Origin of the sequence: Bradyrhizobium sp. IC3195, from assembly GCF_020193585.1 — a bacterium.
Classification (GTDB): Bacteria; Pseudomonadota; Alphaproteobacteria; order Rhizobiales; family Xanthobacteraceae; genus Bradyrhizobium; species Bradyrhizobium yuanmingense.
This window is the reverse complement of sequence record NZ_JADYVG010000004.1, coordinates 451290-508960: the sequence shown is the minus strand read 5'-3', so window position 1 is coordinate 508960 and position 57671 is coordinate 451290. Positions and strand designations below refer to the sequence as shown.

Here is a 57671-nt window from a genome sequence, read left to right as displayed (position 1 = left end):
GTTCCCGACGTCACCTGGTATTTGCCGTCGGGTGCCGGCAGGAAGATGTCGACGCCGGGGGCCGCGACGGCGATGTAGTTGCCGCGGTTGGAGGCGGAGAACAGCCTGTCCTGCCGATCCGTCGCACTGACCGCAATCACGTTGGGGTTGGCCGCCGGATAGAGCGGGGGCGATTTCGCGCCCGCATTGCCGGCCGCTGCGATCAGCACGAGACCACGCGCGGCCGTCGCCGCGATCGCGCGCTCGATCACCGCGTCCTTCGGACCGGCAAAGCTCATGTTGACGATCTGCGCGCCGTGCTCGGCGGCGTAATTCAGGGAACGCAGGATGATATAGGACGAGCTCTCCGCACCGCCATTGGCACCGCCGAAGGCGCGGATGGCGATGATACGGGCCTCGGGGGCGCTTCCCATCAGACGGGCATGGGCCGCGATCGCCCCGGCGATGCCGGTGCCATGGACGTGCGGCCCTTCGGCACTGCCGAGCGCGTCGAAATTGTCGGCGACGGAATTGGCGAGCTCGGGATGCCGGGCGTCGATGCCGGAATCGATTACGGCGATCGTGACGTTGGCCCCGTGCGCCAACGTATGCGCCTGCGGCAGGCGCAGCTTTGCCAACGCGTATTGCGCAGGATCGCCCTCGGTGGCGGCCGACGATTTCTGGTCCTGGAGCACGTAGCGGAAGTTCGGCTGCAGCGAGCGCACGCTGCCGTCGGCCGCGAATTCGCGCCGCACGGTCTCATAGGGCCGGCCGTCGGCGATGCGGAACAGGCCGAACGTGGCTCCGATCAGCGGGAAATTCTCGGAAGCGAGGCGGGTCAGGCCGTGGCGACGCGCCAGCTCGTCGGCCTCGGCCGTCGACAGCGCGCCGTCGATCTCGGCGACGAATTCGCCTGCGAAGCTGCGCGAGGTCAGCACCACCGGCGTGTTGTTCCCACGCCCTTTGCCGGCGCTCTTCTTGCCGGATTTTCCGGTGCCCTCGCCGCCCGCGTTCGGCTGCGCCAGACATTCGCCGTCGGCACTGCGATAGGCTGCGGTGCAGGCCGGATAGAGATTCGGCGAGTAACGCGCATGGGGCAGCACCGGCGTCGTCGGCCGGATGCGCGACGTCGTGGGAATGCTCGCCATCGTCCGCGTGCCGCGGCCAACGCTCACCGCGCGCGCAGCGATGTTCGGGCTGACCCGCGGGGTGATGTTTGGAGAGACGGTCGGCGTGCGCGAGGGAACGCTGATCGTCGGCGTGCGCATGATCGCCTGCGCCTGCGCAAGCTCCACGCCGAAACAGAAGGCGACCAGAAGCGCAACGCCGACGGATGAAGCGCGGGCCCCAGTGCGCACCCTGCTCTCGGATTTGCCCGTCATCGGCTCGGCGGCGCGCCTAGGGCGCCGCGACGGCGAGGTTGACGAACTTCTCGCGCTGCATCCTGCCGAGCAGCGAAGCGAGCTCGTCCTGGCTCATCGCCTTGTCGAACTGGAGGCGGAACATGCCGCCCTTGGCATCGCCGATGATCGAAGCCTGGTAGCTGTCGAGCAGCGCGGTGATGTCGGCGACGCGCGCCTCGGGGGTGAAGCGCACCAGCGCGCGCGCCGGCGCGGCGGCGCTACCAAGCTCGCGCGTGATCGGTGCGCTGGTCGAGAGCGAAGCGGTCTGGAAGGTCGCCGGCTGGTTCTTCATCAGCACGGCGCCGATGATGCCGGCCTGCAGCACGAGCGCGACGGCACCGAGGCTCGCCGACCACGCCAGCGTGCGCGGCGACAAGCTCGCGAAGAAGGTCGAGATACGCGCCGACAGCGGCAGCGAGCCGCTCGCCCTCGCCGGCTCGGCATCGATCGCGGCGAACAGCTTCTGCATCGCGCGCGCCGACGGAGCGCCCAGGCTCTCGTTCAGATGAATGGTCTCTTCGTACTCGCCGCGGATCGCCGCATATTGCTTCGCCAGGTCCGGATCGCGCGCCAGCGCTTCCTCGACACGGCGCGCATCGCGCGCGTTCAGCGTGCCGGCAGCGTGCCAGGGCAGCAGCAGTTCAATTTCACTGGGCTCTTGCTCCAGCATCTTCTTGCTCAAAGCCATCATGGCCAGCCTCGCTCGACGCCGGCTGCCTTCAGCAGTTCGGCCAGTTTCTTGCGCGCATAGAACAAGCGCGTCTTCACAGTGTTCTCTGGTATCCCGACGATTTCGGCCACCTCTTCCACGGACTTCTCGTGGTAGTAGACGAGATCGACGATTTCCCGATGATCCGGCGAGAGGCCCGTCAGACACTCCCGCAACGCCTCACTGGTATCCTTCTTCTGCACCACCGTTTCCGGATCGTCGGACGTATCCTCGATCGCGTTGGCGGCGTCTTCGTCCAGCTCGAAATCCTTCCTGCGCCGGAGCGCAGACAGGGCCTTGAATCGGGTGATTGCCAGCAGCCAGGTGGAAACGGCAGATCGGCCCTCGAATTTGCCCGCTTGACGCCAGACGTCGAGAAACACCTCGCTGATGAGGTCTTCCGCCGCCTGCTCGTCCCGCACGAGCCTCAGCCCGAACCGGTAAACCCTGACATGGTGCCGCCCGTACAGCACCTGCATGGCGAGCCGGTCACCTTGAGCGATCCTGGCGATCAGGATCTCGTCTGAAGCCGCCTGTGTCGCGCTCAATGGCCGTCTCGCAAGGTTGGTCGGGTCGATGCGGTGGCCGGTTCGATGTGGGGGGCAATATTGTTGAACCTACCGCAGTCATACGGGGGCTTGTGTGAGCTACCCCACATCCGGGCATTTTTCTTGTCCCACCCGTGGTGGTCAGCGTCGCTCATCCGAATCGGTACCATAATACTGCGATATTCCCTGCGGAATGCCTGCCCGGACATAGGCAGCCCGGCCTCATCCGGTTCCATAGCAGCCCCGCACCACCTTTGTCGCGCCAAGCCTCGCTTCGGCTCGACCGCAGCGCACACGATGCGTGATCATCGGTAAAATTCTCACGCTAGATGATCGCCTTGTTCCCTGCTGCACGGTTCGGATTCGATTTCAAAGGATACCAAACCTAAAGGCTTGCCACGTAGGTTTTTACGCTGACATCCACCATTGGCGGGACCATGGGTACGGCCGCGACGTCCTTTCCAGAGAGGAATGCCGCAGAGGTCGCGGATCTCGTCCTTGCGCCCGAGACGACGGCGCCCGAGGTCAGGGCGCGCCGCGTCTGGCAGCGTCGCCAGATGTATATCGGCCAGGTCGCGAGCTACTCGCTGGGCGGCGCGGTCCTGCTGCTCTACGCCTATGACGGCGCGGTCTCCATGGCCGTTCCGACGCTGTTCTGGCTCGGCGGCCTTCTGATCATCGGGACTTTCACGGTGCTGTCGGAGGCCGGTTTCGGCGACCGTTTCGACGATCATTACCTCACCGTCTATCAGATCTCGCTGCATATGGCGCTGCAACTGGTGTTCCTGCTCGCGGTGCCCACCATCGGGGTCGCGTTCCTTGCCGTATTGTTTCTGATCTTCGCGTTCGGCACGCTGCGGATGACGTCGAGCCAGGCCATGCTCACCTGGGGCCTCGCCACCTGCGGGCTCACCGTGGTTTTCCTGGGATCGGACCTGCCGATCGGACTGCCGGTCGCGACCCGGCTGCAGCGGACCGCCTCGATGCTCTGCTTCGTGCTGGTGATCGGGCAGTGCGCCTTCCTCGGCCTGTTCGGCGCCACGTTACGCAAGATCCTGTACAAGCGCAGCATCGAATTGAAGGCCGCCTATCGACGCATCGAGGAACTGGCCGAGCTCGACGAGCTCACCGGCTCCTACAACCGCCGCTGCATCATGCGGCTTCTCGACACCGAGATCGAAAAGTCGCGGCGGGCATCCACGCCCTTCGCGATCGCGCTGATCGATCTCGACTGGTTCAAGCGCATCAACGACGCTTACGGCCATCCCATTGGCGATGAGGTGCTGCGCACCTTCGCGATCACCATTTTCGCCAACATCCGCCCGGCCGACAGTTTCGGCCGCTACGGCGGCGAGGAATTCCTGCTGCTGCTGCCGGATACGTCGGGCGACGTCGCGCTCCGCACGCTCGAGCGCCTGCGCGGCATCGTCGCCGATCTCGACTGGGGCGCGTTCTCCCCCAGCATGCGGGTGACCATTTCCGCGGGCGTCGTGACGCTGCGCGACGTCGATACTGCCGACACGTTTCTCGCGCGCGCCGACAGCGCGCTCTATTCCGCCAAGGCGCAAGGGCGCAACTGCATTGCAGCGAGCTGACCGATCCTTTTTGCTCCGGCGCGACAGAAGCCGCTGCCGGACCGACCGCTCCAGGACAGAGCAATGAGATCCAATTCCGCAAGACCATCCGAAAGCCTGCTCGAGGAGTTGCAGGCTGCCCTCTCGCACGGCACCGTCGCACGCCGGGTGGAGACGCTCCGCCGCGTCACCGATCTCTTCGTGGGCAACGCGGTCGACTATTCCGACGACCATATCCGCGTGTTCGACGACGTGTTCCAGTGCCTGATCGAGCAGATCGAGACGTCGGCCAAGGCGCTGCTCGCCGAGCGGCTCGCGCCGATCGCGGCTGCGCCGCCGCAGATCATCCGCACGCTCGCGCTCGACGAGGTGATCGAAGTCTCCGGCCCCGTGCTGTCGAAGTCGGAGCGGCTGGATGAGGCAACATTGGTCGAGATTGCGCGCACCAGGGACCAGGCGCATCTCAAGGCGATCTCGCTGCGGCGGACGCTGTCGGAAGCGCTGACCGACGTGCTGGTGGCGCGGGGCAATGAGGACGTGGTGCAGTCGACGGCCGGCAATCCGGGCGCGCGGTTCTCGGAGGAGAGTCTCGCCGACCTCGTCGTCCGCGCCGAGCGCGACGACGACCTCGCCGGCTGCATCGGCCTGCGGCCCGACCTGCCGCGCCATCACTATCTGAGGCTGGTCGCCAAGGCATCCTCGAGCGTGCGCAGGAAGCTCGCGACTGCGCATCCCGAGCTCGCGGACGAGGTGTCGAGGGCCGTCGAGGAAGCGGCCCAACGGGTTCGCGCCGTCGCCAGGACGAAACAGACGGAGATGGCTCGCGCGCTGGTGAAGTCGCTGCACGAGGACGGCCGCCTCAACGAGCTCCAGGTCGCCACCTTCGCCGAGCAGGGCAAGTTCGACGAGACGAACGCGGCGCTGGCCGCGCTCGCGGGGATCGCGGTCGAGACGGCGGAGACCATGATGATCGAGAGCCGCACCGAAGGCGTGATGATCCTCGCCAAGGCCGCGGGCATGCAATGGTCGAGCGTGCGCGCCATCATCGCCTTGCGCGAGAAGCTCTCCGGCGGGTCGCAGACCGACATGCTGAAGCTGCGCGACACCTATGAGGCGCTGCGCTCATCGACCGCGCAACAGGTGCTGCGCTTCCACCGCATGCAGTTGCACGCGACGCCGGCGGCATGAAGCCGGCGCGACTAAAGCGCGATGAGATTTCGATGGATCGTCATCGCGCTTTAGGTTGTTGGTTGCGCGTGATCTTTCCGGAAAACCGCTTCGCACTTTTCCGGATCATGCTTTAATACCGCAACACCCTCGATCCCACCGCCGCGCCGATCGCCGTCACCAGCGCGGTCGCGAGCGTGTACCAGGTCGCGACGAACAGCGGGGAATCGTCGGTGCAGTGCGAGGCATAGAGGGTCGCCGCAAGTCCCGCCGACACCAGCCCTGCGAGCGCTCCGGCGAGCGCGGGACGAGACGGCGCGCCGTGGCGCAGGCCGAACAGCGCCCCCGCAAGCAGCGGCAGCGCCATTGCGGGGATCGCGACCATGCAGACCCTGGAGTTCTTACCCACCAGGCGCATCGTCATCGGCATCGCCGGCGCCATCATCGCCTCGCTGCCAATCGCCACGGCGAGCAGCCCGACGGGAAGCAGCAGCAGCCAGCCCCAGCCGCGCAGCAGGGCTTCGGGACGCGACAAATGAAGGCTGACGATGATGGCGGGGATCGCGAGCGACAACGTCACCGCGAACTTCATGTCGAAGAACGGGTTGCGCATGGCGCTCATGACGTCGGCGCGCACGCCGAAGAACGTCACAAAGATCAGGATCGACAGCGGCGCAGCCACCAGCAGCGCCATGCTCAGCACGGCGCCGACGCGGGGCGCGCGATGCGGATTGTCGGCGGCGAGCGAGCGAATGAGTTGATCGGTGTCCATGATCAATGGTCCCGCAATTTGGCGGTCAGCGCCGCAAGTCCGCGATGCAGCGCGACCCGGACCGCACCCTCGCTCATCGACAACCTTGCCGCCGTATCCTTGATCGAGGCGGCCTCGACCGCGATCGATTGCAGCACGTCGCGCTGACGCTGCGGCAGGGTTCCGAGCTGGGCGGCGACCTCGCCGGCTGAAGCGGTGTCCTGCGGCGCCTCGCCCGGCAGCGTCTCGGCGAAATCGTCGATGTTGACGAACACGCGCCTGCCGCGCCGCCGGAGCGCATCGATCAGCTTGTTGCGGCCGATCGCAAACAGCCAGGGCGCGAAGGGGGCTTCGCTGTCCCAGGTATGCCGCTTCAGATGTACCGCCAACAGAATCTCCTGCACGATATCCTCGGCCTGGTCGGGCGGCTGACCCGCCCGCGCCAAGCCACGCCTCGCGGCGGCCCGCAGCACCGGCGCGACTGCCTTCAACAGACGATGATACGCCGCATCATCGCCAGCCATGGCCGACCGCATCAGGCCGGTCCACTCGTCCTCACGTCCGCGCACGCGCGCCCCTCACCATGCAATTCGGCCGCTCTTTCAATTTGTTACGCGGGCGCCAAACATATCACGAATTCGTGATCAAGATCCGGACCGCGCGACCGATGCGGCCGCAAACATCTGCGACGGCTCTTAACACCGATCGGTGCGTCCTGCATCGGGCGGGCGGCTGCGGGAGGGGGTCTGCCGCGTTTTTGCCCAGTGTAGCCCGAAGATTCCCATTTTCTGCCCCGCTGTCGTCACGCCCCGGGGTCTCTGTTCGCTGCCGGGACGGGCGGAATTGGGGAGATCGTCGACATGATGAAAACCAGCGCGCGCGCGGCCCTGATCGTTTTGGCCGGGCTTGTCTTGCTGTCCGGGGGCCTCGCACAGGCGGCGCCGAACTCGGCCGCAGGCAACAAATCGGAGAGCGCCGACAAAGGGGCCGATACGGCCAAGCACCGGCGCCAAGACTCGCGCCGCACCGACAGCAGGAAGACGGGGCAGAAATCCGAGGACAAGGCCGACAAGAAGGACACGGCGGCCAAGCCCGACGAGGCCAAGAACGACAAGACCGACAGTCAGGTCCCGGCCTCAAGCCAGCTGGCCCCGGAGGTCGCCAACGCCAATGCGCAGCTCGCCGCCGACACGCCGACTGCCGCGGCAGCCTCCGCGATGACGAACCGCGCCAACGACAACGTCCAGGCAGCCGCCGATAATACCAGCACCGAGAACCCTCAAAGCCAGGTCGTCGCGCCCGATCAACTCAACGACATCGATCGGGCCTTGCAGGAGACCCCGCCGCCGCAGAAGGCGGTGATCGCCGCAACCGAGGCGCAGCCGCGGCCGGCGCCGGTGATGGCCAGCAGCCAGCAGAGCTCGGCCTGGGACCAGAGCTCCCTGATCGGCAAGATCTTCATCGGCGTCGGCACATTGCTGACCCTGGCCTCCGCCGCGCGCATGTTCATGGCCTGATGGCCGGTTCCGCCGGGACGCGACCCCCCGCGCGCGTCCCGCGTCCGGCCCCCTTGAAGGCATCCGCGCCAGCGGGCACATTGCCCGCTCAATCGAAAGCGTGGGTGGAGCATGAGCACGTTCGAACACATCATCGTCGAGAGCGTCGGCGCGGTCGGCATCGTCAAGCTGAACCGGCCGAAGATGCTCAACGCGCTCTCGTTCGGCGTCTTCCGCGAGATCGCAGCTGCGGTCGACGATCTCGAGGCCGATGACGCCATCGGCTGCATCGTCGTGACCGGCAACGAGAAGGCCTTTGCCGCCGGCGCCGACATCAAGGAGATGCAGCCCAAGGGCTTCATCGACATGTTCTCGGAGGATTTCGCCGCGATCGGGGGCGACCGCATCGCGCGCTGTCGCAAGCCAACCATCGCCGCGGTCGCCGGCTACGCGCTCGGCGGCGGCTGCGAGCTCGCCATGATGTGCGATTTCATCATCGCCGCCGACACCGCGAAGTTCGGCCAGCCCGAGATCACGCTCGGCACCATTCCCGGCATCGGCGGCACCCAGCGGCTGACGCGCGCGATCGGCAAGTCCAAGGCCATGGACCTCTGCCTCACCGGCCGGATGATGGACGCCGCCGAAGCCGAGCGCTCCGGCCTGGTCAGCCGTATCGTACCCGCCGACAAGCTGATGGACGAGGTCATGGCGGCCGCCGAGAAGATCGCCGCGATGTCGCGCCCTGCGGCCGCGATGGCCAAGGAAGCGGTGAACCGCGCCTTCGAGACCACGCTCTCCGAAGGCATGAGCGTCGAACGCAACCTGTTCCATTCGACCTTCGCGCTCGAGGACCGCTCGGAGGGCATGGCGGCGTTCATCGAGAAGCGAAAGCCTGTGAACAAGAACCGGTAGCGCACGAGCCGGTCAGGCCGGTGTAAGGCTCTGGCGCTTTCCCGCGCACAGCCTGTGACGCGCCTGCAACAAGCACGGAATACATGGGAGTTTTGCCCGCGGCAGTTTGCCTGCGGGACCTCGGCTGGCTAAACAGTTAAGAGGCCATCGTCGGCGGGGGCGGACAGCCGGGGTTAAGCGAGATTACATGATTGGGCGTACCGCCAGAGCTGGTCGCGGGGTGACGCGACGTCGATCCAGCGCGGGTCATGCGCTTGCGACATGGACCACGCTGGCGTTCTCGTGCGCCCTTCCCTCCGCGGCATGGGCCGAAGCCCTGCCGGACGCCTTGGCAAAAGCCTATCAGACCAATCCGCAGCTCAATGCCGAGCGTGCGCGCCAGCGCGCCACCGACGAGAACGTGCCGCAGGCGCTGGCCGGCTACCGGCCGCAGATCGTGGCGAGCCTCAGCGCCGGCCTGCAATCGGTGCGCAATCTGTTGCCTGATAACACCATCCAGACCGGCAATCTGAAGCCCTGGATCATCGGTGTCACCGTGACGCAGAGCCTGTTCAACGGCTTCCGCACCGCCAACGGCGTGCGGGCCGCCGAGCTCCAGGTGCAGTCGGGCCGCGAAGCGCTGCGCAATGTCGGCCAAGGCGTGCTGCTCGATGCGGTCACCGCCTACACGAACGTTCTCGCCAACCAGTCGCTGGTCGAGGCGCAGCGCTCCAACGTCGCCTTCCTGCGCGAGACGCTCTCCGTCACCCAGCGCCGGCTCAATGCCGGTGACGTCACGCCGACCGACACCGCGCAGGCCGAGGCCCGCCTCAATCGTGGCCTTGCCGATCTCAACGCGGCCGAGGTCGCGCTTGCGGTCAGCCAGGCCACCTATGCGCAGGTGATCGGCAATGCGCCCTCGCAGCTCAGGCCTGCCGAGGCCGTCGACCGCTATCTGCCGAAGAGCCGCGAGGATGCCATGACGATGGCGATCCGCCAGCATCCGGCGGTGATGGCCGCCAGCTTCGACGTCGATGTCGCCTCCACCAACATCCGCATCGCCGAAGGCACGCTGCTGCCGAGCGCGACGATCCAGGGCAGCGCCAGCAAGAGCCGCAACAACGACCCGACCCTCGGTACCTTCGCCGAAGATCAGGCCTCGATCGTCGCCAATGTCACCGCGCCGATCTACGACGGCGGGCAGGCCGCGGCGCAGACCCGGCAAGCCAAGGAGATCACGGCGCAAAGCCGCCTCGTTCTCGACCAGGTGCGCAACCAGGCGCGCACGGCGGCGGTCAGCGCCTGGGTGGCCAATGAAGGCGCCAAGGTCACGGTCTCGGCCTCCGAATCCGAGGTGAAGGCGGCCACTGTCGCGCTTCAGGGCGTGCAGCGCGAGGCGGCAGGCGGCCAGCGCACGACGGTAGACGTTCTGAACTCGCAGGCCGACCTGATCCAGGCCAAGGCCCGCCTGATCGGCGCGCAGCGCGACCGCGTGATCGCCTCCTACACGCTGCTCAGCGCCATCGGCCATCTCGACGTCAAGACGCTGAACTTGAACACGCCGGATTACCTGCCCGAGGTGCACTACCACCAGGTCCGCGACGCTTGGCACGGCCTGCGCACGCCGTCGGGGCAGTAGCCTCAAATCTCTCTGGTGGAGGCCGATGAAAAGCCGCCGCATCCATCTGATGGGAGCCTCGGGCTGCGGCGTGACCACGATCGGTCGTGCGCTCGCCGGGCAGCTTGCGCTGCCGCATCACGACAGCGACGACTATTTCTGGCTGCCCACCGTGCCGCCCTATCGGACGACCCGCCCGGCCGCCGACCGCCTGCGCCTGATGCACGAGATGTTCTTGCCGCGTCTCGACTGGGTGCTGAGCGGGTCCGTCACCGGCTGGGGCGAAGAGCTCGTTTCGTACTTCGACCTGGTCGTCTTCGTGAGCGTGCCGCGCGAGATCCGGATGATGCGACTGCGCGCCCGCGAGGCCGCCCATTTCGGCGCTGATGCCGTCGCGCCGGGCGGCTGGCGCCATGGCGAGACCGAAGACTTCGTCGAATGGGCCTCCCATTACGAAGCCGGCGATCGCGAAGGCCGCAGTCTCGCCAAGCACGAAGCGTGGCTCTCGGGCCTGCCCTGCCCGGTCGTGCGCGTGGACGGCTCACGTCCGCTTGCGGAGCTTGTCGAGCAGCTATGCAGCGAAGCGGAGCGGTTGCCCGGTTGATGTGATATTCTCCTCCCACTCGCCGATAAAAAAACAAACCGGGAGAGAAACCGTGCTCAGCCGACGCAGCGTCCTGCTTGCCTCCCTTGCGGCCGGAGTAGCCATGACCAGCAAAGCCCATGCCCGCGCGGCGCAGCCTGCGACGCCGATCAATTTCGATTTGCCGGCGCATGCCTGCGACTGCCACACCCACATTCATGGCGATGTCGAAAAGTTTCCGTTCTTCACGGGCCGCGTCTATACGCCGGAGCCGGCTTCGCCGGAAGAAATGGCGGCGCTGCACAAGGCGCTGCATATCGAGCGCGTGGTGATCGTGACGCCGAGCGTCTACGGCACCGACAATTCGTCCACACTGTTCGGCATGAAGGCGCGCGGCGAGACCGCGCGCGGCGTCGCCGTAATCGACGACAAGACGCCGGAGAGCGCGCTCGATACAATGCACCAGGACGGCTTCCGCGGCATCCGCCTCAATCTGGCGACCGGCGGCGTCAATGACCCCAATATCGGCCGGCCGCGCTTCACCGCCGCCGTCGAGCGCATGAAGGCGCGCGGCTGGCACGTGCAGCTCTACACCACGCTGGCCATGATCTCCGCGATCAAGGACCTCGTCGAGACGGCGCCGGTGCCGGTCGTGTTCGACCATTTCGGCGGCCTTCACGCTTCGCTCGGGCTGGAGCAGCCGGGCTTCTCCGACCTCGTCGCGCTGGTGAAGTCCGGCAAGGCCTATGTGAAGATCTCGGGCGCCTATCGCTCGTCGAAGCTGGCGCCCGACTATCAGGACATGGTGCCCTATGCCCGCGCGCTGATCGCGGCCAATGCGGACCGCATCGTCTGGGGCACCGACTGGCCGCATCCGGATTCGAGCCGCGTCGAGGGCCGCAAGCCCACCGACATCGCGCCGCTCTATCAGATCGACGACGGCCGCCTGCTCAACCAGCTTCCGGTGTGGGCGCCGGATGCCGAGGTGCGCAAGAAGATCCTGGTCGACAATCCGGCGCGGCTCTACGGGTTCTGACGGTCAGCGCGCGCGGCGGGAGAAGAAGGAGATCAGCACCGGCAAGGTCACCAGAATCACGACCGGCGCCAGCATCATGCCGGTGACGACGACGACCGCGAGCGGCTTCTGCACCTGCGACCCGATGCCTTCCGACAGCGCTGCCGGCAGGAGGCCGACGCCCGCGACCACACAGGTCATCAGCACGGGCCGGAGCTGCAGCTCGCCGGTGCGCACCACCGCGCTCATGCGGTCCATGCCCTCTTCGATCAGCTGGTTGAACTGCGACAGGATGATGATGCCGTCCATCACCGCGATGCCGAACAGCGCGATGAAGCCGATAGCCGCGGAGACGCTGAACGCGGTGCCCGAGATCAAGAGGCCGAGCACGCCGCCGAAGATCGCCATCGGAATCACGCTCATCGCGAGCAGTGTGTCGGTCATCGAGCCGAAATTAAACCAGAGCAGCACGCCGATCAGCGCCAGCGAGATCGGCACCACGATCGAGAGCCGCCGGATCGCGTCCTGGAGGTTGCCGAACTCGCCGACCCATTCCATGTGCGAGCCCGGCGGCAGCTGCACCTGCGCGGCGATTTTGTCCTGCGCCTCGCGGATCGCGCTGCCGAGATCGCGTTCGCGCACCGAGAACTTGATCGGCAGATAACGCTCCTGCTGCTCGCGATAGATGTAGGCCGCACCCGAGACGAGGCTGATGGTCGCGACCTCGCTTAAGGGGATCTGCGTGACGGAGCCGTTCGGCCCAGGCGCACCGATCCGCAAATTCTGGATCGCCTCGGCGCTGCGGCGGTATTCCGGCGCGAGGCGCACGATAATCGGGAAGTGGCGGTCGCTGCCGGGCTCGTAAAGATCTCCGGCGCTGTCGCCGCCGATCGCGACCTTGATGGTCGCGTTGATGTCGCCAGGGGCTAGGCCGTAGCGCGCAGCCTTGGCACGGTCGATGTCGATCTGGACGGTCGGTTGGCCCAGCGAAGTGAACACAGCAAGGTCGGTGACGCCCTGCACGGTGGCGAGCACGGACTTGATCTTGTTGGCGGTGTCGGTCAACGCCTGAAGGTCGCTGCCGAACAGCTTGATCGAGTTCTCGCCCTTCACGCCGGAGACGGCTTCGGAGACGTTGTCCTGGAGATATTGCGAGAAGTTGAACTCGACGCCGGGGAAGCGATCGTCGAGCTGCTTGAGCAGCTGCGCGGTCAGCTCTTCCTTGTCGCGGGTACCGGGCCACTGGCTCACGGGCTTCAGCGGCGCGAAGAACTCGGCGTTGAAGAAGCCGGCGGCGTCGGTACCGTCGTCGGGACGGCCGTGTTGCGACACGACGGATTCGACCTCGGGCCGGGCGCGGATCACCTTGCGCATCTCGTTGACGTAGCTGTTGCCTTCCTGCAGCGAGATGGTCGGCGGCAGCGTGGCGCGGATCCAGAGGTTACCCTCCTCCAGCTTCGGCAGGAATTCGAGGCCGAGCAGCCGGGCGAGCGCGACCGTCATCAGCACCAAACCGACCGCGGCGCCGAGAACAATGTTACGGTTGGCGACCGCCCAATTCAGCACGGGCATGTAGAGCCGGTGCAGGATCAGCATCACCTTCGTCTCGGTCTCCTCGACATGCGCCGGCAGGATGATCGCGGACAGCGCGGGAGTCACGGTGAAGGTGGCAAGCAGGCCGCCGGCCAGCGCATAGGCATAGGTCCGCGCCATCGGTCCGAAGATGTTGCCCTCGACGCCCGAGAGTGTGAACAGCGGCAGGAACGCCGCGATGATGATCGCCGCGGCAAAGAAGATCGATCGGGAGACGTCGGCGGCCGCGCTGAGGATGGCATGGCTCTTCATGCCGAACAGCGTCTCGGGCGACATATGCTCGGATTCCGACATCGGTGAGGTTTGCGTCAGGCGGCGGAAGATCGCCTCCACCATGATCACGGTGGCATCGACGATGAGACCGAAATCGATCGCACCGACCGACAGGAGGTTGGCCGATTCCCCGCGCAGCACCAGGATGATGACCGCAAAAAAAAGCGCGAACGGGATGGTGGCGCCGACGATCAGCGCGCTCCGGAGATCGCCGAGGAAGATCCACTGCAACAGCACGATCAGCAGGATGCCCACCACCATGTTGTGCAGCACGGTGTGGGTGGTGAGCTCGATCAGGTCGCCGCGGTCGTAGATGCGCTCGATGCGCACGCCGGGCGGCAGGATGCTGGAGTTGTTGATGGATTGAACGAGCTCGTGGACGCGCCTGATGGTCGGCGAGCTCTGCTCGCCGCGCCGCATCAGGACGATGCCCTGCACGATGTCGTCGGAATCGTCGAGGCCGGCAATGCCGAGACGTGGCTTCTGACCGACGGTGACGGTGGCGACGTCCTTCACCAGCACCGGATTGCCGCCGGTCTGCGCCACCATGGTGTTGGCGAGGTCGTCGATCGAGCGGATCAGGCCGACGCCGCGTACCACCGCCGATTGCTGGCCGATATCAACGGTGTTACCGCCGACATTGACGTTGGAATTGCCGACCGCCTGCAGCAGTTGCGGCAACGTCAACCCGTTAGCGACCAGCTTGTTGAAGTCGACCTGGATCTCGTAGGTCTTGCTCTTGCCGCCCCAGCCGGTGACGTCGATGACTCCCGGCACGGCGCGGAAGCGGCGCTGCAGGATCCAGTCCTGAATGGTCTTGAGGTCGAGCACGCTGTAGTTCGGCGGCCCGACGAGACGGTAGCGGAATATCTCGCCGATCGGGCTGAGCGGCGAGATCTGCGGCTGCACGTTGCCGGGCAGCGGCGCAAGCTGAGCCAGGCGGTTCAAGACCTGCTGCAACGCCTCGTCATAGGTGTAGGCGAAGGAGAACTGGATCTTGACGTCGGAGAGGCCGTAGAGCGAGATGGTACGGATGGTCGTGACGTTCTTCAGACCGGCAACCTGGGTCTCGATCGGGATCGTGATGTAGCGCTCGATCTCTTCCGCCGACAGGCCCGGGCTCTGCGTCACGATGTCGACCATCGGCGGAGTCGGATCGGGATAGGCTTCGATGTTGAGCCGGTTGAACGCGATCAAGCCGCCGATCAGCACGGCGACGAACATGCCGACCATCAGGAAACGCCGGTTGACGGCAAGGGCAACGAGACGATCCATTCAGGTCTTCAATTTTCTTGGGTCGTCGATCAGCTGCCGGACGCCGCGCGGTCGATGAACAAACTGCCTTTGGTGACGATCTGCTCGCCGGGTTTCAGATTGCTGGTGACCTCGACGAGGTTGCCGTTGATGAGACCGATCTTGATCTGGCGCAGCTCGACCGACTTGTCCTCGCGCGCGACCCAGAGGCGGACCTTGTCGGCCTCGTAGATCAGCGCATGCTTCGGCACCGCCGGCGCGGCGCGGTCGCCGGCCGAATAGATCGTGACGTTCGCGAACATTTCCGGCTTGAGCAGCCCGTCCTTGTTGTCGATCGTGGCGCGGACCTGCAGGCGGCGGGTGGCGGGGTCGATCGCGGCAGCAACGTAGTTGATCTTGGCGCTGAACGGACGGCCCGGCAGCGCCATCACATTGACGGTGATGTCCTGCCCGATGCACACCGCGGCCGCATCGCTCTCGCGCACGAAGGCCGTGAGCCAGACCGTGGAGAGGTCGCCGACCACGAAGACCGGATCGCTGGCGCCGGAATTGACGTATTGGCCCGGGCCGATCTTGCGTTGCACGACCGTGCCGGAGATCGGCGAGTAGATCGTGATCTCCCGATCGATGACGCCCTTTTCCTGGAACGTCTTGGTGGCTTCGTCGGTGAAGCCGAGGATGCGCAGCTTGTTGCGCGCGGCTTCCAGCGCCGCCACCGAGGAGCGCATGTCGTTTTGCGCCTGCACCTGGGCCGCTTCCGCCTGCTGGTAATCCTTGAGCGGAATGGCATGGCCCTCGTAGAGGTCCTTGGCGCGCTTGAACTGGATGTCGGAAAGCTCGAGCGCCGACTTCGCCTTGTTCTGCGAGGTCATCGCCGCGATGAAATCGTTCTGGGCCTGCACGGTGTCGGCGGCCTCGATCGTAAACAGCGGTTGCCCTTGCTTCAGCGTCTCGCCGGGCTTGGCGAGCAGCTTGGTGACACGGCCTGCATAAGGCGAGAACACCGGCGTCGAACGATCCTCGTCGACCGCGACCTTGCCCTCGGTGACATACTCGGCCCGGAAGCTCCTGGCGGCGACCGGTTCAATCGTCAGCGTCGCCCATTCGGACGGTGTCGGTGTGAAGGTCTGCGCGTTCCTGCGCGACTGGCTGGAGATCTCGGAGTGCTTTTTTGCCTTCGGGCCCGAAGAGAACAAGCCGTACGCTCCGACACCGGCGCCGGCGACAGCTAGTAAAACTACGGATGCGATCACCCGTTGTTTTGCAATCACGTGCAATCGCTTGGTAATCTCAACTGCCATGGGGCCCGGTCGTGTCTGCGACGATCTCGGCAAATGATTGCCGCATCGGTCGCGCTAATAGTGCCGAATTGGGATTTCAAACAACCTAAAAAACGCGTCGGCCCTTTCCGTCTGCGTTAAAATTTTGCGACATGTCAGCTTCATGTCAGCTTCGGCCCGGCCATTGTGCCGGATGACTGCCGAGCGGCATCGCCGGACGACTCCATTGCGCCGGCGTCTTCGACAGCCAAACGGAATGCTGCACCGCCTTCAACGTGCCGAAGCCAGATTGCATGTGCTCTATGAACGCAGAATGTACGGCCTCTCCCGTAACATCCGGGGTATTCAATCCGCCCTCGAGCCGACCGAGATTCCGCAGCCAGAATGTCGGCGGGGCTTTGCATGGCTGCTTCTCTCCCCGCTCATTTGCTGTACTTTTCGCGACCGTGTCATGATCGCAGAAAGGATTGCAATGGCCGCCATCGATCCCCTCATCGCAGGTGCCGTGTTCATCGCGACGGCGGCCACCGACGCCGTCTATGTCATGTTCACCTCGGCCGTGATCGCGCGCAAGCGCATCCCGGCGGCGAACTGGAGCGCGGTCTGGTACCTGCTCTCCTCTTACGCCGTGATCAGCTACACCGAGAACGTCTTCTACGTTGCCTTTGCCGCAATCGGCTCCTGGGCCGGCGCCTATGCCTCGTTGACCTTCCTGCACCGCCCGCCCGGCGGCCCGCCGGTGGGAGCGGCGCCGGAGTGAAGTCTCTCCGCGTCATTGCGAGGAGCCCTTGCGACGAAGCAATCCAGGATCCTTCCGCGGATGCATTTCTGGATTGCTTCGCGGAGCCTGTCATCGGGCCGCGCTTTGCGCGGACCCGGTGGCTCGCAATGACGACGTGGAGGCTTCTGGGCGCCTCGCGAAACAGCTACACTCGCAGCACCAACAAAAAGGAGCCAACAATGGATCTCGGTCTCAAAGGCAAGAACGCTGTGGTGCTCGGCGGCACGCGTGGCATCGGGCGGGCGATTGCAGCGACGCTGGCCGGCGAAGGTGCCAATGTCGCGGTGTGCGCGCGCAACGCCGATCAGGTTGCGGACACCGTCGGGGAGTTGAAGGCGAGCGGCATCCGCGCCACCGGCGGCGCGGTCGACGTCACCGACGGCGCGGCGCTCAAAAGCTGGATCGAGACGGCTGCGCAAGAGCTCGGCGGCATCAACATGCTGTTCTCCAATGCCGGCGCAATGGCGCAAGGGCACGATCCCGCATCCTGGGAGCAGAACTTTCGGCTCGATGTGCTCGGCGCCGTGCACGCCTTCGACGCCGCCCGACCGTTCCTCGAGACAAGCGGCGCCAGCAGTGGTGATGCGGCCTTCGTGATCATCTCGTCGATCTCCGCGGCGCAGGCGGACACGGCGAGCTCCTACGGCCCGATCAAGGCCGCGCTGATTCACATGGCCAAGGGACTGGCGCGGCAATACGCGAAGAAGAAAATCCGCGTGAATGTCGTGTCGCCCGGCACCGTCTATTTCAAAGGCGGCGTCTGGGAGATGATCGAGAAGAACATGCCGGAGCGGTACCAGGACGCGATGAAGCGCAACCCGACCGGCCGCATGGCAACGCCGCAGGACATCGCGAGCGCGGCGGTGTTTCTGGCCAGCCCGGTGTCGGGATTCACGACGGGTTCGAATTTCGTCGTGGACGGCGCGATCTCGAACAGGGTGAATTTTTGAGGGCAGCTTGCCGAGCTCTCTCTCTCCTCCGTCATGGCCGGGCTTGACCCGGCCATCCACGCACTGCTGCACACTCCGAAAGACGTGGATGCCCGGGTCAAGCCCGGGCATGACGACTGAGAATGAGGCGCAATCATCGCAATAAACGTCGGCAGTAGCCCGCGCTCGCTCAATGAAAATCCCGCGAGGGCGGCAGGATACGGACGTTGCGGGGGTGACGGATTTTTTGCGCGGGCATGTCCGTAAGCGCGCGAGGGTCTTCGTTCAGCGGTTCGACCACGGTGGCGCCTGCGGGCAGCGGATGCTTGCGGCCGAGCGCATCGTTGGCCAATCCGACCAGATCGTGCGAGCGATCGATCATGCGCTGGGCGATGAGATGCGTCACCTTCTCCGGGCTGCTCTGGATGTAGCCTTCGACCAGGATGAGGCGCGCGCCCATCACTTCTTTCCGGTACTGCTCCATGATCTTGGGCCACACCACGACATTGGCGATGCCGGTTTCGTCCTCCAGCGTCATGAACACGACGCCGCTGGCGCTGCCCGGCCGCTGCCGCACTAGCACTACGCCGGCGCAGCGGACGCGGCGCCGCTCATTCTCATGGCTGATCTCCTTGCAGGCGACGATACGCTCGCGCGTAAACATCTGGCGCAGGAATTCCATCGGATGGCCCTTCAGCGACAGGCGGATGGTCTGGTAGTCCGCGACCACCTGCTCGGCGCGCGGCATCGCCGGCAGCGGTTTTGCGCCTTCGTCCGGCTGCTCGCGCGCGGTCGCCGCCTCGAACAGCGGTAGCGGCACGTCGTCGGGCAGCCGCCGCACCTGCCACAGCGCTTCGCGGCGGTCGAGCCCGAGCGAGCGGAACGCATCGGCATCCGCCAAGAGGATCAGCGCGCGCTTGGGCAGACCGGTGTCGCGGGCGAAATCCTCCAGCGAGGTGAAGGGACGGCGGTTGCGCGCGGCAATGATGCGGTCGGCCCAGTCCTGGGCTTTCTCGACACCGTCATTCCGGGGCGACGCGTCAGCGTCGAGCCCGGAATTCATTCCTCCGCCAGGCGTATGCGGCGCGATGGATTCCGGGTTCGCGCTACGCGCGCCCCGGAATGACGACTGAGAGCGCTTCAGGCGCTCCTCATCCTCGTCCAGCCAGTGGAATCCATCGATCTGGCGAAAGCCGAGGCGCACGGCGCAATACTGACCGCTCCCCTCCTCCAGCGTGTTCTGTGCAAAGCTGTAGGACACGTCGATGTCGCGCACCTCGACGCCGTTCTTGCGGGCGTCGCTGACGATCTGCGCCGGCGCATAAAAGCCCATCGGCTGCGAATTCAACAGACCGCAGCAGAAGGCGTCGGGATGGTAGTGTTTCAGCCACGACGAAATGTAGACCAGCTGTGCAAAGCTCGCGGCATGGCTCTCCGGAAAGCCGTAGGAGCCAAATCCCTTGATCTGGTCAAAGCAGCTTTTGGCGAAGTTGGGATCGTAGCCGCGCGCCACCATGTTGCCGATCAGCTTCTCCTCGTATTGACCGATGGTGCCGACATTGCGGAAGGTCGCCATCGAGCGGCGCAGGCCGTTGGCTTCCTCGGAGGTGAAATGTGCGGCCTCGATCGCAATGCGCATCGCCTGCTCCTGGAACAACGGGACACCGAGCGTCTTGTGCAGCACCTTGTAGAGTTCGTCCTTGTCGCCATGCTCCGGTGACGGCGAGGGATAGCTCACCTTCTCGAGTCCGTTCCGCCGCCGCAAGTAAGGATGCACCATGTCGCCCTGGATCGGCCCGGGGCGCACGATCGCGACCTCGATGACGAGATCGTAGAAGGTGCGCGGCTTCAGCCGCGGCAGCATGTTCATCTGGGCGCGGCTCTCGACCTGGAACACGCCGAGCGATTCCCCGCGGCACAGCATGTCGTAAACCCTGGGGTCGTCCTGCGGGACGCTCGCCAGCATAAAACGCTCGCCCTTGTGCTGGTCGATCAGATCGAAACATTTCCTGATGCAGGTCAGCATGCCCAGCGCCAGCACGTCGACCTTCATCATGCTCAGTGCATCGACGTCGTCCTTGTCCCATTCGATGAAGGTGCGGTCGTCCATCGCGGCATTGCCGATCGGCACATAGGTGTCGAGCCGGTCCTGGGTCAGCACATAGCCGCCGACATGCTGGGACAGATGGCGCGGGAATTCGATCAACTCGGTCGCAAGCTCGACCGCGAGGTTGATCATGGGATTGCCGGGATCGAGTCCGGCCTGCCGGACCTGCATGTCGTTGAGGCCCTTGCCCCAGCTGCCCCAGACGGTGTCGGCGAGCGCGGCGGTGACGTCCTCGGTCAGGCCGAGCGCCTTGCCGACGTCGCGGATGGCGCTGCGCGGGCGATAATGAATGACGGTGGCGATGATCGCGGCGCGGTGGCGGCCGTAGCGGCGATAGACATATTGCATCACCTCCTCGCGGCGCGAATGCTCGAAATCGACGTCGATGTCGGGCGGCTCCAGCCGCTCCTTGGAGATGAAGCGCTCGAACAACAGGTCCACCTTGGTCGGGTCGACCGAGGTGATGCCGAGCACGTAGCACACGGCCGAGTTCGCCGCCGAGCCGCGGCCCTGGCACAAAATGTTCTGGCTGCGCGCGTAGTGGACGATATCGTGCACGGTGAGAAAGTAATGCGCGTATTTCAGCTCGGCGAGCAGCGCGAGCTCCTTCTTCAGGGTCGCGCGCAGCTTGTCGTCGATCTTGCCGCCGAAATATTTGTCGACGCCCGCCCAGGTCAGGTCCTCCAGATGCCCCTGCGCGGTCTTGCCCGGCGGTACCGGCTCGTCGGGATATTGATACTTCAGCTGATCGAGCGAGAACTCGATTGCGTCCGCAAAGCGCATGGTCTGCGCAATCGCCTCGGGAAAATCGCGGAACAGCCGCGCCATTTCACGCGGCGTCTTCAGGAAGCGCTCGGCATTGGCCTCTAACTTCCGCCCAATCGCCTCGATCGTGGTCTTTTCCCGGATGCAGGTCAGCACGTCCTGAAGCGGACGGCGGCCGGGATCGTGATACAGCACCTCATTGGTCGCGAGCAGCGGCACCTTTGCCTTTGCGGCGAGGTCATCGAGCCGCAAGAGGCGACGCTTGTCGTCGCCGCGATAGAGCAGGCTCGCCGCCAGCCACACGCCCTCGGCACGGCTCGCCTTCAGCTTTGCGAGGACATCCAGCGCCTGCGCCGGCTCGAGACGATGCGGCAGCGTCAACACCAGGAGCTGGCCTTCCGAGAATTCCAGGAGATCGTCAAGCCTGAGATGACACTCGCCCTTTTCGATCCGCGTGATGTCATCGCCACGCTTGCCCCTCGTGAGGAGCTGGCACAGCCGGCCATAGGCCGCGCGATCGCGTGGATAGACCAGGATGTCGGGCGTGCCGTCAATGAAGACGATGCGAGCGCCGATCAACAGTTTCGGCTTGTGCAGCACCTCGTCATTGTCAAGCTCCTGGTAGGCGCGCACCACGCCGGCAAGCGTGTTGTGGTCGGCAATGCCGATCGCGGGAATCCCGAGCTTGCTCGCCTGATGCACATAGGCGCGCGGATCCGAGCCGCCGCGCAGAAAGGAGAAGTTTGTGGTGATGCCGATCTCGGCATAGCTAAGGGTATTCATGCGAAGAGACCGTGCACATACCAGCCGGGAGACGCCGGCTTGCCGTCACCGTCGAACACCTCGCCTTCATAGAGACCGTCGCGAAAGATCCAGAAGCGCAGGCCTTCGGCATCCTCGATGCGGAAATAATCCCGCGTCAGCTGCTTGCCGTCCTGCCGCCACCATTCCATCGCGATGCGCTCGGGCCCCTCTACCCGCACCACCGCATGCAGCGCGCGCCGCCAGGTGAATTGATGCGGCGGACCGTCTGGCACGGTCGCGAACGGCACCTTGATCGGCTCCGGCTTGTCGAACAGCCGCAAGGGACGCAGCGGCGGCTCGCTCGCGACGCGCGCCGGCCATTCGGCCTGCATGGCAGCAGCGAGATGATGCTGCGCCGATGCGGCCAGCACCGCGCTTTCGGGGATGTGCGTATCCTGCGGCAGGTGCACGACGACACGCCTGCCGCCGATCCGCGCGGCGATGCGGTCGATCAGCGCCGCGAGTTCGTCATTGTCGTGGACATGGGCATCGAGATCGCGCTGCTCCTGCACCACGATCTCGGTGCGGCTCGCCGACAATCGCACCATGTCGAAGCCGAAACCGGGATCGAGGGGATCGGCGAGGGCATCGAGCCGCTCGCGGAACAAGCGGTCGACCACGGCGCTTCGCGTCACCGGACGCCCGGTCTCGACCGTAATCGTACGCACCACACCATCGGTGCGGAAGAACGCCGCTTCAAGCCGCCGCGCGCCTTTGCCCTGCTTCTCCATGGACGCGATCAACGTGTCGGCGAGCCGCGACAGCGTCATCGCGATCATGGTGTCGGTCGCGATCGGCTCGGCAAAGCGCTTCTCGACGATGTAATCGGGCAGCGGTTTGCGCGGGCTGATCGGCGCATCACCCTGCCCCAGCGCATGGGCGAGCAGCGTGGAGAAGCGCGCGCCGAACCGCGCCGTGATCTCGGAGGCGCTGCGCGAGGCGACGTCGCCGATGGTCTTCAGCCCGGCACGGCGCAGGCCGGTGGTGATGGCTTCACCCGCACCGAGCGCGGAGACTGGAAACGACCTGATCGCCTCCGCCTCGCCGCCATCGGCCACAATGGTGCCGGATACCTGCCGCGTCAGCGTGCGGGCGCAGACCGAGGTGCCCGCGATCGCCGCGCTGACGGCAAAGCCTTGCCGGTCGAGCGCCCGGACCAATGTCCTCAACAGCGCGGCCTCGCCGCCGAACAAATGCGCACAGCCGGTGATGTCCAGGAACAGCCCGTGCGGCGGATCGAGCGCCACCAACGGCGTGAAGCGGTCACACCAATCGGCGATATCGCTGAGCGTCTTCGCATCGGCCACGGTATCGGCGTCGAACACACGCAAGTCCGGGCACATCGCCCTCGCATTGGCCAGCGGTTGGCCGATATACAGGCCGAGGCGCTCGGCGGCCTCGTCCAGCGCATGGATCACCAGCGCATTGTTGTCCTTGATGACGACAATGCTCGGCTCATGGTTGGTTTTACCCAGCCCGGCGCTGCCAAGGAACCGCTGGATCCTGTCGATGGGCAGGCGCGGCAGCCACAGGCTGAGGATACGTCGAGGGTTCACTGAACTGGCACTCATCACAATTCCATTCCATGATCCACCGGCCGCAGGGGCCATGACGATTGCGCAAGAGCTCGGCATCGAACACCGGCGCGCCCCAGGCACTCCACATCGAGTCCGGCGGCGAATGCGCCGCACGCAGCATCCATCGTGTCTCCGCGGTCGAGGGCAGCGGCTGCGCGGCCATCCGCAGCAAGAGGCCGGTCACGCCCGAGCCTTGCGCGGCCAGCGTCAGCTTGCGGCTCGCCACCAGATCGAACTGCCTGGTCTCGCCCCAGAGCTCGAGCACGACGGCGCCCAGCGCATCGCAGGCGAGCGCGTCGGCCGAGGTGCGTAGCGCGCTCTCGACATCGGCGGCGCGCACCATCACCACACAGCGCGGATCGAGGCCGAGCTCGGATAGCCCGCTCATCGACAGCGCGCCGGTTTCGAGCTCCGAAAAATCCTGCCGCACCCACAATAGCGGCCGGCGTGCGCTCACGCGTCCCGCAAGGCCCATGACAAACCCCGTCGCGGCCGCGCCCTGTCGCCCCTCGCAAAACACCTCGTGGATCGCCGCGCGCGCGAGCCCGCCCTTCAGCGCGGCGTCGGCCGCGCCATGGCCGAGTACGATGCGATCGCGCGGATGCACGACTTCCGCCGTCTCGATGCGCTCGATCTGGCCGCGCAGGATCGCAAGCGCGCTCATACGTGCGCCGCTCATGCTCGCCGCTCCTCAGAGGTGATTGCCGATGGCTCTCAAAAAGAGAACCAGCGGCTGGCTCATTTGTTCATGATATGTTCTAATATAAAGCTAACGGCGCCGGCAGAGTCAATCGAATTGGCGCATCCAAAGATTCATGAGCGGAATCAAAGAGATTCAAACATGGACGTACAACGCAAGCTGGAGATTCTGGCGGATGCCGCCAAATACGACGCATCCTGCGCCTCCAGCGGTACCGAGAAGCGGGATTCCAGCGACGGCAAGGGCATGGGCTCGACCGCGCCGGGCATGGGCATCTGCCATTCCTACGCGCCGGACGGACGCTGCATCTCCCTGCTCAAGGTGCTGCTGACCAACGCCTGCAATTACGATTGCCTTTATTGCGTCAACCGCGCCTCCTCGAATGTCCCACGCGCCCGCTTCACCATCGACGAATTGGTCAAGCTCACGCTCGACTTCTACCGGCGCAATTACATCGAGGGCCTGTTCCTCTCCTCCGGCATCATCCGCAGCCCTGATTACACGATGGAGCAAGTGGTGAGCGTCGCGCGAAAACTGCGCGAGGAGCATCATTTCCGCGGCTACATCCATCTGAAGACCATTCCCGAGGCCGACGACGCGCTGATCGCCGAGGCCGGCAAATATGCCGATCGTCTTTCGATCAACATCGAGATGCCTGAGGAGACGAGCCTGCAGCAATTCGCGCCGGAGAAGGACGTGCGGGCGATCCGCCGCACCATGGGCAGGCTGCGGCTGAAGCTGGACGAGGCCGAGGAGAGCCGCAGCGCCAAGACGAAGGCCAAACCGCAGCGCTTCGCGCCCGCCGGACAAAGTACGCAGATGATCGTCGGCGCAGATAGCGCCTCCGATCACACCATTCTCCACACCAGCGCCAATCTCTACGGCGCCTACCGGCTGCGGCGCGTCTATTACTCCGCCTTCAGCCCGATCCCCGATGCCAGCCGCGCGCTGCCCCTGCGCGCGCCGCCGCTGCTGCGCGAGCACCGGCTCTACCAGGCCGACTGGCTGATGCGGTTCTACGGCTTCGATGTCGGCGAGATCGTCGACGACAGCGCGATGCTGCCGCTCGACATCGATCCCAAGCTGGCCTGGGCGCTGCGCCACCGCGACCGCTTCCCGCTCGACGTCAACCGCGCCAGCCGCGAGGAGCTGCTGCGCGTTCCGGGCTTCGGCACCAGGACGGTCGAACGCATCCTCGCAACGCGGCGCACCACCACGATCCGCCTCGCCGATCTCGCGCGGCTGCATGTGCCCCGCAACAAGGCGCTGCCGTTCATCGTCCTCAGCGATCACCGTCCCTCACCGCATCGTCTCGATGCCGCCGGGTTGATCGAACGGTTCAAGCCGAAAGCAACGCAACTGGGATTTGGCTTCTGATGCAGTACATCATGCTCGACACCGAAACCGATTTCGACGGCTGGCGCAAAGCCGCGCGCAGCCTCGTGCTCCATCACGTGCCGCCCGGCGCGGTCACCTGGACCGTGCAGGGCCGCGAAGCGGACTTGTTCGCACCGCCCGCGCCCTCTCCGATCCTCGAGATGAACGAGGGCACCTTCAACGTACCAGGCAAATTCGTCGAGCTCGCCAAGGCGGCGATCCTGCATCGCGACGGCGAGCGCTTTGCGATCCTCTATCGCCTGCTGTTCCGGCTGAAGGACAATCACGATCTCATTGAGGTCGCGACCGACCCCGATGTCGCGCTTGTCACGGCCATGGCGAAAGCGGTCTATCGCGACGAGCACAAGATGCATGCCTTCGTGCGCTTCCGCGAGATCGGCCGGGAACGCGAGGCGCATTACGTCGCCTGGTTCGAGCCGGAGCATCACGTCGTCGAGCTCGCCGCGCCCTTCTTTGCCAAGCGCTTTTCCGACATGCCCTGGTCGATCCTGACGCCGGACCTCTGCGCGCATTGGGACGGCCATGCGCTCTCGTTCACGCCGGGCGTCAGCAAGAGCGAGGCGCCGGGCGAAGACCGGCTCGAGGAAACCTGGCGGCGCTACTATGCCAGCATCTTCAATCCGGCCCGGCTCAAGGTGAAGGCGATGCAGGCCGAGATGCCGAAGAAGTATTGGAGGAACCTGCCCGAGGCTTCGATCATTAAGCCCTTGATCGAGGACGCCGAGCGCATGACCGGCGCCATGATCGCCAATGCCGCAACCGATCCGCACAAGCCTCAGAAGCGGCCGGAGGCTCCGATGAAACGCAAGTCAACTGCCGACGATCTCGAAACGCTCCGCGAGGAGGCCGCGCATTGCCGCGCCTGCCATCTCTACAAGGACGCGACACAGACCGTGTTCGGCGAAGGGCCTGAGAATGCCAACATCATGCTGGTCGGCGAGCAGCCCGGCGACAAGGAAGACCTCGCCGGCCATCCCTTCGTCGGCCCGGCCGGGCAAATGCTCGATCGCGCACTGGAGGAGGCCGGCGTCGACCGCAAGAAGGTCTATGTCACCAACGCGGTGAAGCACTTCAAATTCGTGCCGCGCGGAAAGATCCGCCTGCACCAGAAGCCGAACACACCTGAAATCCGGGCGTGCCGGCAATGGTATGAGCGGGAAGTTTCGACAATCCAACCGGATCTCATCGTGGCGATGGGCGCCACCGCCGCGCAAAGCGTGTTCGGCAAGATCACCCCCATCGGGAAGAACCGCGGCCGGTTGATCGATCTTCCCGAAGGCCGCAAAGCGCTCGTGACGGTGCATCCGTCCTATCTGCTGCGGCTGCCGGATCCCGAAGCCAAGGTTCTGGAATATCGGCGCTTCGTCGAGGATCTGAAGATCGCCGCCGGCCTGCAGAAGAAGGCCGCACGGGCTGCGTGAATACAGCGGGAAGTGGCTTCACGCCGTTGTTGACGATCCGATCTCTCAAATAGACAAGTGCCTGTGGAATGCACGGGCCCTTTCATCTGTGCTTCGGACCCGGTCCTACGACGCCGCGAGCTGCTCCTCGACCAGCTTCACCCAATAGGACGTGCCGTAGACGATCGCCTCGTCGTTGAAATTGTAGGCGGGATGATGCAGGCCGGCGCTGTCGCCGTTGCCGCAGAAGATGAAGGCGCCGGGCCGCGCTTCCAGCATGTAGGCGAAATCCTCGCCGCCCATCAGCGGCGCCATCTCGTGGACATGGGCCTCGCCCGCGACCTGCGTGGCGATGCGCCGTGCCACCTCGGTCTCCGCCGCATGATTGTTCACGACCGGATAATTGCGCTTGTAGTGCAGCTCGATCTTGGCGCCGGTGATCTGCGCCATGCCCGCCACGACTTCATGTACGCGCTTCTCGACCAGCTTGCGCACCTCCGGCGACAGCGTGCGGATAGTGCCTCTCAGGGTCGCAGTCTGCGGAATGACATTGCGGGCGTTGCCGGCGTGGAATTCGCAATCGATACGACCGCCGATTCCAGGGGATCGACGCTGCGCGAGACGATCGACTGCAGGGCCGTGATCACCTGCGCGCCGACCAGCACGGAATCGATGCATTTGTGTGGACGCGCGGCGTGGCCGCCGACGCCCTCGATCATGATGTCGACCTCGTCGGTCGCCGCCATGATGGGGCCTGGCCTGATCGCGAACGAGCCGACCGGGATGCCCGGGCCGTTGTGCATGCCATAGACCTGTTCGATGCCGAACCGCTCCATCAGGCCGTCCTTGACCATGGCCGCGCCGCCGGCGCCACCCTCCTCGGCGGGCTGGAAGATCACCACGGCATCGCCGGCGAAATTGCGCGTCTCGGCGAGATAGCGGGCCGCGCCGAGCAGCATCGCGGTGTGGCCGTCATGGCCGCAGGCGTGCATCTTGCCGGGGATCTTGGAGGCGTAAGGCAGATTGGTCTGCTCCTCGACCGGCAGCGCGTCCATGTCGGCACGCATGCCGATCACCTTGAGCCCCTCGCCGGTTGGCTTGTTGCCCTTGATTACGCCGACGACGCCGGTCTGGCCGAGACCGGTCACGACTTCGTCGCAGCCGAACTCCCGCAACCGGTCAGCAACGAATGCTGCGGTGCGGTGGACATCGTACAACAGCTCGGGGTGCTGATGGATGTCCCGCCGCCAGGCCTGGATATCGGGTTGAAGGTCGGCGACGCGGTTCACGATGGGCATGGAAGGTCTCGAACTGTTGGAAATGCAGGTCTGTCTACCATGCAAGCGTCGGTCCACCCAACCGCCGGCAATCGGGGTCTAGCCCTGTTCACCCGGCATGGCCGGGCTTGTCCCGGTCGGCTGCGTCTGCCTATTAACGGAAAGCAAAGAGACCATCCGGGTGGAAGCAGAATGCCGAGGCGACTTGAAGGTGAGTTTGACTACATTGTCGTCGGAGCCGGCACCGCGGGCTGCATCGCCGCCAACCGGCTGTCGGCTGTCCCAGGCAACCGCGTTCTCATCCTTGAAGCTGGTGGCGACGACAACTGGATCTGGTTCCATATCCCGGTCGGCTATCTCTTCGCGATCGGCAATCCGCGTTCGGACTGGATGTTCAAGACCGAGGCCGAGCCCGGCCTGAACGGCCGCTCGCTGGCCTATCCGCGCGGCAAGGTGATCGGCGGCTGCTCGGCGATCAACGCCATGATCTCGATGCGCGGACAGGCTGCCGACTACGATCATTGGCGCCAGCTTGGCCTGACCGGCTGGGGCTATGACGACGTGCTGCCGTTGTTCAAGCGCCTCGAGGACCACTTCCTCGGCGCCAGCGAGCATCACGGCGCCGGCGGTGGCTGGCGTATCGAAGCGCCGCGGCTGTCATGGGCCATTCTCGACGCGGTCGGTGACGCCGCCGAGGAGATGGGCATCAAGCGCATCCCGGATTTCAACACCGGCGACAACGAAGGCACCAGCTATTTCCACGTCAACCAGAAGCGCGGCCGGCGCTGGTCCTCGGCGCGCGGCTTCCTCAAGCCGGCCTTGAGGCGCCCCAATCTGCGGCTCGAGAAGCACGTGCTGGTCGACCGCCTCATCATCGAGCAGGGCCGCGCCGTCGGCGTGCGCTTCATCCAGAACGGCGAGATCATCGAGGCGCGCGCAAAGCGCGAGGTGGTGCTCTCGGCAGGCTCGATCGGCTCGGTGCAGGTGCTGCATCGCTCCGGCATTGGACCGGCCGACTGGCTGTCGCCGCTCGGCATCGACATCGTCATGGACAAGCCCGGCGTCGGGCGCAATCTGCAGGATCACCTGCAGCAGCGCGCGATCTACAAGGTCGAGGGCGTGCGCACGCTGAACGAGACCTATTACAATCTGTTGCGCCGCGGCCTGATGGGGCTCGACTACGCTGTCCGCCGCCGCGGCCCGCTCACCATGGCGCCGTCGCAGCTCGGCATCTTCACGCGCTCCGATGCGACGCGCGCCCGCGCCAACATCCAATTCCACGTGCAGCCGCTCTCGCTCGACAAGTTCGGCGATCCCCTGCACCGTTTCCCTGCGATCACGGTGAGCGCGTGCAATCTGCAACCGACCTCGCGCGGCACTGTGCGGTTGCGCGCGACAACGCCTGACGAGAAGCCGATCATCGCGCCAAATTACCTGTCGACCGACGACGACCGCCAGGTCGCCGCCGACGCCATTCGCACCACGCGGCGCCTGATGCAGCAGAAAGCGCTGGCCAAATATCGCCCCAGCGAATATCTGCCCGGCCCCTCCGTCGGCGACGACGATGCCTCCCTCGCAAAAGCCGCCGGCGACATCGGCACCACCATCTTCCATCCCGTCGGCACCGCGAAGATGGGCACGGCGAACGATCCAATGGCGGTGGTGGACGAGCGGTTGCGATTCTACGGCCTCGACGGCCTGCGCATCGTCGATGCCTCGATCATGCCGACGATCACCTCGGGCAACACCAACACGCCGACCGCGATGATCGCTGAGAAGGGCGCCACGATGATTCTGGAGGATGCGAAGTAGCATCCCATCGCTCATGATCGATCCGCACCGTTTCTCAATCGGTCCCGCCGACGCAGAGATCGCCATGCTGCAATGGGGCGAGAGCGGGAAGCCGCCTGCCCTGCTCGTACACGGCACCGGCTTCGTCGCCCACGTATGGCACGAGGTCGCGCGCGAGCTCGCATCGACCTACACCGTCTATGCCCTCGACCGACGCGGTCATGGCGCAAGCCACAAACCCGGCGCCTATCACTTCCTTGATTACGCCGACGACATCTGCCGGGTGGTCGATACGCTCGATCTCCGCGACATCTACGGGATCGGCCACAGCGCGGGTGCGACCGATCTCCTTCTCGCGGCGAAACTCCTGCCCGGTCGCTTCGCACGCCTGTTCGTGATGGAGCCGACCGTCATGGACCCGCGCGCGGCGCGCTCCGGAGGATTGAGCGAAGAATCGCTCGCCCGCGTGCAGGGCACGCTACGCCGACGCGCCGAGTTCGACAGTCCCGACGCAGTGTTCGAACGTTACCGCGCAGCACCGGCGTTTGCGGATTGGACCGAAACCTCGCTACGGACGTATGTGCGCCACGGCTTCGCGCCCCTGGATGACGGCCGTATCCGGCTCTGCTGCACGCCCGAAATCGAAGCCGCGATCTTGCTCCCCATCTACGAGGCGATGGAGCAGGTCTACATTGGGGATGCCCGCGGCAATCCGTTTGCCTCGCTCACCAAGCTCGACTGTCCGGTGCGCGTCACGACGGCGGCGAAGTCGGGTCCAATCTACAAGGAGATGGCGCGACGCGCTGTGTCGCTGATCCCGGGCGTGACCACGCGGGTTTTCGAGAATGCCGGCCACTGCGTCGCGCAGGAAGTGCCGGAGCACGTGGTGGAAGCCGTGCGCGAGTTTGCCGAGTAAGTTTCGGCCGCGGACCGAGGCGGCCTGAGCGAACGTCTCTAAGCCGACCTGCGCACCGCGTTGTCCACCAGCGTCTTGCCGAGCGACCAGATCGCACCGGGGACCTTGTGGCTGCCGGCGATGACGTCGTCGAAGGCGCGCTCGATCCAGGCGCAGTCTTCCTCGGTGATCGTGAGCGGCGGCAAGAGCTTGATGGTGTGGCTGCCGTGGCCGGCGACTTGCGTGAGGATCTTGTGATCCTTGAACAGCGGCACGGTGATGAGCTGGCAGAACAAGCCCTTGTTGGCGGTCTCCAGCACGTTCCAGGAGGCCCGCAGGCGCAGCGACTTCGGGGGGCCGAATTCGATACCGATCATCAAGCCCTTGCCGCGGACTTCCTTGAGCAGCTCGTAGCCTGGCACCATGCGCGTCAGCGCGAGGCGCAGCTCGGCGCCGCGCTTGGCGGCCGCATCGATCAGCTTCTCCGATTCCATGACGTCGAGCGTGGCTATGCCCGCGGCCATCGCGAGGTCGTTCTTGGAGAAGGTGGAGCCGTGCACCACCGCGCGGTCCATCTGGTTGAAGATCTTGTCGAAGATGCTCTTGCGCGTCAGCACGGCGCCGACCGGCACGTGGCCGCCCGACAGCGACTTCGACAGCAGCACCATGTCGGGCTCGACGTTCCAGTGCTCGACCGCGAGGAAGCGGCCGGTGCGGCCCATGCCGGTCTGGATCTCGTCGGCGACGAACAGCGTGCCGTATTTCTTGCAGAGCGCGGCCGCGCCGGGCAGGAACTCGTCAGTGGGCATGTTGACGCCCTTGCCCTGGATCGGCTCGACCACGAAGGCTGCGACCTCGCGCGAGGCCAGCGCCTTTTCCAGCGCCGCCAGGTCGTTGAACGGGATCGCGGTGCAGCCCGGCAGCAGCGGCTCGAAGCCGGTGCGGAAATTGGCATCGCCGGTCAGCGACAGCGCGCCGTAGGTCAGTCCGTGATAGCCGTGCGCGCAATAGACGATGCCGGGACGCCCCGTCGCGCCGCGCGCGAACTTGATCGCGGCCTCGACGCATTCGGCGCCGGAATTGGCGAAGAACGCCTTGTCGAGATAGGGAAGGTATTTCAGGAGGCGCTCAGCCAGCACACCTGCGAGCGTCGAGACGTCGAATTGGACGAGGTTGGGCAGGTCGGCATCGAGCACGCTCTTGAGCGCCTCGCGCATGACCGGATGATTGCGCCCGATCGCAAACACGCCGAAGCCGGACAACAGGTCGAGATAGCGCGCGCCCTCACGGTCGTAGAGATACTGCCCATGCCCCTTCTGAAAGCCGACATCGTAGCCGATGGTCTTGAGAACCCGGACGAACTGCTCGTTCAGATACCGGTTATGCAGGGTGCTGCGCTGGGCCTGACGGTCCGCGAATAGCTGAGACATGTCTGGATTTGGGCTGTGCATCCGCTACATACTTCGGTTGAGGGCCGTCTCGTCAACTGAAAACGGACCGTTACTGAAAACGGTCTGTGCGGCCTTTTGCCCTTTTTCGGACCATCTTCGCAAGCACAGCTTTAGACCATGTTGCACTGCCAAGGAACACACATGCGTTTGGCCCTTTACACCGGACTAATACTGGCTGGCGGTTACGCCGGCCTGACGCCCGCGCTCGCCGCGGATCCGACCGGCGACTGGCGGGTCGCCGACGGCGTTGCCAACATTCGCGTCGCCCAATGCTATGGCAGCATGTGGGGCGCGGTTTCCTGGGAAAAACAGCCCGGCGGACGCGACGAGAACAATCCGGACGCCTCGAAAAAGAACAGGCCGACGCTCGGCATGGCAACCCTGATCGACATGAAGAAGAAGCCCGGCGTCGATCAGTGGGAAGGACAGGTCTACAACGCCAAGGACGGCCAGCTCTACAGCGCGACCATCACGCCGGCCGGTCCCGACCAGCTCGAGATCAAGGGCTGCGTCATGGGCTTCCTCTGCGGCGGCGAAACCTGGACCCGGGTCGGCCCGCCGATCCCTTCGAGCCCTGCCAACGCAATGGCCAAGGGCGCAGCGAAATCCAGCGGCACTGCGCCGAAGCCCCAAGGGGGGCAAGCGGGGCAAGGGCCCCAAGCAGCCCAAGCCGGGAGCGGCACCACCACGCCTGCGCCCGCAGCTCCGAAGGCCGCCGGCGCAGCCAAGCCCGGTCAGAAGGGCGCCGCCGACCCGGTCGGCGACATCTGCCTACTCGCTGAGATTGCGGGGTTTGCCCATTAGGGCCGGCTGGAACAGCAGCACGGCGGCGAGCGTCGTCACCAGCGACAGTGCCAGCAGCTTGCCCATGCTGGACGTGCCGGGATGGCTCGACAGCCACAGGCTGCCGAACGCGGTCGCGGTCGTCAGCGCGCTGAAAAAGATCGCGCGCGTCAGGCTGGTCTGGAGCAGGTTCGTCCTGCCCGAGCGCCAGGCCACGACATAATAGATCTTGAAGGCGACGCCGACGCCGAGCAGCAGCGGAAGCGCGACGATGTTGGCGAAGTTGAGCGGCAGGCCGATCAACACGCAGATCTCGAGCGTCACCGCGCCGGCAACCAGCAGCGGCACCAGCGTCATCAGCACGTCGACGAAGCGGCGCAGCGTGATCCACAGCAGCAGCCCGATCACCAGCAGCGCATAGATGCCGGCGTGGATGAACGCCTTCACAACGGTGTCACCGGATTTCAGGATCGAGACCGGACCGCCGATCGCAGTCGGCTCGGCCTGGAGAACCGCCGCCGCGAATTTGCGCAGCGTATCGTTGTCGTTGGGATCGCCCTTGGGCAGCGCCTCGACGCGGATGATGCCGTCCTTGCTCTTCCAGGCGCTGACGAGATCGGGCGGCAGCGAGCTCAGGGTAACGGGACCTGCCTGCATCGCGTTCCTGAGCTGGTCGAACACGATCTTCAATGGCGCGACGAACACGTCCTGCGCCTTGTTGCGCGTGGCCTCGTCGCCGTTGGCGAGCTTCTCGAGCGCGTCGGCAAGACGGCGCGAGGCAACAGCGCCCGGGCCCTTCGCGTCGCCCGCGGTCCGGCGCAGATTGTCGACCGACGATTTCAGCGATTCGACATTCTCCTGGTCCGTCGGCGCCGCGTCGATCTGATCGGGGTTGAGCGCCGGATTCAGCACCTTGGCGCCCTGCGCGATGAGCTTCAGCTTCGGCGGCTGGTCCTGCGGCACGAAGCTGTCGAGCGACATCACCCTGAGCACCTCGGGCACCTTCTCCAGCTTCGCCTCGACCTGCCTTGCCTGCTCCTCGGACGTGGTCATCACGTTGATGGCATTGGCACCAGTATTGGGGTCCTTGCGCAGATCGAGGAAGGTGGCGATCGACTCGGCGTGCGGATTGCGCAGGTTCATCGGGTTGAAGTCGAACTTCATGAAGTAGAGCAGCGGCAGGCCGCCGAGCGCGAGCAGCAGCGTGCCGCCGACGATCAGCACCCGATGCTTTTCCAGGAAGTGATCGAGCGGCGCCAGGAAGGCGTACCCGACAGGCTCCGGCTCGCCGGGCGGGTTCAAAAGCTTGAGCAGCGCCGGCAACACGGTGATCGACGAGATGAACGCCACCAGCATGCCGACGCCGGCGATCTGGCCGAGCTCTGCGATGCCCTTGTAGTCGGTCGGCATGAAGCAAAGGAAGCCCGCGGCCGTCGCCATCGCCGCCAGCGACAGCGGCACCGCCGAGCGCTTGGCTGCCAGCACCAGCGCGCCCGCGAGATCATCGTGCTTGTAGCGCTCCGAGCGGTAGCGGACGCTGTACTGGATGCCGAAGTCGACCCCTAAGCCGACGAACAGCACCGCGAACGCGATCGACAGCAGGTTGAACGATCCGACCATCATCAGGCCGGCCGCTGTCGTGATCGCCAGACCGACGAACAGATTGACGAACACCGCGAAGATGATCTTCGACGAATGCAGCGCGAGCCATAGGATGACCAGCACGACGAGAATCGTGCCGACGGCGTTGACGACCGCGCCCTCCTGAACGGTCGCGTATTCCTCGTTGGCGATCGGCACCGGACCGGTCAGCCGCACCCGCGCTTGGTATTTGCCGGCAAAATCCAGATCCGCCGCCGCTTTCCGGATCGCGTCGGTCGCATCCTTGCCGGGCTCCAGCGCGTTGTAGTCGAGAATCGGCTTGAACTCGATAAAGGTGCGCTTGTCGGAATCCTTGAGCGGCTCGTCGCTGACGAGTTCGCGCCAGGAGAAGCTGGCGTTGCCCTTGTTGAGCACGGTCTCGACCGTCTGCGCGATCAGGTTGAAGGGCCGCTCGGTGCTATCGAGCTTGACCTGGCCCCGCTTGACGCCGGCAAGGCCGGTCTCCAGCGCCCCGGTCAGGCCGCGGATCGAGGGATCGCCGGCCATGATCTCGATCAGCGGCGCGGCGGCTTCGAACTGGCCGGTGATCTTGCCGACCTCCTCGGTCGGCAGGAACAACAGGCCGTTCCGCTCGAAGAACGCGCCGCTGCCGAGCTGCTGCATCGAGTGGAAGTTGGTCCTGTCGTCCTTCAGCCTGGCATAGAGCGCGTCTGCCGCGGCGCTCGCCATTTCCGGCGTCCTGGCCTCGACCACAGCGAGGATCATTTCGTTCTGATCGAACGCCTTGTCGAATTGCTGGTCACGCTGCCGCCAGTCCAGATTTTGGGCTATCAGCGAGTTGATATCGGTGTTGATGGCGAAGTGGCGCGCAGCGTAATAGCCCGCCCCCACCGACAGCAGGAGCCCGAGAACGACGACGAGGGAGGCAAACCGGGTGCAGGCCCTGACGATGGCAACGACGACGCTTTGCAGCACTTCTTTTCTTTCTGCGGTTAACAGCTTGCCGGAAACGCCCGCTGTTTATCGGAGTTCCCGGCCGAAACCTATTGCTGTTTTGGGTGGTTCTCGCCGCCAGAAGGTTCGAGGTAAACGGCGGGAGACCGTGGCAAAATCATGCGGGGCGGCCGGTATAGGCAGGGAGTTGAGGCGGGAACGTGACGAAGGACTATGCAGGGATGTCGCGCACGCAGGCTACCGCAATCCCTACTAAAATACCTCACAGACGCCTCCCTCAGCGGTCCCACCTTCCCCTACCGCCGATTTTTTGACACAAAGTATTGCGCCTCCATGCGCCGGAGCCGTCCACAGGGGTGGGTGGCTACCGCAGGCGCGAACCAATGGTGCGGATATTGCAACTCATTGGTCAGTATCGGAGTGCCGCTTGGGGACTGCAAAGAGCGGATTGGTGCAACTTGCGTGATGGGCGTCCAATGGAAGTTTATCTGGCGCAACCGCGCGGCTTCTGCGCGGGGGTGGTACGAGCAATCGAAATCGTGGAGCGGGCGCTGGAGAAGTACGGCCCGCCCGTCTACGTGCGCCATGAGATCGTGCACAACAAATACGTCGTCGAGAGCCTGAAGGCCAAAGGAGCCATCTTCGTCGAGGAACTCTCCGAGGTACCGCCGAAGGCGGTGACGGTGTTCAGCGCGCATGGCGTCGCCCGCAGCGTTGAGGAAGAGGCCGTCGCGCGCGACCTTCCGGTGCTCAATGCCACCTGCCCCCTGGTCACGAAAGTTCACAATCAGGGGAAGCGCTACATCGGCAAGGGCCGCACCCTGATCCTGATCGGCCACGCCGGCCATCCCGAGGTCGAGGGCACGATGGGCCAGGTCCCGGGGCCGGTGCAGCTTGTCCAGAGCGTTGAAGAGGTTAAGGCGCTGACCCTGCCGGCGGATACGCCAGTGGCCTACATCACCCAGACCACCCTGTCGGTCGACGACACCAAGGACATCATCGCGGCCCTTCAGGCCCGCTTTACAGACATTCAAGGTCCGGATATCCGGGATATCTGCTATGCGACACAGAACCGCCAATCTGCGGTAAGGGACTTGAGCAAGCTGGTCGACGTGATCTTGGTGGTGGGCGCTGCCAACAGCTCGAACTCGAACCGGCTCCGCGAAATCGGCACTGAGGCCGGCGTCGCGAGTTATTTGATTGCCGACGGCAGCGAGCTCAATCCGGAGTGGTTGAAGGATGCCAGGACCGTCGGCGTCACGGCCGGCGCTTCGGCGCCCGAGGTACTCGTGGATGACGTGATCGAAGCGATGCGGCGGATCGGACCGGTGAAGGTCTCGGTGTTGCCGGGCCGCGAGGAAAACATCGAATTCCGGCTTCCGGCCCAACTGGCCGCAAGCTGACCCACCCGAATTGAAAAGCCCAGAAAGAAACCTGTAATGGCTATCCCGTTCTTCAAGGAAATGCGTATCGGCGGCTATTTGCTCAAGCAGAAACTGCTTGGCCGCAAGCGCTATCCGCTCGTGCTGATGCTGGAGCCGCTGTTCCGCTGCAACCTCGCCTGCGTCGGCTGCGGCAAGATCGATTATCCCGATGCGATCCTCAACCGCCGCATGACGGCGCAGGAGTGCTGGGACGCCGCCGACGAGTGCGGCGCGCCGATGGTCGCCATTCCCGGCGGCGAGCCGCTGATCCACAAGGAGATCGGCGAGATCGTGCGCGGCCTCGTCGCGCGCAAGAAGTTCGTCTCGCTCTGCACCAACGCGCTGCTGCTGGAGAAGAAGCTCGATCTGTTCGAGCCCTCGCCCTATCTGTTCTTCTCGGTGCATCTCGACGGCCTGCGCGACCACCACGACAAGGCCGTGTCGCAGAAGGGCGTGTTCGACCGCGCGGTGTCGGCGATCAAGGCGGCCAAGGCGCGCGGCTTCACCGTCAACGTCAACGCCACCATCTTCGACGGCCACCCGGCCGAGGAGATCGCCAAATTCCTCGACCTCACCACCGAGCTCGGCGTCGGCGTCTCGATGTCCCCGGGCTACGCCTATGAGCGCGCGCCGGACCAGGAGCACTTCCTCAACCGCACCAAGACCAAGAAGCTATTCCGCGACGTCTTTGCGATGGGCAAGGGCAAGAAGTGGAATTTCATGCATTCCGGACTGTTCCTGGACTTCCTCGCCGGCAACCAGGAATACGAATGCACCCCGTGGGGCATGCCCGCGCGCAACATCTTCGGCTGGCAGAAGCCCTGCTACCTGCTCGGTGAAGGCTACGCGAAGACCTTCAAGGAGCTGATGGAGACCACCGACTGGGATTCCTACGGCACCGGCAAGTACGAGAAGTGTGCCGACTGCATGGCCCATTGCGGCTACGAGCCCACGGCTGCGACCGCAGCGCTCAACAACCCGCTGAAGGCGATGTGGGTGGCGCTGCGCGGCGTGCGGACGAGCGGCCCGATGGCGCCGGAGATCGACCTCTCCAAGCAGCGCCCGGCGCAGTACATCTTCTCCGAGCAGGTCCAGAAGAAGCTGTCGGAGATCCGCAAGGACGAAGCCGCTGCCGCACAGGCAAAGGCCGCGCAAAAGGCTTCGACGGCGGCGTAAAGCGCAGAGCCCGTAGCCCGGATGGAGCGCAAGCGAAATCCGGGATGGTCTCTCCAAGGCCCCGGATTACGCTTCGCTCCGTCCGGGCTACGAACGTCGAAACAAAAAGGCCCGGACGCCAATGGCGACCGGGCCCTTTCTTATTCTCAGATCGAAGCCCCCGCTCACGCCGCCTTCGACACCAAGGCCTCGCTCTCGACGAACTCCGTCCCGATCAGATAATCGCGGCAGCCGCGCAACGACCGCAGGGCGCGGTTGAAGTCGATGCCGGTCGAGACCAGGGCATGCAGCGTTGCCGGATTGCGCACGATGCCGCGCAGCACGGCTCCGAGGTCGATCTGGCCGTTCGGCTTGATCGCCGCGCGGGCGAGCGCCGGCAGCGCGCGGTGGGCGGGGTCGCTGATGACGCGGACGGCGGCGAAGGGCAGCCCGGCCTCGGCGGCGTATGCCGCAGCGATGTGGCTTTCCATGTCGACCGCGGCGGCCCCGGTCTCGGAGTGCAGGGCCGCCTTGCAGGCGCGCTTCGTGACCACTTCCTCGGCACCGGCGAGGCTGCCGCGCACCACGCGGCGGCGACCGGAGGTCAGGCGCTCGATCAGGTCGTCGCCGAGCGACAGGCCAGCGGCCCAGCGTGTGTCGCCGGAGAGCACCTCGGTCGCCAGCACGACGTCGCCGGAGCGCAAGCTCGGGTCGAGCCCGCCGGCCACGCCGAACGAGATCACACCGCGAATCGTCTCAGGATCCACCACCGTCAGAAGCGCCCGCAACTGGGTCGGGCTGCTGGATGAACAGATGACCGCCATTCCGGGCCCAGCCGCGATGCGGGCCTCCTGAACCAATCCGGTCACGATCAGTATCGGCCGCGGGTCGATGGCCTGACCCGCGGTAACATAGTCCCCCGTCCCCAAAGTCACATTCCGACCCCTACCACCCTGCTGTTGGTGTTCCGCAAGTTCCGATACCGCGCCAACGCCCACAGCGGAAAGAACTTTGGGTAACCATGATAACGTAGATAGAACACGCGGGGGAAGCCTGTGGCGGTGTACCGCTGCTCGTCCCACAGTCCTTTTTTGTCTTGTGTTGCAATCAGGTACTCCACCCCGCGGGCAACGGCCGGGTGATCAACCTCGCCTGCCGCCATCAGGGCAAGCAAGGCCCATGCCGTTTGCGAGGCGGTCGAGGGAGCGGCCTCCCAGCCCTTGTAGTCGAGCCGGTAGCTGACGGCGTCCTCGCCCCAGCCGCCGTCGTCGTTCTGGATCGAGGTCAGCCATGCCGCCGCCTTGCGGATCATGGGGTCCTTGTGGTCGACGCCGGCCATGTTGAGGGCGCACAGCACCGACCAGGTTCCATAGATGAAGTTCATACCCCAGCGGCCGTACCAGGACCCCTCCGGGTGCTGGGTCTTCCGCAGATAGGCGACCCCGGCGGCCACCTGCTTGCTGGTCTTGGCGGTCTCACCGAGCTGGGCCAGCATCGAGATGCATCGCGCCGTGACGTCCTCAGTCGGCGGATCGAGCAGCGCGCCATGGTCCGAGAACGGGATGTTGTTGAGGTAATATTCGAGGTTGTTGACGTCGAAGGCGGCCCAGCCACCGTCGTCGCTCTGCATGCCCTCGATCCACTCCCGGCCGCGGGCGATCGCATCGTCATAGCCGGTCGCGCCGTGCTCCCGGCGCATGCGGTCCATCGACATCACCACCACGGCGGTGTCGTCGAGATCGGGGTAATGGGCATTGTTGTACTGGAAGGCCCAGCCGCCCGGGCGCACGTCGGGCCGCTTCACCGCCCAGTCGCCCTTCACCTCGAGCTCCTGCCTCGGGATCAGCCAGTCGAGGCCCTGCTTGGCGGCCGGCACCGCCTTGTCACCGCCGGCCTCCAGCAGCGCATGCGCGGTGAGCGTCGTGTCCCACACCGGAGAGACGCAGGGCTGGCAATAAGCTTCGTCGTCCTTGATGACGAGCAACTTGTCGATGCCCCGGCGCGTGATCGCGCGTGGCGGGAAGTTCTCGTCCTTGCCGAGGGCGTCGTACATCATGACGATGTTGGCCATGGGCGGGTAGATCGCGCCCATGCCGTCCTCGCCGTTGAGCCGTTCCTCGGTGAAGGCGAGCGCGGCGTCGATCGCGCGCTTGCGCAGACTCTTCGGAAACAGCGGCTCGATCACGCGCAGGATCGCATCGAGCGAACGAAACAACAGAAACCAGGCCATGCTCTGGTGCGGCGCCTTGGCGGTCATGCCGATCGAGCGCGGATCCTGCAGGAACAATTCGTCGATGCCGACGCCCTTCGGATTCCTCGCGCGCGGCTTCAGCGCGGCGATCACCATCAGCGGCACCATCGTGGTGCGCGCCCAGTAGGAGATCTTGTTGAGGTGGAACGGCGACCAGAACGGCAGCAATACGATCTCGATCGGCAGCACCGGCACCGCGCGCCAGGTCACGACACCGAAGGTCGCGAGCAGGAAGCGGGTGAAGACGTTGCTGTTGATCGCGCCGCCGCGGGCATGGATTGCCTCGCGCGCCCGCACCATATGCGGCGCGTCGATGGAGTCGCCGATCATCTTCAGCGCGAAGTACGCCTTCACGCTGGCGCTCATGTCGAACTCGCCGTCATGCACCAGCGGCCAGCCGCCATGGGCGCCCTGGATGCGGCGCAGATAGTTACCGATCTTGGCTTCGAGCACGGTGTCGACGGGCTCGGCGAGATAGTGGCGCAGCAGAACGTATTCGGCCGGAATTGTGCAATCGGCCTCGAGCTCGAACACCCAATGGCCATCGGATTGCTGGAAGCCGAGGAGGCCCTGGGTCGCCGACGCAATGCTCGATTCCAAAGCTTCGCGGCTGGTCGCGGTCACGGAATCCATGTCGCTCGATTGCTCCGATAGTCGATTGAAAGTTGACCGGGAGAATTGCCCGTCGGGCCGCCTTTCAGGATCCTTTGGCGGCCAGAACCAGATCGGCGGCGCGGTCACCCGACCGGACCGATCCCTCGATGGTTGCTGGCAATCCCGTAGCAGTCCAGTCGCCGGCGAGGAACAGGTTTTTCAGCGCAGTGACCGGCCCGGGACGCAGGGCATTCTGGGCCGGAGTCGCCGCAAATGTGGCGCGGCGCTCGCGCACGATCTGCCAAGGAGGCAGCTCGCCGGAGACACCGCCCGCCTCGCAGACCTCGTTCCAGATCGTCTGCGCCAGTTCCTCGCGCGGCATGTCGACCAGGCGGTCGCCATTGCTGATGGTCACCGAGAGCCGGTTCGGGAACGCGAACAGCCATTCCACCACGCCGCCGATCACGCCGAGGATGGGCGCCGAGCCCGGCGGCGGTGTGATGCGGAAATGCGCATTGACGATGGCGCGGAATTCGGTCGGCGTCTTCAGCCCCGGCAGCAGGCTAGCGGCCGCGCGCGGCGGCACCGCCATCACGACGACATCGCGCGCACCGAGCTGGATCAAATCCTCGCCGCCGAAATTCAGCGCGGTCACCTTGCCGTCCGTGCTGACGAACGAGCGCAGCTCGTGGCCGAGCTGAACGCTGTGACCACGCTCCTGCAGAAACTTCACGGCGGGCTCGATCAGAACCGCGCTGAGACCGTCGCGCGCGATCAGCGGACGACAGGCCTGCCCGCCCGCAAGCAGCGTCTCCCGCACGATCGCGCCGGCGAGCCCGGCCGAGCCCTCGGGCGGATCGACGTTGAGAGCTGCCAGCAGCAGCGGCTGCACCAGGCGCTGATAGAGGATGCCCTCGGTCGGAATCGACTTGCCGACCAGCGTCTCCTCCGACGCCCAGATCAGCGGCGCCAGCTTGAGATAATCGGAAAGGCCGGTGTCGGGCACGCGGCGGCTTTCGTCGAGCACCCAGGTCGGCCACCGGCCATCGCCGAGATCGATCTGCCAGCGCTGCCCGGTCTTGACATCGACGAACGGAAATTGCGCCCGCTCGGGGCCGACCAGGCCCGCCTCGGTGCCGATCGCGCGCGCATAGGCGCGCGCATGGCTGTTGCCCGACAGCAGCAGATGATTGCCGTTGTCGATGATGAGATTGGTGGCGCCGTCGAAATAGGACCGGCAGCGGCCGCCGGCCTGGTGCGTCGCCTCGTGCACGGCGACCTTGAAGCCGGCATTGGCGAGCCGCACGGCGGCGGAGAGGCCGGAAATTCCAGCGCCGATGATGTGAGCTGTGTTTTGCATCAGATGAAAGCGTAACGGAGCAGGATCAGGATGCGCGTGATCTTCGACACACGCACCGGCTCGCGCGGCGCGGAGAAGCCGCGCGCGATGAGGAGGTCCAGAATGGAATGGTAGTATTTCGACATGATCCGCGGCGCGCGCACGGCGCGGCGCCTGTTGCGGTTCATGATCTCGTCCGACTTCTCGAAATGCACCTTGGCGCGCTGCGCCAGCGGCATGCAGACCTTCGGCAACGCGCGCTCGGCGATCACGCGGTTCGGATCATCAGAGGTGATGCCGGCATGCAGCAGCGCCTCGCGCGGCAGATAGAGCCGGCCAAGGCCGGCGTCCTCGTCGATGTCGCGCAGGATGTTGGTGAGCTGCAGCGCGCGGCCGAGGTGGTGCGCGAGCAGGATGCCGTCTTCCTCGGGCATGCCGAACACGCGCACCGACAGCCGCCCCACGGCGCTGGCGACGCGGTCGCAATACAGATCCAGCGTCGCCATGTCGGGCGCACGGATGTCCTGCGGCACGTCCATCTCCATGCCGTCGACGATGGCGAGGAAATCCTCGCGCTTGAGCCCGAAGGTCTTCACCGAGGCGACGTAGTCCTTCAGCCGCGGCGGCGGATGGCCCTGATAGAGCGCGTCGATATCGTTGCGCCATTCCTGAAGTGCGGCGAGCCGCTCGTCGCGCGGGCCGTCGGAATCGGCGATGTCGTCGACCTGGCGGCAGAAGCTGTAGATCTGAAACATCGCTTCGCGCTGATCACGCGGCAGGATGCGCATCGCGGCATAGAACGAGCTGCCGGATGCGGTCGAGCCGTAATTGGCGCCGGGCGTGGTCGCCTCAAGCGTCATGGGCAGTCCCCGGTCTGGAAATGGCCTTGCGACGGATCGCACGGCGGCCAACTTCGCCGATGATCCCGGCGAGGCTGAAGGCGAGCAGCTCGAATTTGTTCAGATGCACGCGCTCCCGCAAGGGATCGCGTACCTTGAGCAAGCGCACGATGCGGTCGGCATAGGCCTGGATGACGGAGACGTCGACGCCGAGACGGAAATCCCGGATCTCGGCTGCGAGCGACCTGCCCTCTCCGAGCAGCGCCTCGTTGCGTGCGGCGAGCGACTGCAGGCAGGCCAGCATCGCCGGCGGCGACTGCGCGAGACCGAGTTGCTCGACGGAGGCGCCGTGCGCTGCCAGCGCATCGCGCGGCAGATAGACGCGGTTGAGCTCGCGATAATCCTTGCCGCAATCCTGCAGGTGATTGTTGATCTGAAGGCCCGCGCAGAGCGCGTCCGAGGCGGCCCATGTCGAGGTGCTCTCGCCGTGAACGTCGAGCATAAAGCGGCCGACCGGCATCGCCGAGTAGCGGCAATAATGGATGACCTCGTCCCAGGTCTCATAGCGCAGCTTGGTCACGTCCATGCGGAAGGCGATCAGCACGTCGAGCGCATGACGTGGCGCCATGCCGCGCTCGGCCAGCGCGCGGCGCAAGCTGACGGCCTCAGGCTGGGTGTCACCCTTGCCGAGCAGTTCCGCCTCGAGCAGATCGAGATAAGCGAGCTTCTGGTCGGGGGGGAGCGTGGCGTGATCGGCGATGTCGTCCGCGGTGCGGACGAAATTGTAATAGGCCAGGATCAGGGCGCGATGACGCGGATGAATGATCCAGGACGCGACGGGAAAATTCTCGTCGCGGTCACCCTTGCCGGATCGCAATTCGCTCGCAGAGGTCATCGAGGGCTGGTTTACAATCGTTTGGACAGGAAGGGCTTTTTCGCTCGGGCGGGCTCACGCCGGCGACGCCGCCGCGGCCCCCATATAGGGGAATACGGCCGCAAAACCAATCCTGTCCGTCGATGGCTGCCCCTTCGAATTGGGCCCGGAAAAGCGGCCGAGGGCCGCCTTTCTAGGCCAATGGCCGAGTTTATTGATTGTGGTTCTTCAGCACCTGGTCGCAGGCCTGCGAGATCTTGGCCCGGTTCTCCTTGAGGCAGGCCAGGATGGTGAAATCGCCCTGGTCGATGACCGGGCGGCAGAACTTCTGCACATCGCGGGTGCAGGCCTTCTGCTCGGCGTCCGTGCCACGCCCTTGTTGGGCGAACGCTGCCGTCGAAAGGGAGGCCGACAGCAGGGTGAGAGCGACGAGAAGATTGCGCATTGTATTCCTTCATTCTGACGGCAGAATCGCACCGATCCCGGACTGCGCAGGGCGGATGGCCGGAACGGATTGGTTCTGATGGCAAGTCGCCGCTTGTAGCGGCCTCAGGGAAGGCACAAGCACTGGCAAATGCGGCCAAATTGGCGCCGCCCCCGCCGAATCAGGTCTTCCCCGCGCCTTCATTGACAGATGTAAGGGATTGATACTACATCATAATTCGGGAGCATTGCGCTTTAATGCAGACCTGTTGCCGCGCTGCATCTCTTCGCCCGTCCTCGGCTGCCGGAAACATGACGAAGCGCGGCAAATCGCGGCCCCTGGAAGCACGGCGCGGCCGCGTGAACCGCCGTCTCTGGCCGCCGGGCTTTGAACCTGCGACTTGCTCGGAGCACTAAACTTTCGATGTGGCGAGACGTTCTCGATCGAAGCGAACGTCGTTCCAAAGCGGGATATTCGAGATGACATTCTTTTGGCGATCTGGACTGGCAATCAGGGCGGCCGGCATCGGGGTGGCGCTGCTCTTCTCGGCATCGGCAAGCCACGCACAGTCGTCCGGACCGTTTGCCGGCTTCGACGGCGCGTGGACCGGAACCGGCACGGTGTCGCTGTCCGACGGCTCCACCGAGCGCATTCGCTGCAAAGCGGACTATAAGGTCGCCGGCAGCGGCCTCAACCTGAAGCAGGCGCTGAGCTGCGCCTCCGACAGCTACAAGTTCAACCTCACCAGCGACGTGACGAGCCAGGGCGACCGCATCTCCGGCAACTGGAGCGAGTCCAGCCGCAACATCTTCGGCAATCTCCAGGGCACCGCCGGCGGCGGCCAGATCGAGGTCTTCGTCGAGGCCAACGGCTTTGCCGCCAACCTGTCGCTGCGCACCAACGGCACCAAGCAGACGGTGCAGATCTCGTCCAAGGGCGAGATCCGCGGCGTCAACATCACGATGACGAAGGGCTGAAGGCCTTTCGCACGCAATGAGGAACATGCCCCCGGTTCTCGCGAGCCGGGGGCTTTTTGCTGACACGAACTGACCGGCTGGATTTGCTGAGATGGACCCGATCCGCAGACATCTGCTGAAGGCCGCCGGGCTCTTCGTGGCCAGCCGCGCCTTCGCCAGCGATCAGCAGGGAGCGAACATGCAGCCTTCGTCCGTGAAGCCGCGTCACGTGCTCTGCTTCCTCGGCAGGAATGAAAGCCTGCTGCATCCGCCCAAGGCGGTGGCGAAGACGATCGCCGATTTCGGCTTCGAGATCGACCGCACCTATTCGCAAGCCAAACCCGATCCGCACATGGAGCGCTCTTTCGGGGTGTGCTGGGACCGCGTCTTTCCGAAAGCGTGGTCCGAGGCGGACGAAATGGCCGTACTCAATCACAAAGCGGTCCTCTACGTGCTGAGCCCGCCGATGGAGCAGCACAAGACGGTCGCCTATTCAGCTGCCGCCTTGCGAATTGTCGAGGAGATGATCGAGGCCGGCGCCACGGCCGTGAAAGGAGAAAGCGCGGGCGTTGCCCACGGACTCACGCGATGGCGGCAACTGGCCCGCGAGTGCAAGGCCGCCGCAAACACGAACCAGGGCCTTACCGTCACGCCAGCGATGGGCCGATCCTGTCGCCTCGCCTTCGCCAAGCGTCCGCTTGCCGGCGACACCTACAACGAAAGCGTCGGCTTCCACCTCGTCGGACTGCCGGAAATCTATGTCGCGCGATCGCGCGGCAGCGACCGGAACGCAGCGAATCTGATGGACGAAATCGCGGACGCAATGGCCGAGCGCGGCATCGAGGCAACGCTGCGCGACCGCAAGCTCACGCTGTCGCGGGAGCAGGACTACGCCGAGGGCGACTTCAAGTTCAATCCTTACGGAATCGTTCGTATCGGCGCGTGAGGGCGGTCCGGCGCCGGCCCCTCAGATCGCCTGCTTGTCCGCGCCATGCAGCTTGGCGTGCAGATTGATCAGCCACATCGCCGTCGGCCGGAGGATGAAGAGATCAGCGACCAATGCCATCACCATCGAGAAGGCGCTGAGCCAGCCGAACAGACGCAGCGATGGCAGGTCGGAGAACACGGTGACGACGAGGCCGCAGGCGAGCACCACCGTGGTCAGGATCAGCGCAGGTCCCACCAGCACGGTGGCCCGCTCCACCGCGAGCGCCGAGCCGACACCCGGCTTGTTCTCCAGCCGCAGGCGGTTGAGGAAGTGGATGGTAGCGGAAAGGCCGAGGCCGAACGAGACCGTGAGCGCAACGACGCTGGCGAATTGCAGCCCCTCGCCCATCGCCCACAGCACCGTGCCCGACATCACCACCGGGAAGATGCCCGGCAGGATGCAGGCGAGTGTCACCACCCAGGAGCGGAAGGCGAGGCCGATGAAGATCGCGACCAGCGCGAATTCGATCGTGAGGCCGTGGTTCAGCTTCTCGATCATGTTGGCCGAGTTACGCGCGGCGATGGCGGCGAGACCCGTCACGGCGATCTCATAGCCCGGATGCTTCTTGCGGACGGCGTCGAGCTCCGAATCGAGCTTGTCGACGATCGGCAGGAGCTGGCTGGAATCCTTGTCCGGCACGCGGCCGGCCACCACGACAGCGTCCTGCTCGGCGTCGATGAAGCGGCGCACCAGGTGCTCGGGGATGACGCTGACATATTCCTTCAGCGTCGCGACGTCGGCACTGCCGGCCTTTTCCGCCAGCCAGCGGCGCAGCGTCTCCAGCGACCACACGTTGCCGACCCCTGCGGACTTCTCGACTGTCGCGTGCACCTCGGCGATGGTCTGGAGCGTCTGCGGCGAATAAAGCGATTCACCCTTCGGGAACACGATCAGCACGTTGACGGGATTGGCGCCGGTCAGCTTGGCGTCTAACCGGTCGCTGGCGGCAACCGCCTGGCGCTTGTCCGGCACCTGGTCGGCGAGCCGGTAGCGCGGCTCCAGATTGGCATAGATGACGCCGAGGCCGCCGACGAACAGCACCGCCAGCAGGCTGAACAGGCCGGGCCGGCCGACCATGCGCACCGCAATCCAGTAGCAGAAATTGCGCAGCGCCTGTACGCCGGCATCAGCGCCCTGGAACTTGACTGCAAAGACCTTCTCGTTGCGCACGAACAGCACGCCGAAGACAGGCACCAGCGACAGCACCGCGACCAGCGCGATGATGGTGGCGGCAAGGCCCGCCTCGCCGAACTTGCGGATCAGGTCGGAGTCGGAGAATTGCAGCGCGATGAAGGAGATGCCGGCGGTGCCATGCGTCAGCACGCAGGCCGGGCCCACCACCAGCACCGCGTTCTTGAACGCGGTGAACTTGTCCTGGCCCGCGATCAGCCGGTCGCGCGCGGCGAAGGTCAGCTGCATCGAGTCCGAGAAGCTGATGACCATGATGAGCGGCGTCATCACGTTCAGGAACATGTTGAGGTTGAAATTGGCCCAGCCGAGCGCGCCGAGCGCCAGCAGGATAGCGATCATCGGCGGGAATGCCGCCGCGATCATGAACGAGATCTTGCGGAAGAAGATGATGGCGATGATGCAGCCGGCGAGGATGCCGAGGATGTTGTAGGTCAGCCCGTCGCGCTCGACCGCGTTGCGGATCTCGAGCTGCATCACCGGGACGCCGGAGAGCTGCACGTTGAGGCCGGTGTCCCCGAGCGTCTCCTTCATCAGCGCACGGATGTCGGCGACGGTCTTGGTCAACTTGTTGGAAGCGACCACCTCCGGATCGAGCGACAGCACGACCAGCGCCAATGTGCCGTCCTCCGACAGCAGCTTGCCGCGGATGATCTCGTTGTTCTTGACGGTCTCGATGAACTTGTCATAGGCCGCGCCCTCCGGTAGCTCGGGCGGGAACAGGGCCGCCGGCAGCTTGCCGGGGGCCGGCGCCTGGCGCGCCGAGAACAGCGAGACCAGCCCGCGCGTGCCTTCGACCAGCTGCAGGTCGGTGACGAAGTCGCGCAGCTTCTCGAGGTTGCTGCGTTCCAGGAGGGTCTTGCCCTCGACCACGACGAGTACGTCGAACTCTTCGGCCGGGAACTTCTTGGTCACCTCTTCATATTGTTTGAATTCGCGGGTGTCGGAGCGGAACAGCTGCGACAGCGAATCGTCGATCTTGATCCGGTAGATGCCGAACACCGCGCCGACGATCAACGCGAGCAGGACGATGCAGGAGACGATCGGGGCCCGAACGGCGATCAGCCCGAGACGCTCCAGCCCGAAGGCGATGGAGGACGTAGATCCCTGCTCGACCTTGTCGACATGAACCTCACTCTCGCTGTGCTTTTCGAGCATGCCTTGTCCAGTTCCTAAATCGGCTCGGGCTGTGAGCTTATCGCGCCGCGCGACCGGCTTGAAAACGCCATACCAATGGGAGGCTTGCCCTTTGAAAATGCGCGGAAAATCGCCGGCAGCGGTTTAGCAGGTCAACAGGTCTTTTCGCAAGCAGGCCAAGCCCGGCCGAATCGATCGAAAAGCGGCGATCCGGGCCTGGAATGACCGTCATCCCGGCGAGGATGTGCCAATCTGGCGCGGCGCGCGGTCTGCGCTCTCGTCCTTCAGCGCCACGCCGGTGACCTCCCGGGCCAGGGCCTCGCGGATCAGCCAGGCGATCTTGAACGCCGCCTCGTCGTGGCTCAACCCGGCGTGGTGGATGTTGGAGACGCAATTGCGCTCGGCATCGGTGCGGCCGGGCCGGGGCGCGAAGGTCAGGTAGGCGCCGAGGCTGTCGGGCGCGGACAGGCCGGGCCGCTCGCCGATCAGCATCATGACCATGCGCGCGCCGAGAATGGCGCCGATCTCGTCGCCGAGCGCGACGCGCGCGCCCGATGCGACGACGACATGGCGAACCGCGACAGCATCCCCCTGCGCAAGCGATTGCAACAGGCGCCTTACCACGATCGCCGCATGGCTATGGACCGCCGCCGCGGACAGGCCGTCTCCGATCACGACCGCGAGCTGGCACGGCGCCGAGATGCTTCGTGCCAGACGCTGCGCCGAGCCGGGGTCGAGCTGTCGTCCCAGATCCGGCCGCCGCAGATAGTCGCCGCGATCGACCGCCCGGCTCCTGACCTCGGTCACCGCAACACCGAGTGCGTCGAGATCGGCGATGAGACGCGGCGTGTCGAAGGCCGCATGCACAGCATCGCGCGCGCGGGCATGGTCCAGCGTGAAATCGAGCAACGCTCTCGTCGGCAGGCTCGCGCCGCTGCGCCCCAGCGCGACGCGCGCAGGCGTAAACGAGCGCAAATCGAGGGTCGGACGGCGCGGCAGGGCCGGGTCAGACATGTGGCATCATTCGGCGGGCACGGCGGCCTCGCGCAGCCGGATCGAATAGTTCGAGGCGTTCTGCTTGCCGCTGGAGGCCGCGCGCGCAAAGGTGATGAGATGGTGCGCGACCAGCGTGCAGCCGATCAGGCCTTCGATGTCGCCGCGCTTGATGCGGCCCAGCGCGAACTTCCAGAACACGCGCCTATAGTCGCCGAGCACGCCGACCTTCCAGAAGATGTTGCGCAGTATGACGAGGCCGCGCCGGATGCTGCGCCAGGTCTTCATCTCGTCCGGCACCGGTACCTTGAGCCGGTTCACATAGACGTGGTCGCATTGGTGCTGATAGCGCGCGTAGACCTTGTCGGGCGCGTAAGCGACTGCCATGGCGTGCTTCCAGGACGCGACGACCTCGTCATAGGGCAGCAGGAAGTCGACGTTGGAATCGCGGCCATCGTCCTCGACCAGCCGCCCCTCGCGCTCAAGCCGGTCCCATAGCGGCGTCTTCGGCAGCGCCTGCAGCAGATTGATGGTGAGCAGCGGAATCCGGGACTCCTCGACGAAGGCGAGCAGCGCCTCCGAGGTGTTCGGCTTGTCGGTGTCGAGCCCCATGATGATGCCCGAGACCACCTCCATGCCGTAGGAGTTGATGGTACGCACGCCCTCCAGGATCGGGACCATCATGTTGTGGTCCTTCTGCATCGCCTTCAGCGCGTCGGGATCCGGCGTCTCGATGCCGCAGAAGATGGTGATGAAATAGGCCTCGCGCATCTTCTCGAGGATCTCGGGGCGTTTGGCGATGTTGAGCGTGGCCTCGCAAGCGAGCCGCACCACGTAGCCGGTCCGCTTCTGCCACTCGATCAGGTGCGGCAGCAGGTCCATGGCCGCCTTGCGGTTGCCGATGAAATTGTCGTCGACGAAATAGACCGTGTCGGTCATGCCGCATTCGCGCAGGCGGTCGAGCTCGGCGATGATCTGCTGCGGCGTCTTGATGCGCGGATTGCGGCCGTAAAGGCCGGGGATGTCGCAGAACTCGCACTGGTAGGGACAGCCGCTGGAATATTGGATGCTGCCGAGGAAGTACTTCTTCACGTCGGCGAGCTCGTAGGCCGGGATCGGAAACTCCGTCATCGGCACGCGGTCCTTGGTCGTGAGCACGACTTGGCTCTCCGGACGCGAGGTGTCGCGCGACAAGATCTCGATCAGCTGGTTGGTGGCGTCGCCGAGCTCGCCGACATGCAGATAATCGAAGGACGGGTAATAGTCGGGACAGGCGCTGACGGAAGGCCCGCCGAGCGCGACCGGCAGATCGAACTCATGGGCGCGGCGGCAGATGTCGTTCATCTGCTGGCGTTGGATGTGCATGCCGCTGACGAAGACGGCTTCCGCCCATTCGAACTCCTCCCTCGTCGTGCGGCGCAGGTTCTCGTCGACGAATTTGACCTGCCATTCCTTCGGAAGATAGGCGGAGATCAGCAGCAGGCCCTGCGGCGGCATGAAGGCGCGGACGCCATCGGTCAGGGGATAGGAATGCTCGAACGTGCCGAAGGACGAGGTGTAGCGCGGAAACACGCAGAGAATCCGCCGGGACGTTCCGTTACTTTCAGCTCGCATCAAAGCTCCCCCGCCACACTCAACCGATGGTGCGGAAATTGCCAGCCCGACACATAGCGTAATGCTGTCGGCGGAATTTCTCAATATTGTGGCGTAAGCATAATTCCGAGAGGCGCCGATGGTTTCCCAACCGAGTTGACCTTCCGCCTCATGCGATCAGCCGCGCGGCAAAATCGGGCAGCAGGCCTGCATCGCCAGCAATCCGGAAATCGGCACCTGCAATGCCCGAGCGCGCCAGCCAGTCGTCGAATTCCGGCGCGCGGCGCAGCGCGAAGACGTCCCTGACATAGAGCGCGTCGTGAAAAGACGTCGACTGGTAGTTCAGCATGACGTCGTCGGCACCGGGAACACCCATGATGAAGGTGACGCCGGCGGCGGCGAGCAGCGTCAGGAGATTGTCCATATCGTCCTGATCTGCCTCGGCGTGGTTGGTGTAGCAGATGTCGACCCCGAGCGGCAGGCCGAGCAGCTTGCCACAGAAATGATCCTCCAGCCCGGCGCGGATGATTTCCTTGCCGTCATAGAGGTATTCCGGGCCGATGAAGCCGACCACGCTGTTGACCAGCAGCGGAGCGAAGGCGCGGGCGACCGCATAGGCGCGCGCCTCGCAGGTCTGCTGGTCGACGCCGTGATGGGCGCCCGCCGACAGCGCCGAGCCCTGGCCGGTCTCGAAATACATCAGGTCCCGCCCGACCGTGCCGCGCGACTGCGACAGCCCGGCCTCTTGCGCCTCCTTCAACAGTGCGAGGTCGATGCCGAAGCTGCGGTTGGCGGCCTCGGTGCCCGCGACCGACTGGAAGACGAGGTCGACCGGCACGCCCTGCCCGATCAGCGACAGCGTCGTCGTGACATGGGTCAGGACGCAGCCTTGCGTCGGGATCTGCAGCCGCGCGATGATCTCGTCGAGCAGCCGCAGCAATTGCGCGATGACGGCGGGGTCGTCGCTGGCGGGATTGATGCCGATGCAGGCATCGCCCGCCCCCAGCAGGATGCCGTCGAGGATCGAGGCGGTGATGCCCCTTGCATCGTCGAAGGGATGGTTCGGCTGCAGGCGTGTGCTCATCCGCCCCCTCAGGCCGATAGTGTTGCGAAAGGCGGTGGTGACCTCGCATTTCCGCGCCGCCAGGATCAGATCCTGGTTGCGCATCAGCTTCGACACCGCGGCCGCCATCTCCGGCGTGATGCCGGGCGCCAGCTTGCGCAGGATCTCGGGCGTTGCGGCGTCCGACAGCAGCCAGTCGCGGAAGGCGCCGACCGTCAGCGATGCCACCGGCGCGAACGCCTTGGCGTCATGGCTGTCGATGACGAGGCGGGTGACCTCGTCGGCCTCGTAGGGAACGACGGCTTCCTGCAGGAACTGGCCGAGCGGCACATCGGCGAGCGCCATCCGCGCGGCGATCATCTGCTCGGAGCTGGCAGCGGCAATGCCGGCCAGCCGGTCGCCGGAGCGCGGGGGTGTCGCCTTGGCGAGCAGGTCGCGCAGGTCAGGGAAGTTGTAGGTCGTGGCGTCGATGCTGTGGCGGTAGACCAAGGGTCTCTCCGGGGTTGCTCGGCCAACGGCCGACTCCAAGACTATCCCAAAAGACTATCCTGAAACTAAACCTTCGGATCAAGACGCTGAAATGACTTACCTTTCCTTCGACCAAGGACGGAGGCGGCCAGGCCGCGCGTTAACGAGGCGTCCATCTTCGTTCTGCATAGTTTTGCAACAATTTGCCTGACCCCGTTCACCGGCCGGTCAGGCCAATCCGGGCTCCTTGAACATCATGACATCCGACCGATCTGGGAATGCCGCCAAGCCGGCAGGCCGCTTCACGCTTGCCAGCAAGCTCTATGCGATCTTCGCGCTGTTCGCGCTGCTCACGGCAGCGATCGCGATCTTGTCCGACTACAACAGCCGCCGCAGCGCGGACCTCGCAGTCGCGATTGAGACGGCCAATGCCGCCGCGCTGAACGTCGAGCGGGTCAACTCCCTCGTCTATGCGGTGGTGATGGAATCGCGCGGCATCTACATGTCGACCGACCCGGCCGTGGTGAAGAAATACGGCGACGGCCTGCTCAAGTTCAACGCCCAGATCCTCGACGTCGTGAAGCGCTGGGAGACCATCGTCAAGGCCGACGATGCCGAGCAGTTCGCGACCTTCAAGAAGCGCATCGAGCAGTTCGTCGAGTTCCGCAAGGAGCTGGTGCGGCGCGGCGTCGAGATCAACGCGGCAGCGGGCCGCGAATGGGGCGACAACGACGCCAACCGCAGCGTCCGCTCGGCGCTGAACAAGGACCTCGAGGCGCTGTCCAAGGTCTATGCCGAGCGCGGCAGGCAGATCGCGCAGCAGACCGAGATCGCCCGCACATTGTCGTTCATCCTCACCTGCCTCGGCGGCGTGGCGCTGGCCCTCGTCGTCGCTGGCATCGTCATCATTGCCCGCTCGATCGCCCGGCCGCTCGCCGCGATCACCGCAACCATCAAGCAGGTCGCCGACGGCGCCGCCGATGTCGTGGTCCCGCACTCCGACCGCGCCGACGAGATAGGCGCGCTGGCCCGCGCCATCCAGGTGTTCCAGGACTCGATGGGGCGCAACCGCAACCTCGCCTCGCAAGTGTCGCAAGACGCCGCCGCGCGCGAGGAGCGCGCCCGTCACGTCGAGCGGTCCGTCGAGCAATTTCGCGAGGCGATCGGCGCGATCATGCGCGGCCTCAGCGACAACGCCTCCGTCATGCGCGAGACGGCGCAGACCATCACGCGGGTCACAGCGGATGCGAGCAGCCGCGCCGGCACCGCGGCGAATGCCACCGAGCAGGCCTCGCACAACGTCACCGCGGTGGCGGGCGCGGCCGAGGAGCTTTCGGCCTCGGTGGTGGAGATCGGCCGCCAGGTGCGGCAGAGCGCCGGCGCGGTCGAGCAGACCGGCCAGCGCACCGAGAAGTCGATCTCCGAGATCGAGAGCCTCGCTGCAGCCACGCAACGCATCGACGGCGTGCTCAACCTGATCCAGGCGATCGCCGAGCAGACCAACCTGCTCGCGTTGAACGCCACCATCGAGGCGGCGCGCGCCGGCGATGCCGGCCGCGGCTTTGCCGTCGTCGCCCACGAGGTGAAGGCGCTCGCGGGCCAGACCGCCAAGGCCACGGCCGAGATCAGCGAGAACGTCGCGATGATCCAAGCCTCGACGCGGAACGCCGTCGACGCCGTGCGCGAGATCGGCGGGGCGGTGCGCGAGATCAACGAGGTCACGTCCGCGATTGCCGGCGCCGTCAGTCAGCAGGACCAGGCCACGCGCGAGATCTCCTCCAACGCGCAAAGCGCTGCCCAAGGCAACGAGACGCTGGTGGCGAACATCACCTCGCTGCGCGATGCCATCGGCGAGACCGATACTGCGGCGGCTTCGGTGTTCACCGCCGCCAGCAGCCTGACCGAGACGGCGCAGACGCTGTCGCGGGAGGTGGAGACGTTCTTCCAGAATCTGCGCGCGGGGTCGGCGGACGGTCGCATCGCCAAGGCGGGGTAGCGGCCCGCCTGGCGCCGCGAAAACGGTCGCTCCAGCAAAAACGGAAAAACAACCCCATGCACAGTAGACGGGGGTCAGCTTTTTCAATGGCTTGGCGGCCCGGCGCGAAGCCCTGCTGTTTTTACGGACCGATTTTGACTCGTCGGGCAAAACAGGGGCATGATGTCAGCATGCCGAGCGTGGCGCCTGTGCCGCGGCTGGCAACCGAACGGGGTTACCGCTCCGAACCCGATCGAGCGACCAAGATCCGGACGCGGCCGCCGGCATCCTCGAGCTCGCGGTAACGACTTAGTTCGGCCTGGAGCTCCGGATCGGACCTTGCCCAGGCCAGCCAGTCGAACGGGACCGCGCTGAGCAGCCGGGTATCCACGAGGATCACATCCGGACGACCGGCGCGCAGGTCCGCGAGCAAGTGCCGCCGCTCGAAATCGATGATGCTGTCCAGTCTTGCGCGCTCGCCTTCGGCATCGGACGTTTTCTCGCGCGAAAGCGATCTGTGCTCTTTCACCTGGGTGAACCCGCCATGGCGTGCAGGGTCACTCTCGGTCAGCAGTAGTTACTATGTACTACAGTGATCTGAGGCCATACTGGATCGCGGCCAAAGGACTTGCCCGTCGCGGCGCTTCGAAGCGCCGCCGATGCGCAATCCGGCCACGGACCACGGCGCTACCCCATCACCCCGCCGCGCCTGATCAGCTCCTTGCCGACGGCCGCGAGATGCACTTGGTCCGGCCCGTCGCCGATGCGGATGAAGCGGGCATAGACGTAAGCGCGCGCGAGGAACGTGTCCTGCGAGACCCCGGCGGCGCCGTGGATCTGAATGGCGCGGTCGATGACGCGGGCGGCCATGCTCGGGACCACGATCTTGGCCGCGGCGATCAGGTCGCGCGCGGCCTTGTTGCCCTCGCGGTCCATCTTGTCGGCGGCTTGCAAGGTGAGCAGGCGCGCCTGCGCAATCTCGCAGAAGGAGTGCGCGATGTCCTCGCGTACCGAGCCCTGCTCTGCGAGCGGCTTGCCGAAGGCGACGCGCGAGACCGCGCGCTGGCACATCAATTCCAGCGCCCGCTGGGCGCAGCCGATCAGGCGCATGCAGTGGTGAATGCGGCCGGGGCCGAGCCGGCCTTGCGCGATCTCGAAGCCGCGGCCCTCGCCGAGCAGAATGTTCTCGGCGGGGACGCGGACGTTGTCGTAGACGATCTCGGGATGGCCGACCGGCGCATCGTCATAGCCGTAGGTGAGCATGTCGCGGAGGATGCGCACCCCACGCGTATTCTTCGGCACCAGGATCATGGATTGCTGGCGATGGCGGTCGGGATGGTCGGGCGCGGTCTTGCCCATCACGATCAGGATCTCGCAATCCTCGTTCATCGCGCCCGAGGTGAACCATTTGCGGCCGTTGATCACGTAGTCGTCGCCGTCACGCCGGATCTCGCACTGGATGTTGGTGGCGTCGCTGGAGGCGACCTGCGGCTCCGTCATCGAGAAGCCGGAGCGGATGCGCCCCTCCAGGAGCGGCTTCAGCCAGCGCTCCTGCTGCGCCTTGGTGCCGTAGTTTGCGAGCACCTCCATGTTGCCGACATCGGGCGCGGAGCAGTTGAAGACCTCGGGCGCCCAGAGGATGCGGCCCATGATCTCCTTCACCGGCGCGTATTCGAGATTGGTCAGACCCGGCCCGTGCTCGCCGGACAGGAACAGGTTCCAGAGCCCCTGCTCGCGCGCCCGCCGCTTCAGATCCTGAAGGATTTGCGGAGTCTTGTAGCGTGAAGCTTCCGGCTTGACCTGCTCGTAGTAGAGCTCCTCGACCGGCTCGACATGGGCCTGCATGAACTGGCGAACGCGGTCCTGGAGCTCCAGCGAACGGGCGGAGTGGTGAAAGTCCATGGTGGTCTCCTGTTCGCCAAGTATATTGCGCTCGATGAGGGCGCTTCTTCCCTTCTCCCCTTGTGGGAGAAGGTGGCGCGAAGCGCCGGATGAGGGGTTGTCTCCGCAAGCACAACAGACAGCTTCGCACGCGGAGAGAAACCCCTCACCCGGCTGCGCTTCGCGCATCCACCCTCTCCCACAAGGGGAGAGGGTGCACCGCCGTGTGGCCGCTATTTCATGCCTCACGTTCCGCGCAACAGCTCGCTTGCCACCACCCAGTCGTTGCCGTCGAACTGGAGCATGTAGCCGTCCTTGATCGGGCGGAAATCCTGCGGCGTGGTGTTGAGGGTGATGCCGGGCATCAGGAGCGACAGCGGCACGTTCTTCAGATTCGCGGCCTGCGCCATGATGTTCTCGCGCGTCAGGTTGTCCTTGCACTGCTTCAGCAGCGCCACCAGCGCCTCGGCGACGGTGTAGCCGTAGAGGCCGGCGACGTTGTTGATGTCGGCATTGGGCAGGCGCTTCTTCATGAAGTCGATATAGGCCGTCATCGCCGGATCGTCCTTCGGCGCCTCGACGAACGGCTTGAGCGCGCCGAGCGACAGCACGCCCTTGCCGGCCTCCAGGCCAGCGGGCGCCATCACGGTGGCCTTGTTGGCGCAGCCAGAGGCCAGAAAGCGCGTCGGCTGCCAGCCGACCTCGTGCGCCTTGCGGATCGCCTGCGCGCAGGCTCGCGGCGTCACCGAATAGATCATGAAGACGTCGGCCTTGGTATTGGCGAGCGTCAGGACCTGGGAATCGACGGTGGGGTCGGCGACCTCGAAGCTCGAGGCCATCGCGATCGCCTTGTCGGCGTCGGCACCGAGCGCCTCCTTGACGCCGCGAAGATATTCCTTGCCGGCGTCGTCGTTCTGGTAGAGCACCGCAAAGCGCGCATTCGGGTTCCTGGCGCGGGCATAGGCGACGTCGATCGCGGCCTCGCTGGTGTAGTTCGGCGCCCAGGGCAGCGCGATCGACCAAGGCATGTTGGCGGGATCGTTCCACTTCGAGGCCGAGCTGATCAGGAAGATCTGCGGCACCTTGTTGCTGTTGAGATATTTTGCGATCGCCGAGCTCGGCGCCGTGCCCATGGTGGCGAAGATGAAGGCGACGCCGTCGCCTTCGACGAGGCGCCGCGC

Annotated in this window: 44 protein-coding genes and 2 pseudogenes (2 of these 46 cut by a window edge); 19 read left to right on the top strand and 27 right to left on the bottom strand. The window is 65.3% G+C overall.

Translation table 11 applies throughout. The annotated features are described in order from the left end of the window. The 3 genes in view from I6F09_RS12645 to I6F09_RS12635 are tightly spaced (at most 16 nt apart) and all read right to left on the bottom strand, a layout consistent with a single transcriptional unit that may run on beyond the window. Positions 1–1361, bottom strand: the 5' portion of a protein-coding gene (locus I6F09_RS12645) for a S8 family serine peptidase (RefSeq protein WP_225188188.1). The gene continues 349 nt to the left of window position 1, outside the view; only the first 1361 of its 1710 coding nucleotides appear in the window; the start codon lies at positions 1359–1361; its stop codon lies off the left edge, out of view. 16 nt (positions 1362–1377) lie between these two features. Further along, entirely contained in the window at positions 1378–2073 is a 696-nt protein-coding gene (locus I6F09_RS12640; protein ID WP_036006022.1) for a hypothetical protein, read from the bottom strand. Next, positions 2070–2639 carry a sigma-70 family RNA polymerase sigma factor gene (locus I6F09_RS12635; RefSeq protein ID WP_036006024.1) on the bottom strand — a complete coding sequence of 190 codons (570 nt, stop codon included), beginning with the start codon at positions 2637–2639 and terminating at the stop codon, positions 2070–2072. The genes I6F09_RS12640 and I6F09_RS12635 overlap by 4 nt, the downstream gene beginning before the upstream one ends. Before the next feature lie 437 nt (positions 2640–3076). Here I6F09_RS12635 and I6F09_RS12630 point away from each other — a divergent pair, with 437 nt between their 5' ends. Beyond that, positions 3077–4234, top strand: coding sequence for a GGDEF domain-containing protein (locus I6F09_RS12630; protein ID WP_225188187.1), 1158 nt, complete (start codon positions 3077–3079; stop codon positions 4232–4234). Positions 4235–4297: 63 nt separating this feature from the next. Then, positions 4298–5401: a DUF2336 domain-containing protein gene (locus tag I6F09_RS12625; RefSeq protein WP_225188186.1), complete on the top strand. Its 1104-nt coding sequence runs from the start codon at positions 4298–4300 to the stop codon at positions 5399–5401. 112 nt (positions 5402–5513) lie between these two features. On the opposite strand, the gene I6F09_RS12620 is transcribed toward I6F09_RS12625, so the two are convergent. Together I6F09_RS12620 and I6F09_RS12615 are read right to left on the bottom strand one after the other, a co-directional pair. After that, the gene (locus tag I6F09_RS12620; protein WP_109144411.1) at positions 5514–6152 is read right to left on the bottom strand and encodes a DUF1109 domain-containing protein; all 639 of its coding nucleotides are present in this window, start codon (positions 6150–6152) and stop codon (positions 5514–5516) included. Between the two features lie 2 nt (positions 6153–6154). Then, positions 6155–6700, bottom strand: coding sequence for a sigma-70 family RNA polymerase sigma factor (locus I6F09_RS12615; RefSeq protein WP_036006032.1), 546 nt, complete (start codon positions 6698–6700; stop codon positions 6155–6157). 291 nt (positions 6701–6991) lie between these two features. Here I6F09_RS12615 and I6F09_RS12610 point away from each other — a divergent pair, with 291 nt between their 5' ends. From I6F09_RS12610 to I6F09_RS12590, 5 genes are all read left to right on the top strand, one after another. Further along, the gene (locus I6F09_RS12610; RefSeq protein ID WP_225113498.1) at positions 6992–7648 is read left to right on the top strand and encodes a hypothetical protein; all 657 of its coding nucleotides are present in this window, start codon (positions 6992–6994) and stop codon (positions 7646–7648) included. Positions 7649–7759: 111 nt separating this feature from the next. Then, the gene (locus tag I6F09_RS12605) at positions 7760–8539 is read left to right on the top strand and encodes an enoyl-CoA hydratase (RefSeq protein WP_036006037.1); all 780 of its coding nucleotides are present in this window, start codon (positions 7760–7762) and stop codon (positions 8537–8539) included. A gap of 187 nt (positions 8540–8726) precedes the next feature. Next, a complete protein-coding gene (locus tag I6F09_RS12600; RefSeq protein ID WP_225188185.1) occupies positions 8727–10157 on the top strand; it encodes a TolC family outer membrane protein in 1431 nt (476 codons plus the stop codon). Positions 10158–10182: 25 nt separating this feature from the next. Next, the gene (locus I6F09_RS12595; RefSeq protein ID WP_225133441.1) at positions 10183–10740 is read left to right on the top strand and encodes a hypothetical protein; all 558 of its coding nucleotides are present in this window, start codon (positions 10183–10185) and stop codon (positions 10738–10740) included. Positions 10741–10792: 52 nt separating this feature from the next. Beyond that, positions 10793–11755, top strand: a complete 963-nt coding sequence (locus I6F09_RS12590) for an amidohydrolase family protein (RefSeq protein ID WP_225188184.1) — start codon at positions 10793–10795, stop codon at positions 11753–11755. Positions 11756–11758: 3 nt separating this feature from the next. Here the strand turns inward: I6F09_RS12590 and I6F09_RS12585 are convergent, their stop codons facing one another. From I6F09_RS12585 to I6F09_RS12575, 3 genes and pseudogenes are all read right to left on the bottom strand, one after another. Further along, on the bottom strand, positions 11759–14875 hold the full coding sequence (locus tag I6F09_RS12585; RefSeq protein ID WP_225188183.1) for a CusA/CzcA family heavy metal efflux RND transporter: 3117 nt from the start codon (positions 14873–14875) through the stop codon (positions 11759–11761). A gap of 29 nt (positions 14876–14904) precedes the next feature. Then, positions 14905–16155 carry an efflux RND transporter periplasmic adaptor subunit gene (locus tag I6F09_RS12580; protein ID WP_225171805.1) on the bottom strand — a complete coding sequence of 417 codons (1251 nt, stop codon included), beginning with the start codon at positions 16153–16155 and terminating at the stop codon, positions 14905–14907. Positions 16156–16300: 145 nt separating this feature from the next. Further along, a pseudogene (locus tag I6F09_RS12575) lies at positions 16301–16516 on the bottom strand (CoA transferase); the annotation flags it as partial. 90 nt (positions 16517–16606) lie between these two features. On the opposite strand from I6F09_RS12575, the gene I6F09_RS12570 reads away from it, so the two are divergent. Together I6F09_RS12570 and I6F09_RS12565 are read left to right on the top strand one after the other, a co-directional pair. Then, positions 16607–16894, top strand: a complete 288-nt coding sequence (locus I6F09_RS12570; protein ID WP_036006055.1) for a hypothetical protein — start codon at positions 16607–16609, stop codon at positions 16892–16894. Positions 16895–17094: 200 nt separating this feature from the next. Continuing rightward, the gene (locus I6F09_RS12565; RefSeq protein ID WP_225188182.1) at positions 17095–17865 is read left to right on the top strand and encodes an SDR family oxidoreductase; all 771 of its coding nucleotides are present in this window, start codon (positions 17095–17097) and stop codon (positions 17863–17865) included. A gap of 169 nt (positions 17866–18034) precedes the next feature. Here I6F09_RS12565 and I6F09_RS12560 read toward each other — a convergent pair whose 3' ends face one another. From I6F09_RS12560 to I6F09_RS12550, 3 genes are read right to left on the bottom strand one after another with little or no spacing between them, the layout of a single operon-like run. Further along, a complete protein-coding gene (locus I6F09_RS12560) occupies positions 18035–21499 on the bottom strand; it encodes an error-prone DNA polymerase (protein WP_225188181.1) in 3465 nt (1154 codons plus the stop codon). Next, positions 21496–23091, bottom strand: coding sequence for a DNA polymerase Y family protein (locus I6F09_RS12555; protein ID WP_225188180.1), 1596 nt, complete (start codon positions 23089–23091; stop codon positions 21496–21498). Before I6F09_RS12555 ends, I6F09_RS12560 begins: the two co-directional genes overlap by 4 nt. Further along, the gene (locus I6F09_RS12550; protein WP_225188179.1) at positions 22988–23776 is read right to left on the bottom strand and encodes a DNA repair protein; all 789 of its coding nucleotides are present in this window, start codon (positions 23774–23776) and stop codon (positions 22988–22990) included. The genes I6F09_RS12555 and I6F09_RS12550 overlap by 104 nt, the downstream gene beginning before the upstream one ends. 162 nt (positions 23777–23938) lie before the next feature. On the opposite strand from I6F09_RS12550, the gene I6F09_RS12545 reads away from it, so the two are divergent. Together I6F09_RS12545 and I6F09_RS12540 are read left to right on the top strand one after the other, a co-directional pair. Continuing rightward, positions 23939–25174, top strand: coding sequence for a putative DNA modification/repair radical SAM protein (locus I6F09_RS12545; RefSeq protein WP_225113504.1), 1236 nt, complete (start codon positions 23939–23941; stop codon positions 25172–25174). Beyond that, entirely contained in the window at positions 25174–26616 is a 1443-nt protein-coding gene (locus tag I6F09_RS12540) for a UdgX family uracil-DNA binding protein (RefSeq protein ID WP_225155566.1), read from the top strand. The genes I6F09_RS12545 and I6F09_RS12540 overlap by 1 nt, the downstream gene beginning before the upstream one ends. 105 nt (positions 26617–26721) lie before the next feature. On the opposite strand, the pseudogene I6F09_RS12535 reads toward I6F09_RS12540, so the two are convergent. Beyond that, positions 26722–27893 (bottom strand): annotated as a pseudogene (locus tag I6F09_RS12535) (M20 aminoacylase family protein). A 171-nt stretch (positions 27894–28064) separates the two neighbouring features. On the opposite strand from I6F09_RS12535, the gene I6F09_RS12530 reads away from it, so the two are divergent. Next, a complete protein-coding gene (locus I6F09_RS12530) occupies positions 28065–29684 on the top strand; it encodes a GMC family oxidoreductase N-terminal domain-containing protein (protein ID WP_225188178.1) in 1620 nt (539 codons plus the stop codon). A gap of 13 nt (positions 29685–29697) precedes the next feature. After that, positions 29698–30579 carry an alpha/beta hydrolase gene (locus I6F09_RS12525; RefSeq protein ID WP_225188194.1) on the top strand — a complete coding sequence of 294 codons (882 nt, stop codon included), beginning with the start codon at positions 29698–29700 and terminating at the stop codon, positions 30577–30579. A 38-nt stretch (positions 30580–30617) separates the two neighbouring features. On the opposite strand, the gene hpnO is transcribed toward I6F09_RS12525, so the two are convergent. After that, positions 30618–32009, bottom strand: coding sequence for an aminobacteriohopanetriol synthase HpnO (gene hpnO / locus I6F09_RS12520; RefSeq protein ID WP_225188177.1), 1392 nt, complete (start codon positions 32007–32009; stop codon positions 30618–30620). A 141-nt stretch (positions 32010–32150) separates the two neighbouring features. On the opposite strand from hpnO, the gene I6F09_RS12515 reads away from it, so the two are divergent. Continuing rightward, complete coding sequence (locus tag I6F09_RS12515) at positions 32151–32813, top strand: DUF2147 domain-containing protein (RefSeq protein WP_192893272.1); 663 nt, start codon at positions 32151–32153, stop codon at positions 32811–32813. On the opposite strand, the gene I6F09_RS12510 is transcribed toward I6F09_RS12515, so the two are convergent. Beyond that, positions 32781–35369, bottom strand: a complete 2589-nt coding sequence (locus I6F09_RS12510; protein ID WP_109144425.1) for an MMPL family transporter — start codon at positions 35367–35369, stop codon at positions 32781–32783. The genes I6F09_RS12515 and I6F09_RS12510 overlap by 33 nt on opposite strands. A 455-nt stretch (positions 35370–35824) precedes the next feature. Between I6F09_RS12510 and ispH the strand changes: the two genes are divergently transcribed. Both ispH and hpnH read left to right on the top strand, forming a co-directional pair. Further along, entirely contained in the window at positions 35825–36751 is a 927-nt protein-coding gene (gene ispH, locus I6F09_RS12505) for a 4-hydroxy-3-methylbut-2-enyl diphosphate reductase (RefSeq protein ID WP_036006084.1), read from the top strand. Positions 36752–36787: 36 nt separating this feature from the next. Beyond that, positions 36788–37948, top strand: coding sequence for an adenosyl-hopene transferase HpnH (hpnH, locus tag I6F09_RS12500; protein WP_036006086.1), 1161 nt, complete (start codon positions 36788–36790; stop codon positions 37946–37948). A gap of 164 nt (positions 37949–38112) precedes the next feature. Here the strand turns inward: hpnH and I6F09_RS12495 are convergent, their stop codons facing one another. The 6 genes from I6F09_RS12495 to I6F09_RS12470 all read right to left on the bottom strand — a co-directional run bounded on the left by I6F09_RS12495 (position 38113) and on the right by I6F09_RS12470 (position 44269). Continuing rightward, positions 38113–38862 carry a phosphorylase gene (locus tag I6F09_RS12495; protein ID WP_057027145.1) on the bottom strand — a complete coding sequence of 250 codons (750 nt, stop codon included), beginning with the start codon at positions 38860–38862 and terminating at the stop codon, positions 38113–38115. Further along, positions 38859–40811: a squalene--hopene cyclase gene (gene shc, locus I6F09_RS12490; protein ID WP_109144427.1), complete on the bottom strand. Its 1953-nt coding sequence runs from the start codon at positions 40809–40811 to the stop codon at positions 38859–38861. Before shc ends, I6F09_RS12495 begins: the two co-directional genes overlap by 4 nt. Positions 40812–40875: 64 nt before the next feature. Beyond that, entirely contained in the window at positions 40876–42132 is a 1257-nt protein-coding gene (hpnE, locus tag I6F09_RS12485; protein ID WP_225188176.1) for a hydroxysqualene dehydroxylase HpnE, read from the bottom strand. Further along, positions 42132–42971, bottom strand: a complete 840-nt coding sequence (gene hpnD / locus I6F09_RS12480) for a presqualene diphosphate synthase HpnD (protein ID WP_225146042.1) — start codon at positions 42969–42971, stop codon at positions 42132–42134. The genes hpnE and hpnD overlap by 1 nt, the downstream gene beginning before the upstream one ends. Continuing rightward, a complete protein-coding gene (hpnC, locus tag I6F09_RS12475) occupies positions 42961–43845 on the bottom strand; it encodes a squalene synthase HpnC (RefSeq protein WP_057027141.1) in 885 nt (294 codons plus the stop codon). Before hpnC ends, hpnD begins: the two co-directional genes overlap by 11 nt. Positions 43846–44035: 190 nt before the next feature. Then, complete coding sequence (locus I6F09_RS12470) at positions 44036–44269, bottom strand: hypothetical protein (RefSeq protein ID WP_025035011.1); 234 nt, start codon at positions 44267–44269, stop codon at positions 44036–44038. Between the two features lie 458 nt (positions 44270–44727). Between I6F09_RS12470 and I6F09_RS12465 the strand changes: the two genes are divergently transcribed. Together I6F09_RS12465 and I6F09_RS12460 are read left to right on the top strand one after the other, a co-directional pair. Continuing rightward, on the top strand, positions 44728–45225 hold the full coding sequence (locus I6F09_RS12465; RefSeq protein ID WP_036006098.1) for a hypothetical protein: 498 nt from the start codon (positions 44728–44730) through the stop codon (positions 45223–45225). A 91-nt stretch (positions 45226–45316) separates the two neighbouring features. Next, positions 45317–46150 (top strand): hypothetical protein, encoded by an 834-nt coding sequence (locus I6F09_RS12460; protein ID WP_225188175.1) that lies wholly within the window; start codon positions 45317–45319, stop codon positions 46148–46150. 21 nt (positions 46151–46171) lie between these two features. Here I6F09_RS12460 and I6F09_RS12455 read toward each other — a convergent pair whose 3' ends face one another. The 4 genes from I6F09_RS12455 to I6F09_RS12440 form a co-directional block, all read right to left on the bottom strand. Then, entirely contained in the window at positions 46172–48538 is a 2367-nt protein-coding gene (locus I6F09_RS12455; protein ID WP_036006102.1) for an MMPL family transporter, read from the bottom strand. Between the two features lie 207 nt (positions 48539–48745). Next, entirely contained in the window at positions 48746–49531 is a 786-nt protein-coding gene (eutC, locus tag I6F09_RS12450; protein WP_225188174.1) for an ethanolamine ammonia-lyase subunit EutC, read from the bottom strand. Between the two features lie 6 nt (positions 49532–49537). Beyond that, complete coding sequence (locus I6F09_RS12445; protein ID WP_036006106.1) at positions 49538–51124, bottom strand: B12-binding domain-containing radical SAM protein; 1587 nt, start codon at positions 51122–51124, stop codon at positions 49538–49540. 148 nt (positions 51125–51272) lie between these two features. After that, positions 51273–52655: an ethanolamine ammonia-lyase subunit EutB gene (locus I6F09_RS12440; protein WP_225188173.1), complete on the bottom strand. Its 1383-nt coding sequence runs from the start codon at positions 52653–52655 to the stop codon at positions 51273–51275. Positions 52656–52890: 235 nt separating this feature from the next. Here I6F09_RS12440 and I6F09_RS12435 point away from each other — a divergent pair, with 235 nt between their 5' ends. Beyond that, positions 52891–54630 (top strand): methyl-accepting chemotaxis protein, encoded by a 1740-nt coding sequence (locus tag I6F09_RS12435; protein WP_225188172.1) that lies wholly within the window; start codon positions 52891–52893, stop codon positions 54628–54630. Positions 54631–54844: 214 nt separating this feature from the next. Here the strand turns inward: I6F09_RS12435 and I6F09_RS12430 are convergent, their stop codons facing one another. From I6F09_RS12430 to I6F09_RS12420, 3 genes are all read right to left on the bottom strand, one after another. Beyond that, positions 54845–55138, bottom strand: a complete 294-nt coding sequence (locus I6F09_RS12430; protein ID WP_225188171.1) for a hypothetical protein — start codon at positions 55136–55138, stop codon at positions 54845–54847. 158 nt (positions 55139–55296) lie between these two features. Then, positions 55297–56511 carry an acyl-CoA dehydrogenase family protein gene (locus I6F09_RS12425; RefSeq protein ID WP_225145147.1) on the bottom strand — a complete coding sequence of 405 codons (1215 nt, stop codon included), beginning with the start codon at positions 56509–56511 and terminating at the stop codon, positions 55297–55299. A 224-nt stretch (positions 56512–56735) separates the two neighbouring features. Continuing rightward, positions 56736–57671, bottom strand: partial view of an ABC transporter substrate-binding protein gene (locus I6F09_RS12420; RefSeq protein WP_036006122.1) — the 3' portion only. It continues 276 nt past the right edge of the window; only the last 936 of its 1212 coding nucleotides appear in the window; its start codon lies off the right edge, out of view — the gene reads right to left on this strand; it ends in the stop codon at positions 56736–56738.

What these genes read in the sequence shown, in the direction of transcription:
- I6F09_RS12435 (WP_225188172.1), top strand. Translation starts at nt 52,891, where the DNA reads ATGACATCCGACCGATCTGGGAATGCCGCCAAGCCGGCAGGCCGCTTC.
- I6F09_RS12465 (WP_036006098.1), top strand. Translation starts at nt 44,728, where the DNA reads ATGACATTCTTTTGGCGATCTGGACTGGCAATCAGGGCGGCCGGCATC.
- I6F09_RS12595 (WP_225133441.1), top strand. Translation starts at nt 10,183, where the DNA reads ATGAAAAGCCGCCGCATCCATCTGATGGGAGCCTCGGGCTGCGGCGTG.
- I6F09_RS12600 (WP_225188185.1), top strand. Translation starts at nt 8,727, where the DNA reads ATGATTGGGCGTACCGCCAGAGCTGGTCGCGGGGTGACGCGACGTCGA.
- shc (WP_109144427.1), bottom strand. Translation starts at nt 40,811, where the DNA reads ATGGATTCCGTGACCGCGACCAGCCGCGAAGCTTTGGAATCGAGCATT.
- I6F09_RS12460 (WP_225188175.1), top strand. Translation starts at nt 45,317, where the DNA reads ATGGACCCGATCCGCAGACATCTGCTGAAGGCCGCCGGGCTCTTCGTG.
- hpnH (WP_036006086.1), top strand. Translation starts at nt 36,788, where the DNA reads ATGGCTATCCCGTTCTTCAAGGAAATGCGTATCGGCGGCTATTTGCTC.
- hpnE (WP_225188176.1), bottom strand. Translation starts at nt 42,132, where the DNA reads ATGCAAAACACAGCTCACATCATCGGCGCTGGAATTTCCGGCCTCTCC.
- I6F09_RS12620 (WP_109144411.1), bottom strand. Translation starts at nt 6,152, where the DNA reads ATGGACACCGATCAACTCATTCGCTCGCTCGCCGCCGACAATCCGCAT.
- I6F09_RS12560 (WP_225188181.1), bottom strand. Translation starts at nt 21,499, where the DNA reads ATGAATACCCTTAGCTATGCCGAGATCGGCATCACCACAAACTTCTCC.
- I6F09_RS12470 (WP_025035011.1), bottom strand. Translation starts at nt 44,269, where the DNA reads ATGCGCAATCTTCTCGTCGCTCTCACCCTGCTGTCGGCCTCCCTTTCG.
- I6F09_RS12605 (WP_036006037.1), top strand. Translation starts at nt 7,760, where the DNA reads ATGAGCACGTTCGAACACATCATCGTCGAGAGCGTCGGCGCGGTCGGC.
- I6F09_RS12455 (WP_036006102.1), bottom strand. Translation starts at nt 48,538, where the DNA reads ATGCTCGAAAAGCACAGCGAGAGTGAGGTTCATGTCGACAAGGTCGAG.
- I6F09_RS12550 (WP_225188179.1), bottom strand. Translation starts at nt 23,776, where the DNA reads ATGAGCGGCGCACGTATGAGCGCGCTTGCGATCCTGCGCGGCCAGATC.
- I6F09_RS12545 (WP_225113504.1), top strand. Translation starts at nt 23,939, where the DNA reads ATGGACGTACAACGCAAGCTGGAGATTCTGGCGGATGCCGCCAAATAC.
- I6F09_RS12525 (WP_225188194.1), top strand. Translation starts at nt 29,698, where the DNA reads ATGATCGATCCGCACCGTTTCTCAATCGGTCCCGCCGACGCAGAGATC.
- I6F09_RS12540 (WP_225155566.1), top strand. Translation starts at nt 25,174, where the DNA reads ATGCAGTACATCATGCTCGACACCGAAACCGATTTCGACGGCTGGCGC.
- I6F09_RS12515 (WP_192893272.1), top strand. Translation starts at nt 32,151, where the DNA reads ATGCGTTTGGCCCTTTACACCGGACTAATACTGGCTGGCGGTTACGCC.
- ispH (WP_036006084.1), top strand. Translation starts at nt 35,825, where the DNA reads ATGGAAGTTTATCTGGCGCAACCGCGCGGCTTCTGCGCGGGGGTGGTA.
- I6F09_RS12640 (WP_036006022.1), bottom strand. Translation starts at nt 2,073, where the DNA reads ATGATGGCTTTGAGCAAGAAGATGCTGGAGCAAGAGCCCAGTGAAATT.
- I6F09_RS12530 (WP_225188178.1), top strand. Translation starts at nt 28,065, where the DNA reads ATGCCGAGGCGACTTGAAGGTGAGTTTGACTACATTGTCGTCGGAGCC.
- I6F09_RS12625 (WP_225188186.1), top strand. Translation starts at nt 4,298, where the DNA reads ATGAGATCCAATTCCGCAAGACCATCCGAAAGCCTGCTCGAGGAGTTG.
- hpnO (WP_225188177.1), bottom strand. Translation starts at nt 32,009, where the DNA reads ATGCACAGCCCAAATCCAGACATGTCTCAGCTATTCGCGGACCGTCAG.
- I6F09_RS12565 (WP_225188182.1), top strand. Translation starts at nt 17,095, where the DNA reads ATGGATCTCGGTCTCAAAGGCAAGAACGCTGTGGTGCTCGGCGGCACG.
- I6F09_RS12445 (WP_036006106.1), bottom strand. Translation starts at nt 51,124, where the DNA reads ATGCGAGCTGAAAGTAACGGAACGTCCCGGCGGATTCTCTGCGTGTTT.
- eutC (WP_225188174.1), bottom strand. Translation starts at nt 49,531, where the DNA reads ATGTCTGACCCGGCCCTGCCGCGCCGTCCGACCCTCGATTTGCGCTCG.
- hpnD (WP_225146042.1), bottom strand. Translation starts at nt 42,971, where the DNA reads ATGACGCTTGAGGCGACCACGCCCGGCGCCAATTACGGCTCGACCGCA.
- I6F09_RS12425 (WP_225145147.1), bottom strand. Translation starts at nt 56,511, where the DNA reads ATGGACTTTCACCACTCCGCCCGTTCGCTGGAGCTCCAGGACCGCGTT.
- I6F09_RS12585 (WP_225188183.1), bottom strand. Translation starts at nt 14,875, where the DNA reads ATGGATCGTCTCGTTGCCCTTGCCGTCAACCGGCGTTTCCTGATGGTC.
- hpnC (WP_057027141.1), bottom strand. Translation starts at nt 43,845, where the DNA reads ATGACCTCTGCGAGCGAATTGCGATCCGGCAAGGGTGACCGCGACGAG.
- I6F09_RS12580 (WP_225171805.1), bottom strand. Translation starts at nt 16,155, where the DNA reads ATGGCAGTTGAGATTACCAAGCGATTGCACGTGATTGCAAAACAACGG.
- I6F09_RS12570 (WP_036006055.1), top strand. Translation starts at nt 16,607, where the DNA reads ATGGCCGCCATCGATCCCCTCATCGCAGGTGCCGTGTTCATCGCGACG.
- I6F09_RS12555 (WP_225188180.1), bottom strand. Translation starts at nt 23,091, where the DNA reads ATGAGTGCCAGTTCAGTGAACCCTCGACGTATCCTCAGCCTGTGGCTG.
- I6F09_RS12610 (WP_225113498.1), top strand. Translation starts at nt 6,992, where the DNA reads ATGATGAAAACCAGCGCGCGCGCGGCCCTGATCGTTTTGGCCGGGCTT.
- I6F09_RS12630 (WP_225188187.1), top strand. Translation starts at nt 3,077, where the DNA reads ATGGGTACGGCCGCGACGTCCTTTCCAGAGAGGAATGCCGCAGAGGTC.